Consider the following 56,856-nt stretch of genomic DNA (forward strand, 5'->3'; position numbering starts at 1 on the left):
CTGGAACATGCGCCGAAGGGCGACGTCGTCTACAAGCCCTGATCCMGGCGAACTGGCCGGCATCAAGCTGACCTCCGTTGCTGCGATCGCCAGCGGTTCCGCGCTCGGCCTCACCCCTGTCAACACCACCAACAACGTGGGTGTCGGCCAGGCCAAGCTGACCACGACGAGCCTGAACATCTCCGGCCTCGGCGCGACGGACAAGGTCCAGTTCTCGTTCAAGTTCGACGGCAGCTCGGCTCAGGTCTACGACGTCGCCAAGGGCGCCGATCTCGACGCGCTGATCGTCAACCTGAACGCGGCGTCCGGCTTCAGCACCTATGCGGTCGCCAGCAAGTCGGGCACGGAGCTCGTCATCACCGGCAAGACGCTGGGTGCCGACAAGTCGATCGAACTGACCAACGTGACCTACACGGACACGCTCGGTGCCTCGATCGAGCTGCCGACGGCGACGAACCTTCCCTATTCGGAGAAGGCCAAGCTGACGAGCGCCGCGTTCGGCGGTCCGGTCACGCTCGACGCCGATGACAAGATCCAGTTCGACATCGCCGTGGGTGGCGCTGCCTCGAAGCTGGTGACGATCGACAAGGCGACGATCGACGCTGCCCTGTCCAGCAACACCGGCACGATCGGCACGGCGGCGAACTACGTCACCGTCCTCAACAAGGCCCTGACCAATGCCGGCGTCACCGGCGTCGCGGCTTCGGTCGAGACGGTCGGCGCCGATGCCGGCAAGGTGATCTTCACCTCGACGGCACGCGGCTCGACGGCGTCCATCAAGATCTCCGACGCCGCGGCGACGAAGGGTGCGATGGAAATCTCCGTCGACACGATCGACATCTCCGCCGCGGCTCTCGCCGGCCTCGGCGCGGACTCCGGCGACAAGATCCGTCAGGCCATCTCGGCCTACGTCTCGGTCGTCAACACCGCGATCGGAAAGGTCACGACCGCGGCTTCGAACCTCGGTGCCGTGTCCAAGCGCATCGAGACGCAGACGAACTTCGTCGACACGCTGATGGACACGATCGACAAGGGTGTGGGCGACCTCATCGACGCCGATCTCTCCGAAGAGTCGACCCGTCTCCAGGCGCTCCAGACCAAGCAGCAGCTCGGCGTCCAGGCGCTCTCGATCGCCAATTCCGGCTCGCAGAACATCCTGCGTCTCTTCCAGTAAGTTACTGGAACGGAAACCGAAAACAGTCTGCGCGGCCTTTGATCCAAGGCGTCGCGCAGGCCTCGACGACCGGCGCCTTCCGAGCCTTCACCGGCGCGGGAGGCGCTTTCGTTCGTTCAAGGCCAGGTTGTTGCGGCCGCGATCCCTTAACGGCCCCTTAAGCCCCATCACGCCCGCACAAGCTTCGACCGCCAAATTGAGCCAGCAACGCATCGGTTCGCGGTAGGCAGGCGGCAGTCCATGGCAATGATCGGTGGCGCTCAGGCGCAACAAATTCTCGACAATCTCTCAGCGCTCGGAGCCAGGAAGCTCGGGGCGATGGCGATCATCGGGCTCCTCGTCGTCGCGGTGGTGGGCCTCGGCGCCTATTATCTCAGCCGTCCCGACATGGAGGTCCTTTATACGGGCCTCGACCGCCAGGACGTCTCGCGCATCGGCGCGGAACTGACCGAGGCGGGCATCGCCTTCGACATCAATTCCGCCGGCGACAGCGTTTCCACACCCTTCTCCCAGACCGCCGGCGCGCGCATGCTGCTCGCCGAAAAGGGTCTGCCGCGTTCCGAGAATGCCGGCTACGAGCTCTTCGACCAGATGGGCTCCATGGGCCTCACCTCCTTCATGCAGGAAGTGACCCGCGTCCGCGCGTTGGAGGGCGAGATCGCCCGCACCATCCAGACGCTGAAGGACGTGCGCGCCGCCCGCGTCCACATCGTCCTGCCCGAGGCCGGTAGCTTCCGCCGCGAATCGCAGAAGCCCTCGGCCAGCGTCGTCATCCGCACCGATGGCGGCCGCGACTTCGGCTCCGCCCAGGCCATCCGCCATCTCGTCGCCTCCGCCATTCCCGGCATGGACGTGGACGAGGTGACGGTCCTCAACACCGACGGCACGCTGCTGGCCTCCGGCGACGATTCGACCTCCGCCGCCCCCACCAAGCTGATCGGCATCGAGGGCGTCGTCTCGCGCAGCGTCGAGGACTCCATTCGCCAGACGCTCGCCCCCTATCTCGGCATCGCCAACTTCCAGTCGAGCGTCACCGCGCGCCTCGACACCGACCGCAAGAGCATCAACGCCCGCACCTTCGATCCCGACGTCCGCGTCGAGCGCTCCACCCGGACCGTCCGCGAGACCGGCCAGTCCTCCGACAAGCAGGGCAATCCCCCCGCGACCGTCGATCAGAACGTTCCAGAGGCTGCCGCCGGCACCGCGCCCGACGCCGGCAATCAGTCCTCCGAGGCCAAGGAGCGCCGCGAGGAGCTGACCAACTACGAGATCAACGAGACCACGACCCAGACGATCAGCGACGGCTACGACGTCAAGAAGCTCTCCGTCGCCGTCGTCGTGAACCGCAAGCGCCTCGGCGAGACGATCGGCGAGAACGCCACGCCCGAGCAGCTCGACAAGGCGCTGGCCGAGATCAAGGCGCTCGTCGTCTCCGCCTCGGGCTATACGGAAAGCCGTGGCGACCAGATCGAGGTCACGGCCGTCGACTTCGTCTCCAACGGCGAGACGCTCGAGCCGGTCGCCCCCGTCGGCATCGGCGAGATGCTGATGCGCCAGTCCGGCACGCTGATCAACGCGCTCACCATCCTCGTCGTCGCCGTGCTCCTCATCTGGTTCGGCCTGAAGCCGGCGATCCGCGCCATCGCCGCCCCGGCGAACGCGGCCAACGGGGAAGGCGGCTCCATCGAGCTCCAGAACGCCGGTCTCGGCGAGTTCGACGGCGCCATGGGCGGCATGCTCGGCAACGACCTCTCTTCCGGCATGGGCATCGGTGCCTATGGCGGCATGGACGCGGACCTTCTCGAAGACCTCACGCGGAGCCAGGCGAACTCGCCCCAGGCCCGCCTCGAGAAGCTCATCGACTTCGACGAGGTCCAGGCGGCCTCCATCCTGAAGCACTGGATTCACCAGAAAGAGGCGGCCTGATCCATGATCCCTCTCGCACAGTATTTCGCATCCAACGGCAGCGGCGAGGACTTCACCCCGATGGCCGCGGTTCCCACCCGCAAGGCCGTCCAGCGCCCCGCAGCCTCCGTCCAGCGCCCCGTCGCAAGCGCAGCGGCCCCTCGTCCGGCCGCGCCCCGTCCCGCCGTCGCCCAGCGCCCGTCGACCGCCGCGACGAGGCCCGGCACCCCGGCGCAGAAGCCGGCTGCCGCAAGCCCGCTGCGCGAGCAGGCTCTCCTTCGTGAAGCCGAAGGCGTCACGCTTCTGACAAACGGCCACGAAGGCGCGGCCCGGCAGCCGAAAGCGGTCGCTCAGCGCCCGCTCGACACCGTGTCGCCGCGCGTCATGACCGAGCCGCGCATCGCCCTGCGCATCGTCGAGGCGGAGCGGGCCGCCTGGGCCGACGAGCGCGAGGCGCATGCCGAGGAACTGGCCGAGGCCGTCGCAAAGGCGCGGGAGGAGGGGATCGAGATCGGTCGCCGTCTCGGCGGCGAGGACGCCGAAGGCTCGCTCGCCTCGCGCATCGAGGCGCTTCGCGCCGAGCTGTCGGAAACCCACGCGACGGAGCTCTCCTCCTCGCGCCGGACCTGGACCGAGGAGCAGGGCGACCGGCTCGCCGATCTCATGGTTCTTCAGATGGCGATCCTCGAGGAGACGATCAAAGTCAGCCTGTCCAGCGTCCTGCGCCCGCTCGCGCTCGATGCGCGGCGTCGCCAGACGCTGGAGGAACTCGTCGGCGCGGTGAAGACGATCGCGCTCGACGGCGCGGCCTACAAGATCGCCGCGAGCGGTCCGCAGGATCTCCTCACCGACCTTCGGGGCAAGCTCGGCGACCACGCCCGGCTCATCTCCTTCGAGGCCGACGAGACGCAGCCCGACCTGCGCATCGACGCCGACAACACCGTCATCGAGTCCCGCCTCTCGTCCTGGCGGCTTGCGTTGGAAGAGGCTCTCTCGTGAGCTCGACAGGTCCCGCGGCCCCGCTGCCGCCCTCCATCATCATCGTCCGGCGCAGCGGCGACGGCGAAGACGGCCATCACGGCGGCGCCTGGAAGATCGCCTTCGCCGACTTCATGACGGCCATGATGGCCTTCTTCCTGGTCATGTGGCTGACGAGCGTCTCCGACGACGCGACGAAGAAGCAGATCCAGCAGTATTTCAACCCGATCAAGCTGAACTCTTCGACGCCTCCGAGCACGGGGCTCGATCCGGGCGAAGCCGCGCCCGCCCAGCAAAGCGTCAAGACGGACACGGCCGGAGCGACCGATGCCGGCAGCGCGGATGCAAAGCCCCTCACCGGCGCCTCGACCGGCGGCACGGAGGAGGCGCTCTTCCGCGATCCCTACGCCGTTCTCGCCGAGATCGCAGCCGAAGGCGGAACCGGCTCCGATGCCGGCAAGCCCGGCGTGCCCGATGGCAGCGGCCTGCCCGGACTGAACGGCGGCGAGGCCTATCGCGACCCGTTCGATCCCAATTCCTGGCAGCTCCAGCCCAATGTCGAGAAGTCCGACACCGCGGCGGCGATGGAGCCCGCCGAGTTCGCCTCGAAGACGACCGTCGTCGAGGTCCTGCCGAAGACCGTCGTCGAGATGCCTCCGGCCCCCGCCGCGGAGCCGGCCAAGGATGCGGCCGAGCCCGCCAAGGATGCGGCAAAGGCCGAAGACGCGGCCGTCGCCGACGCCAAGTCGCTGCAGGCCGAGATCAAGGCCGCGGCGCCCAATGCCGAGGGCGTGCAGGTTTCGGCTGGAGACGGGGGCGTGACCATCTCGCTCGCCGACAGCCTGACCTCGGGCATGTTCGAGATCGGCTCGGCCAAGCCGACGCCGGCGGCGATCAAGCTCGTCGAGACGATCGCCAAGCTCCTCCAGGAGCGCAAGGGCGAGATCGTCATCCGCGGCCACACCGACGCGCGTCCCTATGCCGGGCCCGAATACGACAACTGGCGCCTTTCGACGGCCCGTGCGCACATGGCCTACTACATGCTCTCGCGCGGCGGGCTCGACGAAGCCCGTGTCGAGGCGATCGAAGGCTATGGCGACCGCCAGCTGAAGGATGCGGCAGAGCCCTTCAGCGCGGTGAACCGGCGCATCGAGATCCTTCTGAAAGAACCCGCGGCATGAAGACGTCCTGGCTCGGGGTCTCGGTCTCGGCGCTGGCTCTGGCTTGCGCCGCCCCGTCGGCGCGCGCCGGAGAGGTGTCGAGACCCGCGATCGACCGCTTCTCCACCGAATCCCTTCTCGCGCCGTCCTTCTCGATGCGCGCGCCGATCTCGGCCGCTTTCCTGCTCGGCGTGGATTCCATCAAGGATACCTCGCTGCCGGGCGTCGATCGCATGCGGACGGGCCAGATCTCCAAGCCCGGCGACATGGACGGCATGACGAGCGCGATCTTGCCGACGACCTCGGCGGCCGCCGTCGAGCCGGCGTCGGCAGAGGTGGTGCCGGTGTCGGCACCCGCACCTTCGGAGCCGGCAGCTGCCGCCCCCTCGGTAGGGACGGTCGAGCCCGAGGTCGCCGCACAGCCGGGCGAGGCCGCCCCGGAGGCCAAGGCCCATGACGAGGCCGCGCCCGCGGAGGCCGAGGCCCACCCGGACGAGCACAAGGCCGCGCCGACATTCGCCGAAGTGCGCGGCCCCGCGCCCTTCGACATCATCCGCACCATCCAGTTCCTGCAGGACCAGATCTCGCGCGGCAACGGGCGCGCGATCCGCGTCCAGGCCGCGCTCCTGCGCCGGTTCGGCCCCGTCTTCCTCGCCTCCGATCCGGAGGTCTGGAAGGACGGGCGCAATCGGCGCGCGGCCGTGCTCTTCGTCCTCAGCGGCGGGCCGCCGGAGGTCCTGCGCCGTCTGCTCCAGTCGGGCCATCTCGAGAACGATCCCGAGGCCCTGTTCCAGGGGGCGCTCTCCTATGTGCAGAACGATCTCGACAAGGCGCAGCGGCTTCTTTCCGAGGTCGATCTCAAGGGAATGGAGCCGGGCCTTGCCGCCCATATCCATCTCGTTCTTGGCCAGATGCAGCAGAAGAAGGACCCCGAAGCCTCGCTTCGCAATCTCGACCAGGCGCGGCTTCTCGCGCCGGGCGGGCTGATCGAGGAGGCGGCGCTGCGCATGGAAGTGCTGATCGCCGAGGACAAGGGCCTGCACGAAGCCGCCGACCGGCTCGCGCGCCAGTATTTCGACCGTTACGCCCGCTCCTCCTACTCGGCCAATTTCGAGGCGCGGTTCGCCGCCGTCTATGCCAGCCGGCAGGTCGAGGACCCGAAGACCTCGGTCGACACCGTTCTCGACGTCACGGCGCGGCTCACCCCGGATTCGCGCCGCAGCCTGCTTCTGGCGGTCGCCCGGCGCGCGCTCGTCGACGGCAAGCTGAGCCTGGCCGAGCTGGCCTCGGACGCGGCCGGCTCGATCGAGGGCATCGCGCCGGCCGAAAAGCAGCGCGCCGAACTCTACGCGACCGCCGCGCGCCTCGGCAAAGCGCCGACGAGCGATGCCGCCGCCCTGCTCGACGCGATCCGGCGCGACGAGCTCCATCCCGACGACGTCAAGCTGCTCGACGCCGCCCATTCGGTCATCGCCGGCATCGAGCGCCCGCTCGACGCGCCGGGCGAGGCGGAGGACGGCGATGCCGCCGAGGCGTCTCCGGTCTATGCGCGCGCCGAAAGGCTGTTGAGCGAGGTCTCCGACGACCTCGGAAAGGTTCAGAAGTGAAGATCTCCGTCGCCGTTCCCGTTCTCGATCTCGCCCCGCCCGCATCGACCTCGCCCGCCGACACCGGCGCAGCCGGCCGCGGCTTCGAGACGGCGGTTCGCGCCGTCGCCGAAAGGGCGGGCGATCGCGCGGGCGCGCCGGCCGGCAGCCCGCTGCCGCCGCCCGAGCGCGAGCGCGTTCCGGAAGGCCGCAAGGACGCCGCGGCGGCCGACAAGGCGCCCTCGTCGAAGAAGGACGAGGAGAAGGCCGACGACGACAAGACGCAGGCGGAGGCTTCGGCAACGCCGACGGCGGACCTTCTCGGCCGGCTCCTCGCCGGTTCCGGGCTCGCCGCGGCCGCGCAAGGGGGCCGAAACGCCAAGGACGAAGCCGCCAAGGAGGGGTCGGCCAAGCTGTCGGTTCTGTCCGATGCCGATGCGGCGGCGCTCGCGGCGGCCGCAAGCGCCGTGGCGAACGACGGCAGCGAGATCACGACCTTCGACGGCGCGCTCGAGGAGCGGCTCGTCATCACGCCGCTCGGCGCGGGCGGCACGGACGGCAAGGCCGAGGGCGCGGGCAAGAACCGGACCGGCGTCGGTCTGGAAGTCCTGCATATGGAAACCCATTTCGAGCCGCGCGTCGACGACGTCGTCCTCGTCGAAGGGGCCGTGAAGACCAGTCCGAAGGATGCGGGCGCTTCCGGCGACGCGCTGGGCGGCGTCCTCTCCACCATTCGCCTCGGTGCAGGCAAAAGTGCCGGGACGACGGAGCGGGCCGGCGCCGGCGAGACGAAGGATATGCCCATGCGCTTCGACGAGGCGCTCGCGCGCCTGTCGAACGGGGAGAGCGCGGCCGACGCCGACGCTTCCGACCGACGCGAGGCCAAGGATCGGCGTGCTGATGCCAAGGTCTCCGACGATGCCCGCCAGGGCGCGTCGCGGACGCGCACCGAGGTCGCGGTCGATGTCGAGACCACCGTCGCGACGCCTCTCGCCAGTTCCATGACGAGCCAGATCGCCGACCGCATCGTCGATGCCTTCCGCCCCTCGACGGGCCAGGAGCGCACCCCCGATGCGGCGCCGGGCTCGACGCACCTGCGCATGACCGCCGGCGGCGCGGCGCTGAAGACGCTGACCATCCAGCTCCAGCCCGAAAATCTCGGCAAGCTGGAAGTCTCCATGCGCCTCATCGACGGACGGCTGACGCTGGAGCTGGCCGCCAGCTCCGCCGAGACGGCCGTCGCGCTCGCCCATGACCGCGCCGGGCTGAAGAAGCTTCTGGAACATGCCGGCTTCTCCATGGACGAGGCGTCGATCTCGATCGTCGCGCGCGACTCCACCGCTGCGATGGCGCGCACGAGCGGCTCGCCGGATGCGGGCGGGCAGGGGCAGCAGGCCGCCTCCGGCGACGGGCGGAGCGGCTCGGACGCTTCGTCGGGCGGCGAACAGGGTTTCCAGCGCGGCTCCGGCTCGGAGGCGCAGGACCCGTCCGCCGGCCGGCGCGGTCGTCCACAGAGCGCGCCTCAGGCCAGCGAGCGGCGAGGCGCTTCAATCTTCCTCTAAGCCGACAGCCTGTCAGATTTCGGACAGTCCATTCAAGCCGGTGCGCCAACAGCGCGCCGGCTTTTTCCGTTCGCGAGACAGGGCGGCGCTACGAGCGTCATGGGATTGTCAAAGACAGCGGCATGACTTGGTTGTGATAAAACCCGCGCAAGTTGATATCGACGGTTGCTCGGACGGCATGTGACGTTTCTGTAACGGATGCGCACATGTGTGACTTTTCCGCATCGAATAGCGTCGCATGGGGCGCCGACTCTTGACAGGTCGGGAAAGGGGCTGCTTCGCGAGCTTTTCCGGGCCTTGCGGAACTTTTCCGAACCTGCCCACACCAGCTTCAAACCATTGAAAAGAGTGCCGGTTCGGAGTCAGTGGGTAAGGACCGGTTAACCATCTAGTGAGTTTTAGGGATAGCGAGTTTTTGCCTTAACCCGGTATCAATACATCCAGAGAAACCCAGACGGCGCAGGTGGATGTGATGATTGTAGTGGTCGATAATCGCGAACTGGTCACCAGCGGCTATCAGTCGCTTTTCGGAACCGAGGGCGTCTCTGCTGCCGGTTTCCAGGTCAACGAATTCCGCGACTGGGTCGAGACGGCGCCCGATACGGACATCTCCGCGGTCGAAGCTTTCCTCCTCGGCGAGTTCCCCGAGCGGTCCGCCTTCACCCGCCTCGTGCGCAGCCGTTCCTCGGCTCCGATGATCGCGCTGGCCGAGACCAAGGCCCTGACCTCGACCCTCGATCTCTTCGCCGCCGGGATCGACGACGTCGTCGCAAAGCCCGTCCACGTCAAGGAAATCCTGGCTCGCGTCGGCGCCATCCGCCGCCGCGAAGGCCAGAACGAGAAGAGCCGCACGACCGTCGAAGAGATCTGCGTCTTCGCCGACGGCCGCGACCCGGAAGTCGCGGGCGCCCCGATGATGCTGCCGCGCCGCGAGCGCCGCATCCTCGAATATCTGGTAGCCAACCGCGGCCGCCGCGTTTCCAAGCAGCAGCTCTTCTCCGCCATCTACGGCATCTTCGACGAGAACGTCGAAGAGAACGTGATCGAGAGCCACATCTCCAAGCTGCGCAAGAAGCTCAAGATGCGCCTCGGCTACGATCCGGTCTCCTCCATGCGCTACCTCGGCTACGGCATCGGCGTCTGAGGCAGGCAATCCCTAACGAAGACTAAACGGTTTCTCTCTCAAATATAGGCCTCGGATCGAAGACGATCCGGGGCCTTTTTGCTTGTGGTTGCTTAGAGTTCCAGGCCCTTCGCCGATCTCCAGCAGGTTCGCACAAGCTCCGGGACCTAATGATGCGGGACTGAAGACCCACGACCTGGAAGGGCGAACTGATGAGCATCGGCGGCATTATGCGCACGAGCGTGTCCGGCATGAACGCGCAGGCCACCCGGCTGAGCACGGTCTCCGAGAACATCGCGAACTCCGACACGACCGGCTACAAGCAGTCGCAGACGGAGTTCTCGTCGCTCGTCCTGGCCAACAGCGGAGCGGGCTACAATTCCGGCGCCGTCCAGGCGCAGGTCCGCACGCTCGTCAGCCAGCAGGGCGGCCTCAGCTACACCGGCAACGACAATTCTCCCAAGAAGCTCGACTTCGCCGTCGAAGGCCAGGGCTTCTTCGCCGTCGCGGACGGCTCGGGCGGCACCTACCTGACGCGCGCCGGCTCCTTCACGCAGATGGCCGACGGCACGCTCGTCAACGCGGCCGGCTACAAGCTCCAGGGCTATCCCGTCACGTCGAACGGCACGGACAACGTGCTGAATGGGTTCGCCGGCCTGAAGGACGTCAATCTCAAGACCTCGCTCCTCAGCGCCAATCCGACGACCGAGGGCCTGCTGACGGTCCCGCTCGACAAGAAGATGACGGCCCAGTCGGGAACCCACGCCACCTTCACGCCGGCCGTCCCGTACAAGGCCACCGCCGGCAGCGGCTCGCCGAACACCTACATTCCCGTCGCCAACGATTATCTGACCTTCAGCGTCAGCATCGATGGTGCTGCCGCCGTCCCCGTCGAGGTCAAGCCGCCCGCGGGGAAGTTCATCACCGACATCACCGTCTATGACATTCGCAACGCGATCAACGCGGAGCCCTCGCTGAAGAACAGCGCCTCGGTCTCCGCCGACGGCAAGCTGGTCCTCTCCTCGCCGAGCGACAAGCTGGGAACGACCAGCACGATCTCGATGACCGCGCCGGTGCAGATGCGGGCCGCGACGACAACCGCGATCGCCGCGAACGATTCCGCCTCGCTGGCTGGATTGGGCGTGATCACGCCCGCCGTCGCGGGCATTCCCGCGACCTTCCCCTCGCAGAACACCGCTCTGCTGCCCGTGGCGAACTCCACGATCAGCACGTCGCTGACCGTCTACAACAATTCCGGCGAAGCGGTGAAGCTGGACATCTACTACACCAAGGTCAGCGACACGCAGAACACCTGGGAAGTGGCCGTGTTCGACAGCCGCAAGGCGACGCCCAACACCGGGTCCTCGCCCTTCCCCTACGGCGCGTCGGGAGAAGCCCCGCTCGCGACGGCGACCCTCGACTTCAGCGAGGACAGCTTCAAGCTTCAGACCATCTCGGCCGGCGCCGGCGCCACCCAGACCGACAACAAGATCCTGAACATCGATCTCGGTCCGATCGGCGGACAGGTCTTCAAGCTCGATATCGGCGACACCACGCAGTTCACCGGCAAGACCCAGCCGCTGGCCGCCCGCGTCAACGGCAACCCGGCCGAGGTCATCAAGAACATCGCCGTCGGCGTCGATGGAACGATCACCGCCTCCTTCGCCTCCGGCACCACGCGCACCCTCTTCAAGGTGCCGCTCGCCATGGTCAACAGCCCCGATTCCATGCAGGCGCTTCCCGGCAACGTCTACGCGGCCGGCATCGAGTCCGGCACGGTCCTCATGGGCTTCGGCGGCTCGGGCGGCTTCGGCAACCTCACCGCCGGTGCGCTGGAAGAGTCCACCGTGGATCTCGCCAACGAACTGACCACGATGATCGAATCCCAGCGCAGCTACACGGCCAATTCCAAGGTCTTCCAGACCGGTTCGGAAATCCTGGACGTTCTCGTCAACCTGAAACGCTGATCGCCGAAACCTCCACGATCCGGCCGGGCACCATCGCCCCGGCCGGATCGTCACGACGCGACTTCGACATCTTCACCTCCGCGAGACCTCTCTCATGTCGCTTTCGACCGCTCTCGATACGGCCAAAACCTCGCTCGCGGCGTCCCAGGCACAGACCGCCATCCTGTCGCGCAACATCGCCAATGTCGGCGTCGTCGGCGCGACGAAGAAATACGCGAACGTCGTCACCGGGGCAGGGGGCGGGGTCAAGATCACCTCGATCGCCCAGTCGGCGAACGGCGTCCTCTACGGCAACATGCTGGAGGCGAAGGCCGCCGTCGGGCGCAGCAACGTCATCGCCAACGGCCTCGACCGGCTGAACGAGACGATCGGCGACACCAAGCTCGGCCGCTCGCCCGCCGCCATGATCTCCAAGCTCACCGCCGCGCTGAACACCCTGTCTGCGACGCCCGGCAATTACGAGCTCGCCCGCAACGCCCAGATGGCCGCTTCCGATCTCGTCACGACGCTCAACACGGCGTCCGAGACCGTGCAGACGGTTCGCCGCGATGCCGACAAGGAGCTCGTCAACGCCGCCTCCGACATGACGCGCATCCTCGCCAAGATCGAAAGCCTCAACAAGGAGGTGACGGTCGGCACGCGCTCCGGCGCCGACGTCACCGATCTCAGCGACGAGCGCGACCGGGCGGTCGCCGAGCTTTCGCAATATGTCGCCGTCACCGTGCGCACGCGCGGCGACAACGACATGGTGCTCTACACCGACAGCGGCGTGACGCTCTTCGAGACGACCGCCCGCAAGATCGAGTTCAGCCAGACGCCCGGCCTCAACGCTACGATCGCCAGCGGCAATGCCTTCCGCATCGACGGCATCCCCGTCACCGGCGACACCGCCTACATGCCGCTCAAGGGCGGCTCGGTCGCCGGCCTCGTCGCGCTGCGCGACGACGTGATGAACACCTACCAGGGCCAGCTCGACGAGATGGCGCGCGGCCTGATCGACGCGACCAAGGAGAGCGGGGCCGGTCTGCCCGACATCGCGGGTCTCTTCACATCCGCCGACCCGTCCGCTCTCGCGACCGAGTCCCGGCTCAACCTCGGCACCTTCGACGCCACGAAGCTGGCGGCGGGCGAGATCCTGTCCTTCGAGATCAGCTATGGCGGCGTGACCTACAAGGCGACGGGGTCCGCGCTGACCCCCGCCGAACTCGCATCCCCGACGGCCTTCGCCGCCAAGATCCAGGGCATGATCCAGGCGGCCGTTCCGGCCAACGATGCGAGCGGCGCTCCATTGGGCTCCGGCAAGATCAACGTCCAGGCGTCGGGTTCCGGTCGGTTGACGCTGATCGCGCCGAGCGTCGCCAGCTACAAGCAACTTTCCATCTCCAACATCGGCGCCTCCGCCGTGGCGAACGGGCCCGTGGACGCGACGCGGACCGGTGGCCTCGTCGCCGCCGCGACGGTGGCCGTGGCGCCGCCGACCGTCGTCGGCCTTGCCGCGACCTTGAAGATCGCGGACGGCGTCGTCGCCACCCCCCAGCTCATTCGCGACGGGGTGAACGGCGGCGGCTACGACTACAACACGAGCGATGCGGGCGGCTTTGCCGGTCGCCTCAACCAGATGCTGGGCGGTCTTTCGGCAACGCAGACCTTTTCCGACGCGAGCGGCGCCGACCCGACGGCCAGCGTCGCGGACTACGCCGCCTCGTCCATCAGCTGGCTCCAGGCGCTGCGCCAGAACTCGCTCTCCGAGTCCGAGTACAAGACGACGCTCCTGCAGAGCACAGAGACCGCGCTCTCCAACGAGACCGGCATCAACATGGACGAGCAGCTGACGCGTCTCACCGAGATCCAGCGCTCGTACCAGGCGTCCGCCAAGCTGATCACCACCATCGATCAGATGCTGGCGACCCTTCTCCAGAGCATCTGACGGAGCTTGAGACTTCCATGACCAGCATCTCGACCCTTGCCTTCAATGGCCAGACCCGCGTTGCGCTTAACCGTCTCCAGGGCGAGTTGAACGACCTGACGGTGCAGATCGCCAACGACGGCCGCTACGGCGATGTCGGCCGCACGCTCGGCCGCCTGACGGGCAGCGCCGTCAGCGCGCGTTCGGTGTCCGACGCCCTCAAGGAGCAGCAGACCTCGAACGCGATCATCGACCGGCGCCTCAAGACGGGCGAGGCCGCGATGGCGACGATGTCCGAGGGGGCGAATTTGCTTGCCAACAATCTGACCGGCGTCAGCATCGGGAAAGATTGGTCGGGTTTCATGTCGCAGGCCAAGTCAGGCCTTGCGGGAATGGCCAGTGCTCTCAACACAGCGGACGCCGGCGTCTACGTCTTCGGTGGCATCCAGTCCGAAAAGCAGCCGTTGGCCCCCGACTACACGTCGTCGGACGCAAAGACCGCGGCCGATGCCAACTTCAAGGCCTTTGTCCTCGGCGCGACCCCGAACAATCTGGTGAGCGAACTGACCGACGTTCAGATGAAGGCCTATCTGAGCAAGGACGGCTACACCAACGCCAACGGCACCTTCCGCTATGGCGATCTCTTCGACGACGCCGCCTGGAAGGGCAACTGGTCCGAAGCCTCGTCGGATCGGGGCGAGGCGCGCATCAGCGGCAGCGAGACCATTCGATCGGGCCTCTCGGCCAACGATCAGGCGTTCCGGAGCGTCGCCTCCGGCTACACGATGCTGATCGACCTCGACATCGCCAATCTCGGCGAGGGCGCGCGCACAGCCGTTCTCAGCGCATCCTCCACGGCCTTGCGCTCGGGCACCCTCGCCATCACCGGCATCGGCGCCGAGGTCGGCACGACGCGCAAGCGCATCGAGACGGCCAACACCGAGCTGCAGCGCCAAGAAGATATCATGACCTCCACCGTGGACGCTCTCGAGGTCGAGGACATCACCGTTCTCGGCCAGCGTGCCGCCAATCTGCAGACGAACCTCAACGCAGCCTACGCCGTGACGGCCAAGATCCAGAAGCTCAGCCTTCTCGACTACCTCTGATACGACCTCTGACCTTCCAGACAACTTAAGTGCGGACCGGAACGCTCGTTCGTTCGTCCGAATCGGGGAACACGCATGTATCAGTTCAGCTATGCAGAGGTCAGTCAGGAGAGCGGATCGACCGCGCGCGAGCGCGAGCGCGAGGCGCTCGACCACGCTCTCGACATTCTGCAGAAGGCCGAACGCGAGGGGCCGCGTTCCAAGGAGGCGATCGAGGCGATCTACGTCACGCGCAACCTCTGGTCCATTCTCGTCGAGGATCTCGCCAGCGCCGACAATGCTCTCCCCGAGCAGCTGCGCGCCGGCCTCATCTCCATCGGCCTCTGGGTCATGCGGGAGGCCGAAGCCATCCGCCTCGGCCAGAAGGAGAGCTTCCAGCCGATGATCGAAGTCACGACCATGATCCGAGACGGCCTGGAGTAGGATGCTATGACGACGCTTCGACTGTCCCTGCGAGCCGGCGAGCGGATCTTCGTCAACGGCGCCGTCATGCGCGTCGACCGCAAGACGTCGCTGGAACTGCTGAACGACGTGACCTTCCTCCTGGAAAGCCACGTCATGCAGGCCGACGACGCCAAGACGCCGATCCGCCAGCTCTACTTCCTCGTCCAGATGATGCTGATTGATCCGGCCGACGCGGCCGCCGCGCGCGACGCCTTCGACAAGACCTATCCGCTGCTTCTGGCCGCCTTCTCCAGCTCCCGCATCCGCGACGGGCTGATGGACGCCGCCGATCTCGTCGAGCGCGACCGCGCCTTCGACGCGCTGAAATGCCTGCGCGGCCTCATCCCGATCGAGGACGCGATCCTCTCCGCCGTGACGCCCGCCGCCGTCGAGCCGCGGACGCTCGAAACGCCTTTGGCCATGGGAGCCCGGTCATGACGACTGCCATTCAATCCACCGGCTCGGCGTCCACCGCCGAGAAGATCACCGCCTCGAAGACGGACGCCAAGCAGGCGAGCCTCGACTACGACGCCTTCCTGAAGCTCCTGGTCGCCCAGATGCAGAACCAGGACCCGCTGAACCCGACGGACGCGACCGAGCAGCTGAGCCAGCTCGCGTCCTTCTCCAATGTCGAGCAGTCGATCAAGGTCAACCAGAAGCTGGAATCCATGCTGACGCTCTCCTCGCTGACGCAGGCGGACGCGGTGATCGGGCGCACGATCACGACGGCCGACGGCACGGCATCGGGCGTCGTGAAGTCCGTCGACGTGACGGACGCCGGCGCGATCGCCAATCTCGTCGACGGCACGCGCGTCCTGCTCGGCGCCGGCCTCAAGGTCCAGTGATCCGATGAACGAGGCAGACGCCATCGACATCGTGCAGTCCGCCATCTGGACGGTCGTCATCGCCTGCGGCCCGGCCGTCGGCGGGGCCATGGTCGTGGGCATCGTCATCGCGCTGTTCCAGGCGCTGACGCAGATCCAGGAAGTGACGCTCACCTTCGTGCCGAAGATCATCGCGATCTTCGTCATCATCGCCTTCACGGCCTCCTTCACGGGTGCCCAGGTCTACGCCTTCACGCAGGAATCCTTCTCGCGCATCGAACACGGATTCTGACCTCGTCCAGACGAGCCTTGCCGAAAGGCCGCCGGTCCCTTCTCGGGCCGGCGGCCTTTCGCGTTCGGGACAGGTCCTGCGGCACCGTCCAGCCCGGCTCAAGCTCGCTTCTCCAGAAAGGGGAAAGGGGCAGACCGCACGAGCGCGCAGAGGCGCCGTCCGTCCGTCCCGGAGCATGATGCTCGAAAGGACGCGAGAATGACGGTCGACACGCTGAAGATCGCAGGGCCGGTGATCACGCCCAAGAGCCGCCGCGACATCGGCTTCGCTCTCGGCATCGTCTTCATCATGGCGGTGCTGTTCGTCCCGATCCCGGCCTTCCTCATCGATTTCGGGCTGGTGATCTCCATCTCGCTCTCGGTGCTGATCCTGATGGTGGCGCTTTGGATCGAGAAGCCGCTCGACTTCTCCTCCTTCCCGACCATCCTTCTCCTCGCCACCATGCTCCGCCTGTCGCTGAACATCGCGACGACGCGCGTGATCCTGTCCCATGGCGACGAGGGCCACAACGCGGCCGGCTACGTCATCGGCGGCTTCTCCGAATTCGTCATGGGCGGCGACTTCGTCATCGGCCTCGTCGTCTTCGTGATCCTCATCACGGTGAACTTCCTCGTCATCACCAAGGGCGCGACGCGTATCGCCGAGGTCGGCGCGCGCTTCACCCTCGATGCCATTCCCGGCAAGCAGATGGCGATCGACGCCGATCTCTCGGCCGGCCTCATCGACGAGCGCCAGGCGCAGAAGCGCCGCGCGGAGCTGGAAGAGGAAAGCTCCTTCTTCGGCTCCATGGACGGTGCCTCGAAGTTCGTGCGCGGCGATGCGATCGCCGGCCTCATCATCACCGCCGTCAACATCTTCGGCGGCATCATCATCGGCATCACCCGCCACGGCATGGACGCGGCCCATGCCGCCGACGTCTTCGTCAAGCTCTCGGTCGGCGACGGTCTCGTCACGCAGATCCCCGCCCTCATCGTCTCGCTCGCCGCCGGCCTCCTCGTCTCCAAGGGCGGAACGCGGGGCGCGGCCGAAAAGGCGATCCTGACGCAGCTCGGCTACTATCCGCGCGCCATGATGATCGCGGCCCTTCTGATGGCCGTTCTCGCGATCCTTCCGGGCCTGCCCTTCGTGCCCTTCTTCGTCGTCGCCATGGTGCTCGGCTTCATCGCCTACACGGTCCCGAGGAAGCGCGCCGCCGAGGAACTGCGGGTCGCGACGGAGCAGAAGAAGGTCGAGGACGACGCCGTCGAAACCGAGCGCCAGTCGGTCAAGGAAAGCCTGCGCATCGTCGAGGTCGAGCTGGTGCTCGGCAAGCAGATGGGCGCGCATCTCTCCTTCGCCCGCGACGATCTGGCCAACCGCGTCCAGAAGATGCGCCGCCGCTTCGCCTCGCGCTACGGCTTCGTGGTGCCGGAGATCAAGCTTTCCGACGACCTCTCGGTCGATCCGCGCTCCTACGAGATCAAGGTTCACGGCACGACGGTCGCCAATCAGGCGCTTCGTCTCGGCGACCTCCTGATCGTGCTCGGCGACAGCCCCGTGCCGGACATCCCGCACGACCTGACGCGCGAGCCGGCCTTCGGCCTCAGAGCCGCCTGGATCTCCGACACGTTCGGCGCGGCGGCCCGGCGCGCGGGCTTCGAGCCGGTCGACACGCTCTCGATCGTTCTCACGCACCTCTCCGAGGTCATCCGCAACAATCTCGCCCATCTTCTGTCCTACAAGGACACGCGCACGCTGCTCGACCGGCTGGAGCCCGAATACAAGCGTCTGATCGACGAGATCGTGCCGACGCACATGTCCTTCTCCGGCCTACAGGCGGTGCTGAAGCTGCTCCTCGCCGAGCGCGTCTCGATCCGCAACCTGACGCTGATCCTGGAGGCCATCGCCGAGATCGCGCCGCATGTGCGCCGGTCCGAGAAGATCGTGGAGCATGTCCGGGCCCGCATGGCGCAGCAGATCTGCGGCGATCTCCTGCACAAGGGGCAGCTCGGCGTCCTGCGCCTCGGCAATCGCTGGGACCTCGCCTTCCACCAGGCGCTGAAGCGCGACGCCAAGGGCGACGTCATCGAGTTCGACATCGATCCGCGCCTCGTCGAGCAGTTCGCCACGGAAGCGACCAAGGTCATCCGCGAGAAGACCGATGCCGGCGAGAACTTCGTGCTCGTCGCCTCGCCGGATGCGCGCCCCTACGTGCGCATGATGATCGAGCGCATCTTCGTGAACCTGCCGGTGCTTTCGCATCTGGAGATCGCGCGCGGCGTCGACGTGAAGTCGCTCGGCGCCATCTCATGAGCGCAGAGGCGACGGCGACGATCCTGTCGATCTTCCTCATCTTCTGCCGGATCGGCGCGTGCCTCATGCTGCTGCCCGGCTATTCCAGCGTGCGCATCCCGACCAACATCCGCCTCTTCATCGCGCTGGCGATCTCCCTGGCAATCTCGCCCGGCCTCCTGCCGGACATCCGGCCGCTGCTGGCCTCGGCCGGCGACGACATGCGCCTCCAGATGATCGTGACCGAGCTTCTGAACGGGGCGATGATCGGACTGCTCGGGCGCATCTTCATGATCGCGCTTCAGTTCGGCGCCAATTTCGTCGCCAATGCCATCGGCATGGGGCAGGCGGTCGGCGCGCCGATCGACGAGGCCGAGGCCGCATCCTCGATCGTCTCGCTGATCACGATGGCGGCGACCGTGATGATCTTCTCGCTGAACCTTCATGCCGAGGTCCTGAAGGCGATTCTCGCCTCGTACAGGACGATGCCGGTCGTGGACGGCTTCGCCGCCCGCAGCGGCCTCGTGCAGATCACCGACAATCTCGACGAGACCTTCCTTCTCTGCCTTCGGATTGCCAGTCCCTTCGTCGTCTATGCCGTCATCGTCAACTTCGCGATCGGCCTCATGAACAAGATGACGCCCCAGATTCCGGTCTACTTCATCTCCATGCCCTTCGTCATCGCGGGCGGCATGATGCTGCTCGGCGTTTCCATCGGCGACTTCCTGCGCATCTTCCTCGACAACTATCAGCGCTGGGTCTTTGCGGGATGAGCGGCGAACGCGAGCGCGCGCTCCGCCTCCGCCGCCTTCTGGACGTGCAAGGCCGCAAGCGGCAGATGGAGGAATGGCGTCTCGCCGCGCTCCAGCGCGAGGCGATCGCGCTCCACGAGACGAGCGCGGAGATCCTCGCCAGCCTCGGCGAGCAATGCGTCCTGAACGGGCTGTTCCTGGAGGGCAGGGCTTCCGCGCTGCGCCGCAACGAAGGCCTGATCGTGCGCAACCGCTCGGCGCAGGACATCTCGGAGGCCGATCTCAACGCGGCGCGGGCGATCGAGAAGCGCCTGGAACGCGAGGCCTCCGCCGCCGGCGAGGTCGCCGCGCGCGTCGAGGAGCAGTCCGATCTCCTGACGGCCCTCGACGACTATCTCGTCGCCCGCTCCGCAAGCTTCGAATAAGTCCGATTGGCTATTCAGGAAGCCACGAATTCGCCGCGTGCCCCCCGAAGAGGGCCTGCGGCGGCGGGCGGCGCAAGGGCCGTCGGGGAACCATCGATGACCTCTTCCGTCGACGCGCTCGCATCCGCATCCAAGGCCGCTCTCGCCGAGGCGCAGAACACCGTCGCCGCCGGCCGGACGCAAGGGGCGGCAAAGCTCTTCACCACCGCGCTCGACGCCAAGACCGCGACCGCCGCCATCGCCGAGACGGGAACCGGCGAAGCGGCCAAGCGCGTCTATCGCGGCTCGCGCTCGGGCGAGCTGACGCCGGAAAAGCAGTTCGAAAGCTTCATGCTCCGCTCCTTCGTGGAGGAGATGCTGCCGAGCGAGAACAGCGCCTTCTTCGGCGACGGCACGGCCGGCAAGATCTGGAAGTCCATGCTCGCCGAGCGGATCGGCGAGGAGATGGCGGCGGCCGGCGGCATCGGCATCGCCGAGATGGTCGCCAAGCATGCCGCGGGCGAGGTGGCCCGCGCGGCCGGCGAGACGATGAAGTCCGAAGCGGCCGCGGCCAGTTCCGCGAACGCGAAGGGCGGGCTGACCGGGCTCTGACGCCGGGAGGCCTCGAAGATCGCTCTTCGCAAGGCCGTCTGCGATCGTTCCCCTTCTCGGGACCTTCGCGAAATCTTCGACGGCCGGATGCGCGTGGCATTCCCGGCCGTTCTCAGGATGCGCTTCTCGATCGCGCGACAAGGATAGGAAGACCCAAATTGGAAGCGGTTCTCACCCAAGCCATCCAGCGTCTCGAAGCGGTTCTCGCGGGCGAGACCAACGCGCTGCGCGTCAATGCCGGCCTGAATCTCGCCGAGACGACCAACCGCAAGAACCAGAGTCTCCTGGAACTGTCGCGCATCTCGCGCGGCGTCGATCCGCGCACCGTCACCCCGGCGCTGAAGGAGAAGCTCGACGTGTTGCGCTGGCGGCTCGATGAGAACAGCCGGGTTCTGAAGCTTCACATGGCCGCGACGCAGGAGATCTCCAACCTCATCGCCCGCGCCATGGCCAATGCCGAATCCGACGGCACCTACGGTTCCTCGATCAAGGGCGTCAAGCGCGACACATGATCAAGATCATCGCCATCGGCATCTGGGTCTGCATCGCGACGCTGGGGTCCAGCTACGCGGTCGCCACCATGCAGAACTCGGCCGCCGCCGAAGAGGGCAAGCCGCCGCCGAGCTATTTCGTCGGCCTCGACTACAAGAAGACCGAGGCGATCACCGTCCCGATCATCTCGGGCGACATGGTGCGCGGCTATGTCCTCGCCACCTTCGTCTACACGATCGACGGGGAGACCGCCGCCGGCCTCGCCGTCCCGCCCGATCCCTTCATTCTCGACGAGGCCTATCGCGCCGTCTACGCCGCGTCCGACTTCGACTTCCAGCATCCCGAGCGCTACGACCTCGCCGCGCTCACCAAGTCCATCAAGACCGCGGTGAACGGGCGCTACAAGAAGGACGTGATCGACGACGTCCTGATCGACCAGTTCGACTTCCTCCCCAAGGACCAGCTCGGTCCGCCCGGGGCGACGCAGTAGATCGAGACGACATCGCCCTGGCAGTGCCGGGGCGATCTGCGTTCGGCGAACTCGCAAGCCTCCGCCACGCAAGCTGCGGCGGAGGCCGTGCAGGACCCGGCGGGCGGGGAGGGCCCGGGTTTCCGGGGCACGGCCGAGTTTCGTCAGGAACTCTTAACCATTCCTCGCGAGAGTCTCTTGCGAAGCGGTCCGCCCGGCTCCGTCCGCGGCGAGCCCTCAATCCATAGGTTTCCGATGCTCTCGACGCTGACCAACTACCGGCTCTACTCCAACGATATTGCCAAGTCCGTCGCGCGCGTTCAGGCGAATGCGACCGTCAAGCGCGACGAGACCTACTACAAGGACAATATCGGCAAGGTGAAGTCGGTCGACGATTTCCTGTCGGACCAGCGTCTCTACACCTATGCGCTCAAAGCCTATGGGCTGGCCGATCAGGCCTCCTCCAAGGGTTTCATCCGCAAGGTCATCGAGAGCGACCTCACGGACTCCAGCTCCTTCGTCAACAAGCTCAGCGACGCGCGCTACCGCGACTTCGCCACCGCCTTCAACTTCAAGGCGGGTGCGACCAAACCGGTCGCTCAGAGCGTCGGACAGACCGAATCGCTTGTCGAGGCCTATAGCGAGCGCAGCATTCGCGGCTCGGTCGTTGCCGCTCAGAAGACGAACTACTTCGCCGACCAGATGACCAAGATCACGTCGATCGACCAGCTCATGGCCGATCCGACCCTTTACGATGTCATCCTGAACGCCGCCGATCTCGACCCGACGACGACCTCGAAGAGCTTCGTCGAGGGGGTCTTCCGGCAGTTCGCGGGCGTGACGCCGCAGCCCGGCCTCACGGCTCTCGCCAATATCGCGATCCGCTTCAATTTTCAGGCGTCCGACGGCACCGTTCCCAGCAGCACGCCCGCGACGCCCGCTCTTTCTGCGGCCGATGCTCAGCTGGTGAACTACGCCTACTTCAACAACACCGGCAACACGGCAGGCGCCGCCTATGCGGCGCATCTATCGGCCTATTACGATACCGCGATCCAGAATGTGTCGGATGCCGCCACCATCACCAACGACATCCGCCTGTTCGAATATGTGACGACCGCCTACGGCTTCGATCCGAGCGTCGAGATGCCGAGCTACATCCTGAGCATCCTCAAGAGCGATCCGAACGATCAGACGAGCGCACTGGGCTCGCTCTCGGAGGCGACGTCGGCGGAGCGGGCGCGCAAGGGGCTTCTGACGGACCTCAACGCCGCTTTCAACTTCGCCACCACCGGCGCGTTGAAGCCGAGCTCGACCGCTCAGGATGCAGACCAGCTCAAGGCGACCAAGGACGCCTACTACAACAACTACAAGACGATCTCGGAGAAGAAGGATGCCAGCGCGGTCTCGACCTTCAAGCTGACCATCGCGAAGGCCAAAAGCCTCAGCGACCTCATGGCCTTCGATCCCGCCTTTGGCCGCGATGCGCTGAACGTCGCGCTCAGGGCCTTCGACATCGACCCGGCCACGACCAGCCTGACGCAGATCCGCGCGGTGCTGCAGAGCGACGCGTCCGATCCGAAGAGCTATGTGAACAAGCTCGGCGACGAGCGCTTCGTGAAGCTGGCTGCAGCCTTCAACTTCGATTCAGAGGGCAAGCTCCGCACCGAGCGCCTCGTCCAGTCGATTTCCGCGCAGGCGGCGACCGGCACGCTCTATGCTGGGACCTTCCAGAAGCCGTCCACCGAACAGAAGACCCAGATCACCGCCGACACCAAGGCTTATGTGGAGGGGATGGCCGACATCGACACGCTCGACCAGCTCCTGAAGTCGGGCAAGACGCTCGACTTCGCGCTGAAGGCCTACGGGCTCGACAAGGAAAAGCTCGACGCCACCAAGCTGCGCAAGATCTTCACCAGCGATCTCGGCGATCCCAAGAGCTACGTCTACACGCTGAAGGACAAGCGCTACGAGAAGCTGGCGGCCGCCTTCAACTTCCTGCCGTCCGGCGCCGTCCGACTCGAGACGACCGGCATCCAAAGCGAGGGGAAGCGTCTGTCCACGCAAAATCTCTATCTCCTCCAGACCCTCGAAGAGCAGGTCGGCGAGCAGAGCGAGGGCACGCGTCTCGCGCTCTACTTCCTGCGCAAGAGCCCGGACATCAAGTCGACGCTGAGCCTCCTCGCCGACAAGGCGCTTCTGGAGGTGACGAAGACGGCTCTCGGGCTTCCCGACAGTCTCTCGCAGGTCAGCATCGAGGCGCAGGTGAAGGCGATCGAGAAGAAGCTGAAGGTCGCGGACCTCCAGGACAAAGGCAAGCTGGACCGCTTCGTCGCCCGCTTCGCCGCGCTCTACGACCTGAAGAACAACAGCGGCGCCAACTCGCCCGTCATGGGCCTCTTCGCCCAAGAAACGGACTCGCTGACGTCGCTCATCGGGCGGTTCTGATCGCGCGAACCCGCCGCCTTCGTGCCGGCATCCGCCTCACGGCCAGCCCGTCAATCGGGAACGGCGTAGTAGCGGCCCGAGATCCGGCTGACGATATCGGCCGGCACGGGCCTCGATCCCGACAGGAACCGCAGTCCGGCCTCGCTTCCCTCGTCCCAGGCGAGCTGCGCGGCCCAGGCGACGGTTTCCGTCTCGTCGAAGAGGATCATGCGGGGGCGAAGGTCCACGCCGCCGAAGACCCGCACGCGGGCGCCGGCGCCGGAGCGATCGGTGATCGCGCAATCGGCCAGAAACTTGCCCTCCGGCGACAGGAGCTTGCCGGGTTTCAGACGGGTGGAGACACGCTCGGCGCGCCGACGCTGCTGCGGTTTCGTCATCTCCGTCCCTCCCTGCCTGCGATCGTTTCCTGTCGGGAGTTTGAACATAGGTCCGAACAGTCGGATCGGGCAGTGCGTTTCGCGCCTCGTGCCCGCATTCCTGAAAACAGTCTTAACGCCGCTTCCCGACATCGCTCTGCCGGACTTTACCGATCGGAAACCATGACGGGCGAAAGAAGAGCCGCCGGGCCCGGCACTTCGGAACTCCGTTAAGCATGTCGGGCGAAAGTCGAAGCCTTCACGGAGTGCTTCGCCATGCCCCAGCAGCGTTCGACGTTCGATGACATCCTGATCCAGACCGAGGAGAGGGCGGCGCGAGCCCCGCTTGCGAAGCGCAAGTGGCTGACCTTCGACAACGTGTTCATCAGCTTCTCCATCAGCTTCTCGATCGGCTTCCTGGTCTTCGCCTATTGCGTCTCGCTGATCGATCCCGAGTATTTCAACCGGCGGGTTCTGGCCACCATGCGGCCGGCCGAGGTGGATACGGTGCGGACAGGCTCGGTGGAGGCCGAGCAGGCTCTGATGGCCTCGGCCATGCCGGCGCCGCGTATCGTGCGCGCACGAGATCCGGTGCCCGCCGACTATCAGATCATCACGGTCTTCGACCGCGAGGCGATCCTGGCGACCGAGGACGAGCTGATGCGCGTCAAGGTCGGCAGCGTCGCGCCTGGCCTCGGCCAGATCCTGGCCATCGACCAGACCGAGAAGGGCCTCGTCGTCCGGACGGCCGAGGCGACGCTCCGCAGCGACGAAAACTGACGGAGACTGACGGCCGCGGCTACGGCCCCGGCGCGCGGGGCCGGCTGCGCTACTTCTTTTCCAGAAGCAGGGTTCCCTCGCGCTTCAGGTGTCCGACGACCTTGCCGGCCATCGCGGCCAGGAAGCCGGGCAGCTGCAGCTCGACATGGACGCTGTCGTCGAGCACGTCGAGACGGCCGGTGATCGACTGGCCCATCATGCGGGCCTGGAAGTCCAGACGGTCGCCGGTCCACACGTCCTCGAACTTGACCATGCCGCCGACGGCCTTGTCGCGCATCTTGGCGAAGCTCTCCTCGAGCCGGACCCGGGCCGCCTCGCGCGTCAGCTTGTGCGGAATGTCGATCTTGATCGTCTCTGCCATGGCCTCGTCCGTCTCCCGGGCGAGCCGCTCGCCGGCCGCCAGCCGGCTGCGTCGCGCTCCACGGGCATATGGACAAGATCGCGCGCCGTCGCAACCAACGGAGGGCGCGAACCCGACCGAAGCCGGCACCCCGAACGCAAAAGCGCCCGGGAGAGGGGGCTCCCGGGCGCTTCAAAATCATCGAGGGGGCGCCGAAGCGCCCCGGATCATTGTCAGGACGTGGCGGCGCGGGGCGCGGAGGTGCGGCTGCGCTGCGGGCGGCGATTGCCGCCGCCGGCGGGCTTGGCCGAGCGGTTGGCGCCGCCGGGTGCGCCGGCAGGCTTGCCATGGCCGGACGGGCGGCCCTGGCGGTTGCCGTTCGGTGCGCCCGAAGGCTTGGCGCCGCGCGGACGATCCTGGCGCGGCGGACGCGCGCGCTCTTCTTCCATCGCGGCGAGCTCGGAGGACGCGAACTCGGATTCCTTCAGGTCGAAGCGCTGGCCGGTCAGCCGCTCGATGGAGCGCAGCTTGGCCCGCTCCGTCGGATCGACGAGCGCGATCGCATAGCCGGACTTTCCGGCGCGCGCCGTGCGGCCGATGCGGTGGACGTAGCTTTCCGGCTCTTCCGGCAGGTCGAAGTTCACGACGTGGCTGATATCGTTGACGTGGATGCCGCGCGCGACGATGTCGGTCGCCACCAGCACGCGCATCTTGCCCTCGTGGAAGGTCGAGAGCGCCTTCTGGCGGGCGGCCTGGCTCTTGTTGCCATGGATGGCGGCAGCGTCGATGCCGGCCTTGCCGAGGTCTTCGGCCAGTCGGTTCGCGCCATGCTTGGTGCGCGTGAAGACCACGACCTTGTTCAGGCTCTCGTCGGCCAGATGCTTGATCAGCCAGTGCTTCTTGGCCTTCTGCGGCACGAGATAGGCGCTCTGCTCGATCTTCTCGACCGTCACGACCTCGGGCGTCACCTCGACGCGAACCGGGTCCTTCAGGATCTTGGCCGCGAGCGACTCCACGTTCTGTGGCATGGTGGCCGAGAAGAGGAGGGACTGGCGCTTGGTCGGCAGCGAGCGGACGATGCGCATGACGTCGCGCACGAAGCCCATGTCGAGCATGCGGTCGGCCTCATCGAGAACGACGAACTCGACCTCGCCGAGCGAGACCGCGCCCTGATCCATGAGATCGAGCAGGCGCCCGGGCGTGGCGACGACGATGTCGACGCCGCGGCGCAGCGCTTCCGTCTGCGGGCGGGCGGAGACGCCGCCGAAGACGACGTGCTGGCGAAGCGCCGTGCCGGCGATGAACTTCTCGACGGTCTCGGCGATCTGCGAGGCGAGCTCGCGGGTCGGGGCCATGAAGACGGCGCGCGGCGTCTTCGGACGCGCCTTGCCGCCGGAGGCCAGCATCTGGTGGATGACGGGAAGGGCGAAGGCGGCGGTCTTGCCGGTGCCGGTCTGGGCGATGCCGAGAACGTCGCGTCCGGCGAGCTGGGCGGGAATCGCCTGCGCCTGGATCGGGGTCGGCTGGGTCAGATTGGCGCTCGCAAGCGCGGTGAGCAGGACGTCGGAAAGACCGAGCGTCGCAAACGTCGTATGGGTCAAGGAATGCCTTCAGAAATCGTGCGGGGGCTCTTGGAGCCCCGCGAAGCGGCCGAACGTCTTCGCGCTTGAACAGCGACGGAACGGCACGGGCCATGGCCGGACATCGAAAGAGTCCGGCGTGCGCTCGATAAAAATCCAGAGAGGACAGAACGGGCGCAGCGCGATCATGGCGTTACAAAGAGCCATATGCGCTTCGTTGTGCGGTGCGTCAAGAGCGGGAGGGCCTTCATCCACTGGACGGACGAGGGGTCGCGGCCATTGGACGACGTTGCATCACCGAGTGCAATGGAGCTTTGGTGCCGAGACTAACACAACTCCATGGTACATCTCTCGAGCAGAGCTCGATGATCACTGACCGGTCGCCACGTCCGATGAAAGGCAGTCCCATGGCTCTTCCGTTTGCCCGGCCCCTTCATCCCGGGGAGTTTCTCCGCGAGGAGTATCTCGTGCCGCTGGGAATGAGCGCGGGGGCTCTCGCCAAGAGACTGGGCCTTCCGCGCAGCCGCATCGAACGCATCGTACGCGAGGAGATCGGTCTTTCCGCGGACACGGCTCTCCGTCTCGGAAGGCTTTTCAGCACCACGCCGGACTTCTGGATGAACTTCCAGCAGGCCTACGAGCTGGAAACGGAGGCGAAGAGGCTGGAAGCCGAACTCGAGGCGATCGAGCCCCTCGACCGCGCGGCTTGAACCGGCCGACCAGCTGGCCGCGCAATCGCGACCGGAGTGATGCCTACCCCTCCATTTCCGCCTTCAGCATTTCCAACTCCAGCCACTCGTCCTCCGCCTTCGCCAGAGCCGCTCGCTTTTCGTCCATCGTGCTCGCTAGCTTGCCGAACTTCGCGGGGTCCTTGGTGAAGAGCTGGGGGTCGGCCATGTCGGCTTCGAGCTTGGCGATGTCCTTTTCCAGCCCGGCGATCGTCTTCGGCAGGGTCTCCAGCGCGAACTTCTGCTTGTAGGAGAGCTTGGCGTTCGAGGGTGTGCCCTGGCCGGCATGGGGGGAAAGGGCGGCAGCGACCTTGGCGGGGGAGGCGAGGTCGGGGTTGCGGCCGCCCTTGCCCGCGCGCTTGGCCTCCTTCGCCTCGCCCCGGCGCTGGGCGAGCATGTCCGAATAGCCGCCGGCATATTCGATCCACTTGCCGTCTGCGCCCGGCGTGACGCAGCTCGTCACCGTCCGGTCGAGGAAGTCGCGATCGTGGGAGACGAGAAGGACGGTGCCGGGATAGTTGGCGATCAGCTCCTGCAGGAGATCGAGCGTCTCCATGTCGAGATCGTTGGTCGGCTCGTCCAGCACCAGGAAATTGGCCGGCGTCGCCATGGTCTTGGCCAGAAGCAGGCGCGCCCGCTCGCCGCCCGAGAGATTGCCGACGGGCGTGCGGATCTGCTCGGGCGAGAAGAGGAAGTCCTTCAGATAGCCCGCGACGTGGCGCGGCTCGCCATTGACCATGACCTGATCGCCGCGCCCATCGGTGAGCGCAGCGGAGACGGAGAGCCCGTCGTTCAGCGCCGCGCGCTTCTGGTCGAGAAAGGCGAGATCGAGATTGGTGCCGAGGCGCACGCGACCGGAATCGGGCTTCACCTCGCCGATCAGCATCTTCAGGAGCGTCGTCTTGCCCACGCCGTTCGGGCCGACGAAGCCGACCCGGTCGCCGCGCAGGATGCGCATGGAGAAGTCGTCGACGAGCGTGCGGGTCCCGTAGCCCTTCGAGATGTTGATCGCCTCGATCACCAGTTTCCCGCTCTCGCGCGTCTCGCCGGCCGTCATCTCGGCCATGCCGACGGCGCGACGCACGTTCTTGCGGTCGGAGCGAAGCTCGTGCAGCTCGCGCAGGCGCCGCTCGTTGCGCGTTCGCCGGGCGGAGACGCCGTAGCGCAGCCAGTGCTCCTCGCGCACGATCTTGCGGTCGAGCTTCTGGAGATCGCGCTCTTCCTCCTCCAGCACCTTGTCGCGCCAAGCCTCGAAAGCGCCAAAGCCTTCGTTGATGCGCCGCGCGCCGCCGCGATCGATCCAGACGGTGGCCCCGGTCGTGCGCTCGAGGAAGCGCCGGTCGTGGCTGATGACGACGAGCGCGCTCTTCAGGGAGCGCACCTCCTCTTCCAGCCATTCGATGGTCGGCAGATCCAGATGGTTGGTCGGCTCGTCGAGAAGGATGATGTCCGGCTCGGGCGCGAGCACCCGCGCCAGCGCCGCACGCCGCGCCTCGCCGCCGGACAGATCGACCGGGCGCGCCTGCGGATCGAGGCCGAGCGCCTCCATCATGCGCGTCACGCGGTAGACGTCGTCGGCCGGCCCGAGCCCGCCCGCGACGTAGGACTCGACGCTCGTCGCATCGCCGAAATCGGGCTCCTGCGCGAGATATCGGATCGTGGCGCCGGGCTGGCGGAAGATCTCGCCGCTATCGGCTTCTACGATGCCGGCGGCGATCTTGAGAAGCGTCGACTTGCCCGAGCCGTTGCGCCCGACCAGCGCGATCCGGTCGCCCGGCAGGACGCTGAGCTCGACGCCGGTGAGAAGCGGCGTGCCGCCGAAGGTCAGCTTGACGCCGTCGAGACGAAGAAGGGGAGGAAGTGCCATGGGCGTCTCCTACCCGTTCGGAGCTCGCGCGGAAAGCCGCATCACTCCGCCGGCACCGCATGCCCCGCGCCGTCGCCGCGGTCGCGCGCCATGCGTTCGGCGAGCGCGATCTCGCGCTGGAGCGAGGCGGACTTGGCCGTGTTGGGGGACCAGAAGCGGCCGAGGATGAGATAGGCGACGGGCGTGACGAAGAGCGTCGCGAAGGTGGCGAGGCCGAGGCCGCCGACGATGACGTAGCCGAGCGAGACGCGCGCCTCCGCGCCGGCGCCCGTCGCGAAGATCAGCGGAACGCCGCCGACGACGGTCGCCACCATGGTCATCATCACAGGGCGAAGCCGCACGAGCGAGGCTTCCTCCGTGGCCTCGCGAAGGCCCATGCCTTCCTCGCGGAGTTGGTTGGCGAATTCCACGATCAGGATGCCGTTCTTCGCCATGATGCCGACGAGGAGCACCAGCCCGATCTGGCTGTAGAGATTGAGGCTGATGCCGAAGAAGGCGAGGGCGAAGACCGCGCAGGCAAGGCCGAGCGGCACGACGGCGATGATGATCAGCGCCGAGACGAAGCTCTCGAACTGCGCGGCGAGCACGAGAAGGATGATGACGATCGCGAAGCCGAAGACGAGCGCGAGCCCGCCCGACGTGTCGGTCAGCGTCTTCGCCTCCGCCAGCGGCACGAGGCGCATCGTCGCCGGCACCTTGCCCGGCGCGAAGGCCTGGACGTCGTCCCAGGCCTGCTGGATGGAATAGCCCTCCGGCAGGTTGGCCGTCAGCGAGACCGCGCGCGAGCGGTCCTCGCGGGTGAGGGCGGGGGCGATCGGCTGCTCGTCGACGCGCGCCACGGTCGACATGGGCACGAGCCGTCCGTCCTTGGCCTTCACGAAGATATTGGCGAGGTCGCCGGGATCGTTGATCGGGCTGGAGGTTGCGACGAGCTTCACCGGAACCTGCTTGTCCTCGACATAGGTCTGGGCGATCTCGCGCCCGTCGAGCAGGGCCTGGATGGCGGTGGCGAGCCCGTCGATGTTGATGCCGAGATCGGAGGCGCGCGCGCGGTCGATCACGACGGAGAGCTGCGGCTGCGTCGCGTCCTGCGACAGCTGCACGCGGCCCCAGCGCCCGTCCGCGCGCATGGCGGCGAGGAAGCTGTCGGCGGTCTTGGCGATCTCCTCGAAATTCTGGCCGGCGATGGCGAACTGCAGCCCCTGGCCGCCGCCCCGGATGCCGAGCGAGTTCGGCTGGATGGCGACGGCGCGCACGCCCGCCACCTGCCGAAGCTTGCCGTTGATCTCCGCCACGATCTGCTGCTGCGTGCGCTCGCGCACGGCCCAGTCCGCCAGCGTCAAGCTCATGAAGCCGGTATTGGCCGCCCCACGCCCGGAAATCGCATAGACGTTCGTCGCCTCGCCCGACTGGACGTAAGGCATCACGATCTCTTCGATCCGCCGGAGCTGGCCGGACGTGTAGTCGAGGCTGGCGCTCTGCGGCGCGGTGATGCTCATGAGGACGACGCCGCGATCCTCGCTCGGCGTCAGCTCCTGCGGCAGGGTGAGGAAGGTCAGATAGGCGGCGAAGGAGAAGGCGCAGGACGCGACCACCACCAGCAAGGGCAGGGCGAGACAGGCGCGAAGGCCCGTCGCGTAGACCTTGGCGAGCCACGTGCCGAATCGGCCGATCGAGCGATGGACGACACCGGGCTTCGCCTCGTCCTCCCTCGCCTTCAGGAACTTGGCGGCAAGCATCGGGCAGAGCGTCAGGGCGATGAAGGCCGAGATCGTGACCGACATGGCGAGCACGAAGCCGAACTCGCGGAAGAGACCGCCCGCCGCGCCCGGCAGGAAGGAGATGGGGATGAAGACGGCGGCGAGCGTCGCCGTGGTCGAGATGACGGCGAAGAAGACCTCGCGCGTGCCGATCACCGCCGCCGCCTGCGGGCTGGCCCCCATGTCGCGGTGGCGCACGATGTTTTCCAGAACGATGATCGCGTCGTCCACCACCATGCCGGTCGCCAGGACGAGGGCGAGGAGGGTCAGGATGTTGATGGAAAAGCCGACGAGATAGATGAAGGCGATGACGCCGATCAGCGCGATCGGCATGGTCAGCGCCGGTATGATCGTCGCGCGGATGTTGAGGAGAAAGAGGAAGATCACCGCGACCACGATGACGACGGCGAGGATCAGCGCCAGCTCCACCTCGTGGATCGCGCCCTTGATGAAGACCGCGTCGTCGCTCGTCACGCGCACCTCGACGCCGTCCGGCAGCGTGGAGTTGAGGTTCGCGACCTCGCGGCGGATGCCGTCGGAAATGTCGAGCGTCGAGGAGCCGGCCTGCCGGACGACGCCGAGGCCGACGCCGGTCTGCCCGTTCACCCGCTGCTGCGAGGCGGCCTCGTCCGGGCCGAATCGCACGCTGGCGACGTCGCCGAGGCGCGTGCGGTCGTTCAGCCAGATCTTCTCGAACTCCTCCGGCGAGGTCACGTTGGCGTCCGCGCGCACGATGAGGTCCTGCGTCGGCGAGGCGAGCGATCCGGCGGGAACGTCGAGGGCGACATTGGCGAGCGCGGTCGAGACGTCGCCGAGCGTCAGGCCCCGCGTCGCGAGCCGGTCCGGCTCGATATCGACATAGATCAGCCGCTCGCGCTCGCCGGTCAGCTGGAGATCCGCGACTCCCTCCACGGCGGCGAGCTGGTCGGAAATGCGGTCTTCGACGAGCGTGGTGAGGTCCTCGATCGCCATGTTCGGCGCGAGCACCGCAAGGCGCATGATCGGCTGCGCGTCGGCATCCGCCTTGACGATGCGCGGCTCCTCCGCCTCGTCGGGCAGCGAGTTGGAGATGCGGCTGATCGCATCGCGCACGTCGCTGGCGGCGACGTTGAGATCGGTCGTGTCGGTGAACTCGATCGTGACCTGGCTGTCGCCGAAGCGCGAGCGCGAGGAGACCGAGGCGATGCCGGAGACGCGCGCGACGGCGCTTTCGACCTCGCTGGTGATCTGCCGGTCCACCGCCTCGGGCGAAGCCCCTTCGAACTCGATCGAAACCGTGATGACCGGGCGATCGACATTCGGCAGTTCGCGGATCTCGACCGCGTTGAAGGCGGCAAGGCCGGCGACGACGATCAGAAGATTGATGACGATCGTGAGGACCGGCCGCCGGATGAAGAGGCTCGTGAAGGCCGTGATGCCGTCCGGCTTTTCCGGCCGCGCCTCCGCTGCGGGTGCGGCGGGCCCGTGCGTCTCCATCTCGGCGCTCATCGCGCGGCCGTCCCGGAGGTCCCGGCACCTTGCGCGATCTCGGCGGGCGCGGCCGTTCCCGCATCCGCCGTCGGCAGCGGGGCGGGGGCGACCCGGTTCTGAACCTCGATCTTGCCGCCTTCGCGCACCGACTGAAGCCCCTCGATCACGACCTCGTCGCCGGCCTTCAACACGTCGGACGAGACCAGCACCTTGTCGATCGTGCGCTCCACGATGCGCACCGGCGTCTTGGCGACGTCGGTGCCCTGGATCTTCCAGACGATCGGGCCGGTGCGCTCCCAGACGACGGCCATCGGATCGACGGCGAGGAAGCTTTCGCCGGCCAGCGCGAGGCTGATCGTGAAGGACATGCCGGGGCGCAGCTGGTCGTTCGGGTTGTCGATCGTCGCCTCCGTGCGAAGCGTCCGGCTGGCCTCGTCGAGGCGGCTTTCGAGGGCGGTGATGCGGCCCTTGTAGCTCCGGTCGGGGCGCGCGACGCTCTGGGCGTCGATTTCGGCGCCGATGGAGAGCTCCTGGACGAAGGCTTCCGGCGTGTAGAAATTGACCTTCAGCCGGGCGCGGTCGTCGATCGTGGCGATGACGGTCTGCCCCGTCACGAGATCGCCGGTGTCCACGCCGACGATGCCGACGCGGCCGGGAATGGGCGCGCGGATCGTGCGTTTGTCCAGCGCGATCTCGGCGGCCCGGAGGTCGAGCCGCGCGTTCTCGCGCTCGCGGGTCGCGTCCGTCACCTCGACATTGGTCACGGCGCGGGAGGCCTGAAGGCGGGCGACGCGGTCGACCTTTTCCTGCGCGGCCTCGAGCGCCAGCCGGGCGCGCTCGACCGCGACGGTCTCGGCGTCGTTTTCGAGGATGGAGAGGATGTCGCCGGCCGCGACCGCATCGCCGGACTTGAACGGGACGACCCGAATGATGCCGGTGACGTCGGGATAGACGGTGACGGAGCGCTCGGCCTCGCCGGAGCCGATGGCGCGCATGCGCGTGCGCGTCTCGGCATCGGCGACCGTGCCCGCGACGACGATCGCCGAGGCGCGCCCGCCGGCCGAGCCCGGCGCCTGCGTCGCGCCGACCTTGTCGGCCTTGGGCTCCGCCGAGATAGCCGCGACGGCGGAGCGGACGAAGCCCGGCAGGGGAAGCTTGGAGTTCTGGATCGCCTGTCCGGGACGCGCGTCGACCGCGATCCAGGCAAGGCCGGCGAGGAGGACGACGGCGAGGGTGACGAGAATCTGCTTCAGGAAGCCCATTCGGCGCGCTGGCTTTCTGCTGGTGGGTCGCTCGGGACCGGAAGAGGGAAGGATACAGGAGGAAGATGGGGACCGCCCCATAACTTTTGGTAAGAGGCTGTCTGAGACGTCCCCGGCGGAGGACCGTCGAGGGATTCTTCGGCGCTCACGAGGCGCCGAACGCAGTCGATGTCGGGGGCATCGGCGAGGATCGGCAACGAAGTGACGCCGGAAAAGCACGGCAGGGCCGACCCGAGGACTTTTCAGATGGCCTCTCAGTCCGCCCTGCAGGCGCCGTCCTGCATGCGAAAAGGGCCCGCCTTGCGGCGAGCCCTTCCATGGTCTTCGAAGCGTCGGGCCTTACTGGGCCGGCGCCGTGCCGGTGGCCGGCAGGGTCGTGCCGGGGGTCACGCGCATCGTGGCGCGGTTCTCGGCATAGGAGTCCCGGTTGTACTCGGGCGCCTGCTTCAGCTGGTCTTCGGTGAAGGACGTGTAGAGATACAGGGAGCCGCTGTTGTCCTTCATGAACTGCAGGTTGTCCATGGCGACCGCGACAGGCTTGGCGCCGAGGCCGAGGAAGCCACCGACATCGATGATCACCGCGTCGACCTGACCTTCGGTCGTCAGCGCGATATCGCCGACATTGCCGATCGAGCGGTCGTTCGGACCGTAGACCTTGGTGCCGACGAGACGTTCCGCCGTGAGATCGGCGCCGGTTGCCTGCGTCATCGAGGCGCGGTCGTTGACGTCGCCGGTGGTCGAAGCCGTCGTGGCCGCGTCCGTGCCGGCCGTCGTGGCGGCAGCCATCGAGTTCTGAGCGCCCGTCGCCATGCTGTTGGCGGCGTCCGCAGTCGTGTTCGCGGCGGAGGTCGCAGCGCCCGTCACGGCACCGGCGGCCGCGCCGGCAGCGGAACCGACGGCGGCAGCGCCGCTATCGACCGTGTTGGCGGCGGTCTGTGCGGTGGAGCGCGTCTCGAAGGTCGGCGCGTTCGTCAGCTGTTCCTTGGTGGCGGCCAGAACCGGGCGAATGTCGTCGCCATCGGCATCGGCGACCATCTGCAGGTCGGCGAAGGGAACGGCCACGTTCTTCTCACCGAGGCCGAGGAAGCCGCCGACGCCGATCACGGCCGCCGCGATCTGCCCGTCCTTGCCGATGACGAGATCGTTCACATCGCCGATCGTCTCGGCATTCTCGGCCGTGCCGGAATAGACCTTCTCGCCCACGATCTCGTCGGCCACGAACTGGTCGGCCGACGCCATGGCCAGGTAGCCGTTCGCATCCGGCTGGCCGCTCGGGGCGGTGGCCGTCGTGGTCGCGGCGGTGCCGGTTGCCGGCGCTATGGCCGTGCCATCGGCGGGCGCCATGGCCGTGCCGGTGCCCGGCGCCATCGCGCCGCCGGCCGCGGCTTCACGAGCCGTGTCGTCCTGGAACTCGGGGGCCGCCGTCAGCTCCTCGCGGGTCGCCGTCAGGACGGCGCGGGGCTGGTTGTTCTGGTCCATCGACCAAGTCAGCTTGTCGAAGGGGACGGCGACGGTCTTGTCGTCGTCGAGGCCGGCGGTGTCGACCACGAAGGCGACGACCTTGCCGTCCTTGCCGACGAGGAGATCGTCGATCTCACCGTTGGAAGCGGCATCGGCCGCGGCGCTCGGATAGAGGTTCAGTCCGTCCAGCTGCGTGGCGAGCCACTGGTCGGTCTCGGCGCGCTGAAGATAGGCGCCGGCGGCGGCCGTCGTGGCGCCGGTCGTGCCCATGGCCGGTGCGGTCGCATCGGTCGTCGTGGCGGCTGCGGGCTCGGTCGTCGTCGTCGCGGTCTGCGCAAAGGCGCCGGTGGCGATAACGCTGGCAAGGGCCGTCGTCGCGAGAAGCTTGCGAATCATGGCGGTTTTCCTCGTCTGATGAAAGGGTTTCTGCTTGCTTCGCCAAGCGGCCGGATGGGCCGTCTGCGTCGCGTCTACACAGGATTGAGAAGTGCCCGGCGTCTCGGATGGTTCCCGAAAAGCGCTCGTCGATCGCGCCTTTTCGCCTCAGGCGAAGACGAGAAATCCGAACAGGAGGAGAACCAGGAGACCGGCGAGGACGATGAAGATCAGCACCTTCGCAAGGCCCGTCGACACGCCGGCGACGCCCTGGAATCCGAGCAGGCTGGCGATCGCGGCGACGATGAGGAGGATGACGATCCATTCGATCACTTCGGACACTCCGGATGACGCCGCGGCCGATGGCCGGGCTTGTGAGACAGGACCGTGGAACGAGCCGTCCTGCCGGAGGTTCCTTGGGCTCGAACTCTCGCCGGCGCTCGCAAGGGCGGCGGGGAGGGGCGTCCCTCAGCGGTTTGCGTAGCTCGTCCGGCCCGTCTCTCCCCGTCGTCGGGGGAGACGGACGTGGCCCGGGCAGCGGGTCGAAGGGACGTTTCATTCTTTTCAGCAAGGAACGTCCGCAAGGCGGCCGGGGTCGGAATTTCATGAAGATTGCGGTGATTCTCAATCAGGACGGCGGCACGCTGAAGACGACCGACCTCGATGTGTTTTCCGAGCTGATCGAGAGCGAGTTCAAGATGCACGGCCACACGGCGGAGGTCGCAAGGGTCGCCGGTGGCGATGTCGTGGAAGCCATCGAGACCGCGGCGCGGCGTGACGATATCGACGTCCTTCTCGTCGGCGGCGGCGACGGCACGGTCTCGACGGCGGCCTCGGCGCTGATGGGCAAGCCGATCGCGCTCGGCATCCTGCCCGCCGGCACGATGAACCTCTTCGCCCGCACGCTCCAGATCCCGCAGAGCCTGCCCCAGGCCGTCGCGGCGCTGGCGGACGGCATCCTCGTCGACGTCGACATCGCGACGGTCAACGGCGAGCCCTTCGTCCACCAGTTCGCCGTCGGCATGCATGCCCGCATGGTGCGCCTGCGCGAGCGGCTCGACTACGGATCGCGCTTCGGCAAGATGTTCGCCACGACGCGCGCGATCCTGACGACGCTGCGCAGCCTGCCGAAGATCGAGATCGAGATCGACATGGACGGCGAGACCAAGCGCCTGAAGACGCCGGCGCTCGCCATCTCCAACAATCTCTACGGCGAATGGCATCTGCCCTATGCCGACGACCCGCGCGGCGGCGAACTCGGCATCTACATCTGCACGACCCGCAAGGTCGGCGCCGTCGCCAAGCTGACGCTCGACATTCTCTTCGGCAATTGGCGCAACAATCCCTCGCTCGCCGTCTATCGGGCGACCTCCGTCGTCGTCGACTATCAGGGCCGGCACACGCACCATCGCGCGGTTCGGGACGGCGAGCTGTCGGATGCCAAGGACCGCAGCGAGATCGTGCTCCACGCCAAGGCTCTGAAGGTCCTGGCGCCGAAGGAGGCGACGTGGCTGACCGATGCGGAGCGGGGCGTCTCGGTCGCGAAGGGGGCGGCTTAGGGCTTGGAAGACAGGCGGCGGACCGTGCTTTCGTCGATGCCGCGCGAATGGGGCTTGCAATGCGCCGCGCTTTGGATAGCTTGGGTGACATGTCGTTTGTCCCCGCCCTTCTCCTGGTCCTGACCCTGTCGCTCGCGACCGGTCTCGCCATGGCGCGGGCCCGCAAGCCGCTCCTTCTTCGCGCGCTTAGAAGCGATCGTCGGACCCGATAGTCGAAGGGGCGTCCGGCGGTCGAGCCGGTTCGTTCAGCGACCACGGCCCCTTTTTCTTGCCACGATCGTGAAAACATCCGAAGACGCATGCGGCGGCCCCTTGTTGACGGGCGCCGCCGTCCGAGGACGAGCGCCGAAGGTCCAGAAATTCCATGTCCGCCCAGAACATTCAGCCGGCTTCCGTGCCGGCCTCGCCCATGGCCAAGGCCAGCGCGAAGTATCAGCCCTATCCCGCCGTCGATCTGCCGGACCGCACCTGGCCGGGCAAGCGCATCGAGACACCGCCCATCTGGTGCTCGGTGGATTTGCGCGACGGCAATCAGGCGCTGGTCGATCCGATGGGCCAGGAGCGCAAGGAGCGCTTCTTCCAGCTCCTGAAGTTCATGCGCTTCAAGGAGATCGAGATCGGCTTCCCGTCGGCCTCGCAGACCGATTTCGACTTCACGCGCTGGTGCGTCGAAAAGGGCGAGACCGACGAGGACGTGTCCCTGCAGGTGCTGGTCCAGTGCCGGCCGGAGCTGATCCAGCGCACCTTCGAGAGCCTGGAGGGCGCGCGCCGTCCGATCGTGCACTTCTACAATTCCACGAGCGAGCTCCAGCGCCGCGTCGTCTTCGGCAAGGATCGCGCCGGCATCCGCGACATCGCGACCGACGCCGCCAAGATGATCACCGACATGGCGGCGAAGGCCGGCGGCGACTTCCGCTTCGAGTATTCGCCGGAGAGCTTCACCGGCACCGAACTGGAATTCGCGCTCGAGATCTGCAACGCCGTGACGGCGATCGTGCAGCCGACGCCGGAGAACCGGCTGATCCTGAACCTGCCCGCGACGGTCGAGATGTCGACGCCGAACATCCACGCCGATCAGATCGAGTGGATGAGCCGAAATCTCGACAATCGCGAGAGCATCATCCTCTCGCTCCACCCGCACAACGACCGGGGCACGGCCATCGCGGCGACCGAGCTGGGCCTTTTGGCTGGCGCCGACCGCGTCGAGGGCACGCTCTTCGGCAATGGCGAGCGCACGGGCAATGTCGATCTCGTCACGCTGGCCTTGAACATGATGACGCAAGGCGTCGACCCCGGCCTCGACGTCTCCGACATCAACCGCATCCGCGAGGTCTACGAGTACTGCAACCAGCTGAGCGTCGGCGAGCGGCACCCCTATGTCGGCGAACTCGTCTACACCGCCTTTTCCGGCTCGCATCAGGACGCGATCAACAAGGGCATGAAGGCGGCGCGCGCCTCCAACACGCCGCATTGGGAAGTGCCGTATCTGCCGATCGACCCGCAGGATGTCGGCCGTTCCTACGAGGCGATCATCCGCATCAACTCGCAGTCGGGCAAGGGCGGCATCGCCTATGTGCTGCAGGCCGATTACGGGCTGAACCTGCCGCGCAACCTCCAAGTCGAGTTCCGCGAGGACATCCAGCGCATCACTGACGAGGAGGGGCGCGAGCTGCCGGTGAAGCGCATCTACGAGCGTTTCATCGAGCGCTATATCGAGCAGCCCGGCGCGCGGCTGAAATTCGTCGATCACCACACGCTGCCCGATCCCGACCGGCGGGGCGCGCGGATCGTCGAGGCGACCATTCTCGACGGCGGCGTCGAGACGCGGATCGAAGGGCGGGGCACGGGCCCGGTCGACGGCTTCGCGGACGCGCTGAACCGCCATTTCGGGCTCGATATGTCGGTCGCCGACTATTCCGAGCACTCGCTCCAGCGCGGCTCCAACGCGACTGCGATCGCCTACATGGAAATCGAGCATTCCGGTGGACGCCTCTTCGGCGCGGGCATCAACCAGAACATCGTCGTCTCCTCGCTCGAAGCTCTGGTCTCGGCGGCGAACCGCATCCTCGGCTCGTCCTGAGGCGCCTGCGCCTCGAACCTCCAAGGCACCCTGCCTCTCGTTTGCGTGATTAAATCGTCGCGGCGGCCGGGTGCCTGTTTTCCTTCGCTCGTTCCGACCCTATGGTGAACGAATGATGAAAGACTGCGAGCGGGGACGGCCATGAGCGAGGGCAAGGACAACGTAGCCTCCCTGAAGGGGAGCCGCCGCCTTGCCGACGCCGTGCGGGCGGCCAAGATTTCGGCCGCTCAGCGCAGCGACGTCGTGGTCGATATCCGCGAGGCCGACCGGGCCCGGCTGGAGATCTTCGCCGAGGAGATGCAGCCGGTCGTGGACGAGATGCCGGCCGGCGACGACCTCTTCGACTTCACCATTTCCGGCGGGCCGCAGCCCCGATACTGGGTGGACGGGACGGCCCATGTCTCGATGGCCCGCGACCGGCGCACCTATCGCTTCGTCCGCGAGACGCGGATCGGGCGCAAGATGCTCGCCGAATCGACCTACCCGAAGGAGATCGCCGATCGCGTCGTCGCCTATGTCGCCGAGCGCATCGTGGAGCGCGACAAGGCCTTCGCCGAGACCGACGGCTTCGGCCGCGCGGGGCGCGAGGACGCCCTAGCCGAGAGCGGCGCGGCCTCTCCGTTCCGCGAGTTCGACGCGCTGCGTCTGGGGGCGGGCGTCCGCCTGAAGCTGCCGACGATCTTCGCCTATGCGATCTCGATCCTCGTGATCGGCATGTTCCTCGGCGTCTCCGCCTTCATCGGCATCACGTCGATCTTCGGACTGGCGCCGAGCTGAACCTCAGGCTTTCGCCTTTCCGAGGTGCGTGACGGCCAAGGTCGCGGCGCCCGCGACGAGGCCCCAGAAGGCCGGGCTGATGCCGAGAAAGGCGATGCCCGAGGCCGTGACCAGGAAGGTCGCCGCCGCCGCCTCGCGCTCTTCGACGACCGCCATCGCACCCTGCAGGGCGCTGGCGAAGGCCCCGATCAGCGCCAGCCCCGCCACGGCCTGGATCAGCACAGGCTCCAGCGCCGCGAAGGCCGTGACGAGACCCGCGGCGAGACCGAAGACGATATAGCCGAAGCCCGAGACGACGGCCGCCCAGTAGCGCGCCGCCCGGTTCGGCCCCGCCTCGTCCCCCGCGCAGATCGCCGCCGTGATCGCGGCCAGATTGACCGCGTGCCCGCCGAAGGGCGCCGAGAGGATCGAGAACAGGCCCGTCATGCGGAAGAGGGGACCGGGCTCCGGCGCGTAGCCGTTGACGCGCAGGATCGCGAGGCCCGGAATGTTCTGGGAGGCCATGGTCACGAGGAAGAGCGGCAGGGCGATGCCGATCATGTCGGTCGCATCGAAGCTCGGCACGACCAGGATCGGATGCGGCAGCAGCGCCGCATCCGCGGGCGGCAGGCCCTTGCCAAGGACGATCAGCACGCCCGCGACGAGCGCCGCGACCGGTACGGCGAGAAGCCGCCGGATTCGCGTCATGACCAGCCAGGACCCCGCGACGAGGAGGCCGGAGAGGGGATCGGCCGCGATCGCCTTCACCGGCGCGAGGCAGAGGCCGAAGACGACGCCGGCCAGCATGGCGCTGGCGAGCGAAGCGGGGATGGCCGCGATGGCGCGGCCGAGCGGGCGCAGGAGCCCGGCCGCGACGACGAGCGCCGCCGCCACGACGAAGGCGCCGACCGCCGCCGGAAACCCGCCGGCCGGCAAGGCCGAGGTGGCGAGCAGCGCCGCGCCCGGCGTCGACCAGGCGACCGAGATCGGCATCTTCGTCCGGAGCGAAAGGACGATGCCGCAGACGCCCATCGCCACCGACAGCGCCATCAGGCCGGACGCGGCCTCCGCCTTGCTGGCGCCGACGGCCGTCAGCCCCTGGAGGATGACCGCGAAGGACGAGGCGAAGCCGACGAAGGCCGCGAGCAGGCCGGCCGAGACGGCCGAAGCCGAAGGAGGATGCGTCATGGACGGGAGGGTCCGATCGGGACGATGAAGTCCATCCTCCCTACGATCCGTCGAGGCCCCGACGCAACATGCTTCGCAAGAAGCGTCAGGCCGCTTCTACCGAAGCGTCAGGCCGCCTTTCCAGAACGTCAGGCCGCGCCGAGGGCTGGCTTGGCATCCGCCTTCGGGCCGACATCGACGGCCTCGCCGTTCTTCATCAGCTGGCGATGCCGGATCCAGTCGATCCCGCTGCCATCAGCGCGAAGCCCGCGCTCGCGTTGCGTCACGGTGAAATTGCCGGGCTCACCGTCGATCTCGAAGAGGTTGTAGCGCGCGGCCGGCTTTTCCGAACCGGCGCTCTGGCTCGCCGAGGGCACGCCGACGACCGGCACCAGCCCGTCCGTTCCCGCCAGCCAGTTCACCGTGTCGAGATGCGTGTGACCGTGCAGAACGAGATCCGCCCCGACCTCGCGCAGCACCTTGGAGAAGAACTGCTTGCCGATCAGCCGCTTGTGCCAGGAGGTGGAGCCCGAAATCGGCGGATGGTGGATCATCACCACGCGGAAGAGGCCGAGCGACTTCGCCGCCTGGAGCTGCTTTGCCAGCGCCAGCGCCTGACGCCGCTTGAACGTGCCGGTGGCGAGGAAGGGCGCCGTCGCCTCCGCGCTGGATGTGCCGAAGATCGCCACGTTGCCGCGCACGCGCATATAGGGAAAGAGATGGCCGATCTCGGCGGACGGATTGTCGCCCAGCATGTAGTCGTGCCATTCGTTGCAGGCGCGCCGCAGCGCGCCCGGCACGTAGGCGTCGTGATTGCCGGGCACGACAGAGACGAAGTTCGGCGCGCCCAGCTGCTGCAGCCAAAGAGCGGCGGCATGCGTCTCGGTCTTGGTCGCGAGGTTGACGAGGTCGCCGGTCACGGCGACATGGTCGGGCGCCTGCGCCTTCATGTCGGCGACGAGCGAGATCAGCGTGTCGCCGAACATCATGCGCCGCCGGTTGCGGTGCCAGTTGACGTAGCCCGTGATGCGTTTGGACGCGAACTCCCGCAAGGAGAGCTCCGGCAGCGGGCCGAGATGGATGTCGGAGAGATGAGCAAGTCGGAACATGAGCCCTCATCTAGCCGGCCGGCGGCTCGCGGAAAGAGCGGCAAGCGGTGGAAACCGCACGTGAAGCTCCGTCTTTTCCATCTGGCCCACGTCGTCCTGCGCCCCATGACGCTCGGCGTCCGCGTCATCGCCTTCGACGCGGCCGGCCGCGTCTTCCTCGTGCGACACACCTACGTGTCCGGCTGGCACCTGCCCGGCGGCGGCGTCGATCCCGGCGAGACGATCGAGGAGGCCGTGCGCCGCGAGCTTCGCGAGGAGGGCCATCTCGATCTGCCGAACCCGCCCGCGCTTCTCAGCGTCCATTTCAACAACACCGCCTCGCGCCGCGATCACGTCTTCCTCTATCGCTGCGAAGGCGCCGTGCAGACGGCCCCCAAGCCCGCCGACCGCGAAATCGCCGAGAGCGGCTTCTACGCCCTCGACGCCCTGCCGGCCGGCACCACCGCCGGCACGCTGCGCCGGCTGGCCGAAGCCCGCGGCGAGGTCGCGCCGGACCCGTATTGGTAGGGAGTCACGTAAAACGGGTTACAGCTCCTCCCGCCCATGCGGGGCCGTCAGGTCCTCGTCTGGGCCGAGCGGCACGATGCCGGTCGGGTTGATGGTCGGGTGGCTCTGATAGTAGTGGCCCTTGATGTGCTCGAAGTTCACGGTCTCGGCGATGCCGGGGGTCTGGTAGAGGTCGCGCAGATAGCCGAAGAGGTTGGGATAGTCGGCGATGCGGCGCTTGTTGCATTTGAAGTGGCCGACATAGACCGGATCGAAGCGCACCAGCGTCGTGAAGAGCCGCCAGTCCGCCTCGGTCGGCCTTGAGCCGAGAAGGTAGCGCTTCGTCGAAAGCCGCTCCTCGAGCCCATCCAGCGCGTCGAAGAGCGCGTGGAACGGCGTCTCGTAGGCTGCCTGTGTGGTCGCGAAGCCGCATTTGTAGACGCCGTTGTTGACGCGGTCGTAGATGTCGGCGTTGAGCGCGTCGATCTCAGGCCGGAGGTCCGGCGGATAGAGATCGGGCGAGCCGTTGCCGAAGGCGTCGAACGAGGCGTTCAGCATCCGGATGATCTCGGCGGACTCGTTGTTGACGATCGTCCCGGTCGCCTTGTCCCAGAGGACGGGCACGGTGACGCGGCCCGTATAGGAGGGGTCGGCCGCCGTGTAGACCTCGTAGAGCCGCGCCTTGCCGTTGACGCTGTCGGGGATCGCGCCCGGCCTGTCCGAGAAGACCCAGCCCTCGCTGCCCATCAGGAAGTCGACGACCGAGACGGAAATCGCCTTCTCCAGACCCTTGAGCTTGCGCAGGATCAGCGTGCGATGGGCCCAGGGGCAGGCGAGGGAGACGTAGAGATGGTAGCGCCCGGCCTCGGCGGGAAAGCCGCGCTGCCCGTCCGGGCCCGGCCCGCCATCCGGCGTCACCCAGTCGCGGAAGCTCGACGCCTTGCGCTCGAAGCGGCCGTCCTTCGTCTCGTACCACTTGTCCTGCCAGCGTCCCTCGACCAAGAGGCCCATGCCCGTCTCTCCATTCCAGCTCGACAGGCAAGGTAGAAGCGGTCTCGTGAACGGACAGGTGTTGGCCGCGGCGCTTTGCGATGCTATGCGCGAAGGGTGCGTCCGCGAAGGAGGGCGCCCTCGCGTCCTGCAGAACCCCGCAGGCGCGCGACCGCGAGCGAAGGCCGGCACGAATGCTGCGACGACGATCCACCGCACGCCCCGAAGAGGGGCCCGTCCAAGACCGGACCCGGCTGTCGATCCGCTGATCGGCGAGGGCTCCGAACGAGTGCGCCCCATCGGATCGCTGCCCTTATGATGCATCAATATCCCGACGTCCGGTTCATGCCGGAAATGTCCGTCCATTCGGACGTGGTCGCCGAGATCTCCTCGGAGGCCTTCGGTCCCGGCCGCTTCTCGCGCGCCGCCGAGCGCGTGCGCGAAATGGCGGGGCACGAGCCCTCGCTCTCCTTCGTCGCTTCGCTCGGAGACGCGATCGTCGGCTCCGTGCGCCAGTCTAGAATTGCGATCGGCGGCCGGCCGGCCGTCATGCTGGGGCCGCTCGCCGTGCGCCCGCCCTTCATGGGCCGCGGCCTCGGCGCGGCGCTCCTCGACGTCGCCGCGCGCAGCGCCCGCGAGGCGGGCGAGACCGTGATCCTCCTCGTCGGCGATCCGCCCTATTACCTCGCCCATGGCTACGTGCCCCTGCCGACGGGCTCCGTCCTCATGCCCGGCCCCGCCGACCCCGCGCGCCTCCTGGCGCTTCCACTCTGCGCGGGCGCACTGGAGGGGCTTTGCGGGCGCGTGACGGGGCGCGAGGGCATCCGGTGCCGGAAAGAGGCCGTCGGCCTCCTGGGGGATATTCGAGTCGCAGCCGGATAGAACGCCCGCGAGATCCCGTGGGGCGTCAGCGTCCCTCGCGATACCAGGTCGCGGAGACGGCGAGGAGCAGGATGCCGAGGCCGAGGAAGCCGGCGAAGAGCGGCGTGCGGTCGACGCCGCGCAGGACCGTCTCTTCCGTCGTTTTCAGGCCGATCCAGTCGCGCCCGTCGGCATCCGCCCGGCCGCGCACCGGCACGATGCGCGGAACGGAGACGCTGCCATCCTCCGCGATGCGGCGCACGCTGCCGCGCGTCGCGTCCGCGATGGGCTTCAGCTTGTCGGTCGTCGAGACGGCCTCGCGATACTCGCGCGGGTTGACCGGGCCGACATTGGCGAGCGCGGACAGATCGCCGTTCGCCGCCTGATAGAGGCCGAGTTCGGTCGTTGCCAGCGTGCCCTCCCAGCGGCCCGCGCCGGTCTCGACCAGCGGCACCGTGACCGCGCCGCCGGACGGCGTGACGATCGTCGCGGGACCCGGATCGTCGCCGATCGTCTGGCGGGTGATGACGAGATCGGAGCCACGCGCTTCGGCGTCGAGCGCCTCCTCGTCGAGTTCGGGCTCCTTCATCAGCCAGTGGGCGAGGCGCCGGAACAGCGCGACATGCGGCCCGCCCCCTTCGAAGCCGCGCGACCAGAGCCAGCCCTGATCGGAGAGGAGCAGCGCGACGCGGCCTTCTCCCGCCCGGTTCAGCACGAGGAGCGGCTTGCCGGAAGGCCCGTTCATCACCGTTTCGCCCTCGGGCTCACCGACGTCGATCGAGCGGAACCACTCACTCCAGTCCGGCGGCGTCGCCCCGGCGCCCGGCAGGTCGCGCGTCACCGGATGCTTGCGGCCGAGATCGGAGAGCGTCGGGCGGAAGGGCACCGTCTCGATCTCGCCCGTAGGCAGGGCCGGCAGGATCGAGGCGAGCGAGGTGGTCGCCACCGAATCCGGCCCGGCATATTCGGGACCGGAGGCGATCAGCAGCGCTCCGCCGTTCTCCACATACTGGGCGATATAGTCGAAGTAGAGCGCGGGCAGAACGCCGCGGCTCTGGTAGCGGTCGAAGATGATGAGATCGAAATCCTCGATCTTCTCCACGAAGAGTTCGCGGGTCGGAAAGGCGATCAGCGACAATTCGTCGATCGGCGTCCCGTCCTGCTTCTCGGGCGGGCGCAGAATGGTGAAGTGCACGAGATCGACGGAGGCGTCGGACTTTAGGAGGTTGCGCCACGTGCGCTCGCCGGCATGCGGCTCGCCAGAGACGAGAAGCACGCGCAGGTTCTCGCGAATGCCGTCGACCACCGCGATGGCGCGGTTGTTCACCGGCGTGATCTCTTCCGCATCGCGCGCGACGGAAACCTCGACGATGTTCTTGCCGGCGCGGGGCAGGCGGAAGGTCAGCGTCGCGGGCGAGCCCGGCACGGCCTCCTCGCGCGAGACGAGATCGCCGTTGAGGAAGGCGCGGACCTCGACGGGATTGCGCGAGGCGCGCGGCCCGTCCTCGATGACACGATAGGTCAGCTGCTGGTCCTGCTCGACGAGGCCGAAGCGCGGGCTGTTCTCGATCTCGATGCGCCGGTCGAACTCGTCGGACCGGCCGGTGACGAGCGCGTGGATCGGCGCGTCGAAGCCGAGCGCGGCCGCGTCGGTCGGAATGTCGTGGACCTGCCCGTCCGTGACCATGATCGCGCCCGCGACCCGCGCCGGCGCGACATCCGACAGCGCGCCGCGCAGCGCGCCGAAGAGGGCGGTCGTCGCGTCGTCGCCGGGATCGGCTCCCGCATTGGCCTCGACCTCGCGAACCTCGAATTCGGGAAAGCGCTTCAGCGATTCCTTTAGAGCCTCGGCGGCGGTGCTCGTCTCCGTCGTGCGCGTCTCGATCGTCTGGCTCTGGGAGCGGTCGACCACGAGCGCGACGACGCTCTTCAGCGGATCGCGCTCCTCGCGAAGCACGACGGGATTGAGCAGCGCGAGAAGCAGCGCCGCGAGCGCCGCGACGCGCAGGAGCCCGCCGCGCAGGCCCGAGAGGAGGAGCGCCGCCGCCAGGAGCACGGCGACGGACGTGAGGAGGGCGAGCACCGTCCAGGAAAAGAAGGGGGCGAAGCTGATCGACCAGCTCATTGGCCCAGCCTTTCCAGAAGCGCGGGAACGTGGACCTGATCGGCTTTGTAATTGCCGGTCAGGACGTACATCACGATGTTGACCCCGGCCCGATAGGCATATTCGCGCTGCGAGGGATCGGAGCTTTCGGTCGGGTAGAGGAAGAGCCCGCCCTCGTCGACGGCCCAGGCGCCGGCAAAGTCGTTCGACGTGATCATGATCGAGGAGACGCCGTCGCCGGCATTGGCGGGCCGGCTCGCGGCATTCGGATCGCGCACGAGCGCCTCGACCCAGAGGTCGGAGCCGGTGTGACGGCCCGGGAAATCCTTCATGATGTAGAAGGACTTGGTGAGGACGTGGTCGCTCGGAACGGGCTCCAGCGGCGGAATGTCGAGATCGGCGAGAATGTCGCGCAGGCGCCGCTGGCCGGGCGAGACGGACGTGTCGTCGAGCGAGGAAAGCTCGTCGTCCTTCACGTCGAAGAGCACGGTGCCGCCCTGCTTCATATAGCCGTCCACCCGGCTGATCGCGCTGGCGGCCGGCATCGGCGCGGAAGCGTCGATCGCCCAGTAGAGGATCGGATAGAAGGCCAGCTCGTCCGATGCGATATCGACGCCGACGGCCGCTCCCGGCTCCAGCGCGGTCTTGGCGGCGATGAACTGCGAGAGACCGTCGAGCCCGCGCCGGGAGACCTCGTCGGTCTGAGAATCGCCGGTCTCGACATAGGCGAGATGCGTCGTCTCCGTCGCCGCGATGGCCGCCTCGGCGCGCGCCTTCTCGGCGGCGGCATCCTGCGCGACCGCACCGCCCGACGAGATGAGAAGCCCGCCGAGGGCAAGAAGGGCCAGCACGGGAAGGACCGCCTGGCCGCGCGGACGAAGCCGCGACAGCGTGCGTGCGGCGCCGTTCAGCCAGAGCATGGCCAGCGCATCCAGAAGGAAGAGGAGGAGCGCGCCGGCGAAGAGCCAGGGCGTGAGGTCCACCGTGCCCTCGCGGCCGTAGCCGAGCTCGGCGGCCGAAACGCCCAGCGCGTCGGGGCCGAGGGGCGCCAGCGCGGCATCGGGTCCAAGGAGGTTCAAGGCGCTGTATCCCTCTTCGCTGCCGTAGAGGCCCGGCGGGTTCTTGAGGCTCGGCGCGGGCGCCGCCGCGCCGACGACCAGCGGCTCGACCTGCGGGCCGGGCGTACCGAGCCGGCCGGCCGCGTCGAGCACGCGGTAGGGCGGCAGGCTTTCGGTCGCAACCTGCGGAGCCGCTTGTGCGGCCGGATCGGCGGCGGCGGGCGCAGCCGTGCCGGTCGCGGCCGTGGCGGCGGGGCCGCCGGCGCGCGACAGCGTCACGATGCGGCGGAGCATGTCGACGAAGGCGCCCGAGATCGGAAGGTTCGACCATGTCGCCTCGGCGGTGACGTGGAAGAGGACGATCGTGCCCGCGCCGACCGTCTCGGCGGTCACGAGGGGCGTTCCGTCGAGGAGGCTGACCCAGGTCTTGGAGGCGAGATCGGCGGAGGGCTCCGCCAGGATCTGCCGCGACACGGTGACGTCCTCGCCGATGCCGATGCCCGCGAGAGGGCTCGTGACCGGGATCGGCGCGATGCGCTGCGGCTCCGACCAGGAGAGCGAGCCGCCGAGCTGCCGCTCGCCCGAGCGCAGGCGCACGGGCACGAGCGGGTCCTCGCCCGTCGTCGCGGCGAGGCGCGGCCCGGCAAAGCGCACGAGCACGCCGCCGGTTTCGACGAAGCGGCGGAGCGCCGCCTCCGCCGGCTCCGGCATCACGCCGATATCGGCGAGCACGACCACGGAGGGGCGGCGCTCGATCAGCGCGGGGACGGCGGTGGCGAGATCGGCGCTCTCGGCCCTGGCGAGATCGGCGAAGGGCTCGAGCGCGCGCGTGATGTAGTAGAGCGGGGAGAGAAGCGGCTGCGCGGCATCGGCCGCCTCGCCGGAGACGAGCCCGACGCGGCGCCGGCGGAAGCTGTCGTCGACGAGGCGGACGGCGCCCGCATCCGCCGCGCCCTCGACCTCGATCCGGGCGATGTCGTTTCGAAGCTCGACGGGGATCTCGAACCGGGCGGAGGCCTTGGTCTCGCCCGCCGCGAAGGGGAGCACCGCCCGCCCGACCTCGCGCCCCTGCGCGTCCAGTGCCCGCAGCGGCACGGGCCGCGCCTCGGAAGCGCCGGCGGGCCTGACGCCGTCGACGACGAGTGCCTCGGTCGAGTTGTCGGCGCCGGTCAGGCCGACGAGCCTGTCGATGGCGGGGCGATAAAGGAGGGCCTGGGAAGCGCCGAGCGCGCCGAGCGAGGCGAGAGCCTCTGCGGAACCTGCGGAATCGAGTCCGTCGGAGAGGACGGCGAGCGAGCCCGGCGCGGTTCCGCCGAGCGCGGTCGCAAGGCGCGCGGCGGCGCTCGCGCGGTCGGTCGGGATCGGGTGCGGCTCGGCGGCGCCGAGGCGCTCCAGCGCAACCGATGCCTCGATCGGGGTCGCGTCGTCGGATGCGCCTTCGGCGGACAGCGCCAGCGCGACTGGCCGCCCGGCCTCGCCCGCCTCGCGCACGAGATCGGCCGCCGCCTCGCGCCGGAGATCGAAGGCCTCGCCGCCGGGACCGCCCGAGGAGGCCCAGCCATTGTCGAGGAGGATTGCGACGGGGCCGCTGCCCGAAAGCCGGCCCTCGCTCGGGTTCAGCACGGGCGCCGCCAGCGCGAAGATGACGAGCGCGGCGAGGAGAAGGCGCAGAAGCGTCAGCCACCAGGGGCTTTTCGCCGGCGTTTCCTCCGTGCGCTTCACCTCGGCGAGAATGCGCAGTGGCGGAAAGGCTTCCGTCTGCGGACGCGGCGGCGTCAGCTTGAGGAGCCACCAGATGAGCGGCAGCGACAGAAGGCCCGCGAGGACCAGCGGTGCGCCGAAGGAGAGGCCGAGAAAACCCATCAGCCGCGCGTCCCGTTGCTGTTGCGCGCGCTGGCCTGCGGCAGGCCGCTGAGGCGGCTATGGACCGCGACGAGCGCTTCGGAGGCGAGCCGGTCCGTGCCGTGCGGCACGAAGCTCCAGCCGAGCCGGCGGCAATGTTCGGCGATATGGGCTCTGCGGGCCGCGAAGAGGTGGAGATAGTCTTCCCGCAGCGCCTCGGCGCGGCCGGCGGTCAGCTTGGCGCCCGTCTCGGGATCGCGGAACTCCGTTCGCCCGGCATAGGGGAAGCTCTCCTCGGCGGGATCGACGATCTGCACGAGGTGGCCGCGAATGCCGCGCCGCCCGATCCGGTCGATCCTGGCGACGATCTCGTCCACCGGATCGAGGAAGTCGCTGACGAGCACCACTTCGCTGAAGCGCTTCAGCCGGTCGTCGGGCGGAAAGCCGTCGTCCGGGCGGTTGGTCAGGAGCGCGCCCGCGATCCGCTCGGCCGCGTTGCGCGCCGAGATCGGCTGCATCACGCCGGGATAGCCGACGCGTTCGCCCGAGCGCGACAGGAGATCGGCCAGCGCCAGGACGAGGACGAGGGCGCGCGATTCCTTGGAGACCTGCGCGGTCCTCGACTTGTAGAGCATGGAGGGCGAGGGATCGGCCCAGAGCCAGATCGTCTGCGCCGCCTCCCATTCCTGGTCGCGCAAATAGAGGCTGTCGTCCCGGGCCGAGCGGCGCCAGTCGATGCGCGAGACCTCGCCGCCGTCCACGAAGGGCCGGAACTGCCAGAAATTCTCGCCGGTGCCGCGTCGGCGCCGGCCGTGCCAGCCGGCGATGACGGTGGAGACCACGCGCTGCGCCTCGACGAGGAGATCGGGCAGGAGCGCCGCCCGCTGGCGGGCCCGCACCAGGGCGTCGCCGGAGGAGGTGAGCTCGACCGTGCCGCCGATGCCAGCCATGATGGACCTCAGCTCCCGCTCACGTCGCGCTTCAGCGCCGCGATCACGTCGCGCACGCTCATGCCTTCCGCGCGCGCGGCGAAGTTCAGCGCCATGCGATGCTGCAGGATCGGCTCGGCCAGCGCCATCACGTCGTCGATCGAGGGCGCCAGACGCCCCTCGTAGAGCGCGCGGGCGCGAACGCAGGTCATCAGCGACTGGGATGCGCGGGGGCCCGGGCCCCAGGCGATGTGCGCGTCGGCCTCCTTGTGCCCGTTGCCTGGACGCGCCGAGCGCACCAGCGTCAGGATGGCCTCCACGACGCTCGGCGCCACCGGCATGCGGCGCACCAGCGCCTGGATCTCGCGAAGCCGCGCGGCGGTGAGGACGGCGACGGCCTTCTGGTCGTTGGTGCCGGTCGTCTCCAGAAGGATGCGGCGCTCGGCCTCGAGATCGGGATAGAGCACGTCGACCTGCATCAGGAAGCGGTCGAGCTGCGCCTCGGGCAGGGGATAGGTGCCCTCCTGCTCCAGCGGATTCTGCGTCGCCAGCACATGGAAGGGCGCGGGCAGATCGTGCCGGGCGCCCGCGATCGTCACATGATATTCCTGCATCGACTGCAGCAGCGCCGACTGCGTGCGCGGGCTCGCGCGGTTGATCTCGTCGGCCATCAGGAGCTGGGCGAAGACCGGGCCCTTGATGAAGCGGAAGGACCGCCGGCCGGTCTCGTCCTGGTCCATCACTTCGGAGCCGACGATGTCGGAGGGCATGAGATCGGGCGTGAACTGGATGCGGCGCGCGTCGAGCCCGAGCGCGAAGCCGAGCGTTTCGACGAGCTTGGTCTTGGCAAGGCCGGGCACGCCGACGAGAAGCGCATGGCCGCCCGCCAGAATCGCGATCACGGTCTGCTCGACGACGCTCTCCTGCCCGAAGATGACGCGGCCGACGGATTCCTTCACCCGCGCGATATCGGCCAGCGCGCCTTCCGCCAGCGCCACCATCTCGTCGGGGGCAAGGGTCGTATCCTGGGGCGCGTGCATGGTCATGTCGGGACGTCTCCAAGTCCTGTGGGGAAGTCCCGTTGGACATCAGTCGGATCGGCGCGCCGGCGCGGGGGCGGTCGATTCCAGGCCAGCCTCCATTTGAGTCCGGCGGGCCCCATCCTGGCAAGCGGGCGGAGCGCAACTATTTCGTGACTGCGAAGGCGGGCCAAAATAAGACCTCGGGCGCGCCCCGCCGGGCTGGGACGGCGTGTCGCGGCAGGGGTGGGAGTCGCCCCGGCCATCCGTCCTCGCGCCCCGCGGCCCGATCGAAGCTCCAGAGGAGATGCGCCATGACCGAGACATTCCCGTCGTCCGGCCCGTCGTCCGGCAAATCGTCGGGCAAGCCGTCCGGCCACCCGGCCCGCGAGCCGGCCGTCTCCGCCGATCTCGCCGCGCTCGTCGCGAGGGCCGAGCGGGCCGGCAAGGGCGCGCCGCCGGTCGAGAGCTGGAATCCCGATCATTGCGGGGAGATCGACATGGTCATCCGCGCCGACGGGAGCTGGACCTACAACGGCTCGCCGATCCAGCGCCCGGCTCTGGTGCGCCTCTTCTCCACCGTGCTGCGGCGCGACGAGGATGGCCGGACCTATCTCGTGACGCCCGCCGAGAAGCTCGGCATCACCGTCGAGGACGCGCATTTTCTCGCCGTCGAGATGAGCCGGGATGCGCGCGGCGGCGTCCCCGTCCTCACCTTCCGCACCGGGGTCGGCGATGTCGTGGAGGCCGGTCCCGCCCACCCCTTGCGCTTTCGCGTCGGCGAGGATGCCGGTTTCGAGCCCTATCTCCTCGTGCGCGGACGCCTCGAGGCCAAGCTGACGCGCGCGCTCGCCTACGATCTGGCCGAGCTGATCGAGACCGACGACGAGGGCGGCGCGTATGTCGCCTCCGGCGGCGCCCGGTTTCCCCTGCCGGCGGAAGCCTTCGCGGCGGATGGGAGCGCATGACGCCCTTTTCCGCCGCCGACCTTCGCGCCCGCCTGCCGCGTCTTGCTGGGCGGGCGCCGGGCGGGGTCGTCGAGGAGATCGGCGACCACGTCCTCAACCCCGACTGGGCGCAGCTCGCCGAGCGCCCCGCGGCGCGAGAGGCGGCCGTGCTGGTGCCGGTCGTCGACGATCCCGCGGGGGCGACGCTGATCCTCACCCGCCGCGCCGATTCGCTGCGCAAGCATTCGGGGCAGGTCGCCTTTCCCGGCGGATCGATCGACCCGGAGGATGCTTCGGCGGAAGCCGCCGCGCTGCGCGAGAGCCGCGAGGAGATCGGTCTCGACGACCGTTTCGTCGAGACGCTCGGCCGCCTGCCGCCCTATCGCACGACGACGGGCTTTCGCATCACGCCCGTCATCGCCATCGTGACGCCCGGCTTCACTTTGGCGCCGAACCCGGTCGAGGTCGCCGACGTCTTCGAAGTGCCGCTCGCCTTCCTGATGGATGCCGCGAACCATCGCCGGGAAAGCCGCATGTTCGAGGGGCGCGAACGCTTCTATTATTCCATGCCCTTCGGCGGGCAGATCATCTGGGGCGTGACGGCCGGCATCGTCCGCGCGCTCTACGAAAGGCTCTACGCATGACGACGCCCGAACATCGGCGGATCGAAGCCGACTGGCTCCTGGACGAGAGCCTGCAATCCATCCTGGCGGCCCTCGTCGGCCCCGGAGACGAGGAGGCGCGCGTCGTCGGCGGGGCCATCCGCAACACGCTGATGGGCAAGGCCGTCACCGATATCGACATCGCCACGACCGCTCTGCCCGAAATCACCGTCGCGCGCCTGGAGGCGGCCGGCTTCAAGACCGTGCCGACCGGCATCGAGCACGGCACGATCACCGCCATCGCCAAGGGCCGCCCCTACGAGGTGACGACGCTGCGCCGAGACATCGAGACGGACGGGCGCCACGCCAAGGTCCTGTTCGGGCGCAGCTGGCAGGCGGATGCCGAACGGCGAGACTTCACGATCAACGCCCTCTATGCCGATGCCGATGGCGCGGTCATCGATCTAGTCGGCGGGCTGCCCGATCTCGACCGCAAGGTCCTGCGCTTCATCGGCGATGCCGAGACGCGGATCGAGGAGGACTATCTGCGCATCCTGCGCTTCTTCCGCTTCTTCGCCTGGTATGGCGAAGGGCGGCCGGATGCCGCCGGCCTTCGCGCCGCGACGCGGCTGAAGTCCGGCCTGTCGCGCCTCTCGGCCGAGCGCGTCTGGGCGGAGCTGAAGAAGCTCTTCGGCGCCCCCGATCCATCCCGCGCCCTTCTCTGGATGCGCCAGACGGGCGTTCTCGGCGCCGTGCTGCCCGAGAGCGAGAAATGGGGCATCGACGCCATCCACGGGCTGATGGAGGCCGAGCGCGCGCTCGGCTGGCCGGCGGACGCGCTTCTACGCCTGCAGGCGATCGTGCCGCCGGACGAGGAGCGCATGGCCGCGCTGGCGAAACGCCTGCGCCTGTCCAATGCCGACCGCGACCGCCTCATCGCCTGGGCGGCGGCCGGTCCCGTTCCGGCGGAGACGACGGCCTCGGCCTTGCGCAGCCGGCTCTATTTCGGCGAGCCGCCGGCGCTGGCCGATCGCCTGAGGCTCGGTCTCGCCAGTGCGCGCGTGAAGGCGCAAGGGGCGGACATGATGGCGCTGGCCGAAGTCGCGAGCCTCGGCCGCATGCTGGGCGAGGCCGAAGGCTTCGCGCCGCCGCCCTTTCCGGTCTCGGGGGACGATCTGAAGAAAGCCGGCATCGCCGCGGGGCCGGCGCTCGGCAAGGCGCTGGACGAGCTCCGCCGGGCCTGGGTCGACAGCGGTTTCGTCCTGTCGCGGGAGCGGCTGCTCGAACGGCTTTGACGAGAGCATCGGTCAATAGCACCCAGTTCTGTTGACCGTCCGATGCTCCAAAACAAAAAGCGGGCCGTTTGGCCCGCTTCGCATCATGCCCACCAAAAGATCGAGACGGTCAGTTCCGGTGTTCGGTCGTGGCCTGACGGAACATGTCCATCATCGAGGGCGAGATCGTATCGACGCCCAGCTGACGGGCCTGCATCACCGCACGCCGAATGACCTCGGCATGGCTGTCGGCCCGGATCACACGCTCACAACCCGGAATTACGCCTGCGCAATTCAGTTCGTACATCTGGTTCTCTCCCATGCGAGTGTTTCACACTCAACATGAGCAATAAATCGGCAAAATGGGATGAGTTCCAGCACCATCACGCGGAATTACAAGTCGCGCGAAAAGGTCATTTAAGATCATGTTTTCAGTGAGCGATTTGGAACTGTTCCGATCTCTCGAAGGCGCCTGCGACAACAGCGCATTGGCGCCCCTGAAGGGTCACGGCCACTTCACCACGGGCGGCATCGAGGAGAGGATCGAGGCGACGTTGCCGCCCGTCTTCAGGCCGAACAGCGTGCCGCGATCGTACAGGAGATTGTACTCGACATAGCGTCCACGGCGAATCAGCTGCTCCTCGCGGTCGGCCTCCGTATAGGGCAGGCCCGCATTCTGGCGCACGAGATGCGGATAGACGACGAGGAAGGCCTTGCCGACATCGCGGGTGAAGGCGAAGTCGGCGTCCCAGCCGCCCTTCTCCTCCGAGGAGTGCAGCCAGTCGTAGAAGATGCCGCCGACGCCCCGCGCCTCGCCGCGATGGGGAAGGTGGAAATAGGTGTCGCACCATTCCTTGAACCGGTCGTAGTCCGCCACGCCCTGGTGCCGGTCGCAAACGAACTTCATCGCGCGATGGAAGGCCTGCGTGTCCGGGTCGTTCTCGCTGCGGCGACGGTCCAGGACCGGCGTGAGGTCCGCGCCTCCGCCGAACCACTGGCGCGAGGTCACGACCATTCGCGTGTTCATGTGCACGGCCGGCACGTTCGGATTGCGCATATGCGCGATCAGCGAGACGCCGGAGGCCCAGAAGGTCGGGTCCTCGTCGGCGCCGGGGATCTGTTTGCGGAACTCCTCGGAGAAGGCGCCATGCACCGTCGAGGTATGGACGCCGACCTTCTCGAAGACCCGGCCGCGCATCATCGACATGACGCCGCCGCCGCCTTCGCCGTCGTCGCGGATCCAGGGCGTCCGCTCGAAGCGGCCGGCGGGAAGGCCGTCCACCTCGAACGCATCCTCGATGTCCTCGAAGGCCTGGCAGAGGCGATCGCGCAGCGCCTCGAACCAGCCGCTGGCGGCGGCCTTCTTCTCGTCGAGCCCTTCGGGCAGGCCTTCCGGCAGTTCGGGACGTTCCATCCGGCTCGTGTCCTTCCAGACATGCGGTCATGCGACAGGCGAAGCTTGACCCCACGAGAGAGGGTCGAGCCGCCTTTCGCCCCGGCCTAGCATCTAGCCCGCTCCGCCGAAAGCGGCGAGGTCGGCCTGTCCCCGGCAAGCTCGCCCGAATCGATTCGCAAATGGGCGGACGCGGCGCTATGTTTTGGCGGACGAAGCCCTCGGATGCGACGAGACCCTCTCGATGGACGCCTATCCCCGCCCGCCGCTGGCCGGCCTGAAGCGGCAGCTCCAGGCGAGTCGCAAACGCTCGGACGCCGCGCGCGACGCCTTCCTGCGCGAGACCTACACGCTCCCGCGCGAGGCCGCGCGCGTGAAGGCGCGCGAGTGGTTCGAGCTCTATCCCAAGGCGGCCTACTGGACCTCGGTGGAGAGCTGGCGCGTTCTGCCCGGCGACGAGGTCGAGTTCACCATGCGCCGCCTGCCGAGCGCCGACTGACCTTTTCTTACGCGGCCCGCGACAGGTCGCTCTCGATGGCGGCGATCGCGCGTTCGAGCGCAGCGACGAAGTCGGCATGGAAGGCCGTGCCGATTTCCTTGCGCATGATGGAGAGCGCCGTCTCCACCGGCATGGCGGCGCGATAGGGCCGGTTGGCGGTCAGCGCGTCGAAGACGTCGGCGACCGAGACGATCATCGTCTCCGCCTCGATCTCGGCCTCGATCAGCCCGCGCGGATATCCCTTGCCGTCCAGCCGCTCGTGATGCCCGCCACCGATGCGCGCCATCTCGCGGAAGACGGGGACGCGGCTGAGAATGCTTTCGGAGAGCGTCGCATGGCCGCGCATCTCCTTCCACTCCTCCTCGTCCAGCTTGCCGTTCTTGTCGAGAATGGAATTGGAGACGCCGAGCTTGCCGATATCGTGGAGGAGGGCGGCCCGCCGCAGCCAGCGCCGCCGTTCCGGCGTGTAGCCGCTTTCCGCCGCCACCATGTCCGCATAGACCGCGACGCGCTCGGAATGGCCCGACGTGAACGGGCTCTTGGAATCGATGATCTGCGCGAAGGCCCGCGCGATGTCGTCGAGATAGTCCTCGTCGATCAGGATCAGCCCCTGGCGGGGCTCCAGCGCCACGACGGCATCCTCGATTCCGTCGGAGGAAAGCGTCTCCCAGAAAGCGTCGGACCCGGCGACGGCCTCGAAGGCGGCGGCGACCGCCGGATCGAACCAGCT

General features: G+C 67.9%; 50 protein-coding genes (1 of these 50 only partly in view). 32 read left to right on the plus strand and 18 right to left on the minus strand.

What is annotated here, in order from left to right:
• The 21 genes from ASG62_RS27515 to ASG62_RS05875 all read left to right on the plus strand — a co-directional run.
• Positions 1–1,174 (plus strand): flagellin (locus ASG62_RS27515; protein ID WP_057180322.1); only part of this gene is annotated, 1,174 nt, incomplete at its 5' end.
• A 246-nt stretch (positions 1,175–1,420) separates the two neighbouring features.
• Positions 1,421–3,100, plus strand: a complete 1,680-nt coding sequence (fliF, locus tag ASG62_RS05780; RefSeq protein WP_056689746.1) for a flagellar basal-body MS-ring/collar protein FliF — start codon at positions 1,421–1,423, stop codon at positions 3,098–3,100.
• Between the two features lie 3 nt (positions 3,101–3,103).
• A complete protein-coding gene (locus ASG62_RS05785; RefSeq protein ID WP_056689743.1) occupies positions 3,104–4,078 on the plus strand; it encodes a hypothetical protein in 975 nt (324 codons plus the stop codon).
• The gene (locus ASG62_RS27805) at positions 4,075–5,238 is read left to right on the plus strand and encodes a flagellar motor protein MotB (protein WP_056689740.1); all 1,164 of its coding nucleotides are present in this window, start codon (positions 4,075–4,077) and stop codon (positions 5,236–5,238) included. Before ASG62_RS05785 ends, ASG62_RS27805 begins: the two co-directional genes overlap by 4 nt.
• Positions 5,235–6,824 (plus strand): hypothetical protein, encoded by a 1,590-nt coding sequence (locus tag ASG62_RS05795; protein ID WP_056689737.1) that lies wholly within the window; start codon positions 5,235–5,237, stop codon positions 6,822–6,824. Before ASG62_RS27805 ends, ASG62_RS05795 begins: the two co-directional genes overlap by 4 nt.
• Positions 6,821–8,365 carry a flagellar hook-length control protein FliK gene (locus ASG62_RS05800; protein ID WP_056689734.1) on the plus strand — a complete coding sequence of 515 codons (1,545 nt, stop codon included), beginning with the start codon at positions 6,821–6,823 and terminating at the stop codon, positions 8,363–8,365. Before ASG62_RS05795 ends, ASG62_RS05800 begins: the two co-directional genes overlap by 4 nt.
• A 472-nt stretch (positions 8,366–8,837) precedes the next feature.
• On the plus strand, positions 8,838–9,509 hold the full coding sequence (locus tag ASG62_RS05805) for a response regulator transcription factor (RefSeq protein ID WP_056689731.1): 672 nt from the start codon (positions 8,838–8,840) through the stop codon (positions 9,507–9,509).
• A 191-nt stretch (positions 9,510–9,700) separates the two neighbouring features.
• Positions 9,701–11,455 (plus strand): flagellar hook protein FlgE, encoded by a 1,755-nt coding sequence (locus ASG62_RS05810; protein WP_056689728.1) that lies wholly within the window; start codon positions 9,701–9,703, stop codon positions 11,453–11,455.
• Positions 11,456–11,549: 94 nt separating this feature from the next.
• Positions 11,550–13,382 (plus strand): flagellar hook-associated protein FlgK, encoded by a 1,833-nt coding sequence (flgK, locus tag ASG62_RS05815; protein WP_056689725.1) that lies wholly within the window; start codon positions 11,550–11,552, stop codon positions 13,380–13,382.
• 17 nt (positions 13,383–13,399) lie between these two features.
• On the plus strand, positions 13,400–14,467 hold the full coding sequence (locus ASG62_RS05820) for a flagellar hook-associated family protein (RefSeq protein WP_056689721.1): 1,068 nt from the start codon (positions 13,400–13,402) through the stop codon (positions 14,465–14,467).
• A 75-nt stretch (positions 14,468–14,542) separates the two neighbouring features.
• Positions 14,543–14,890: a flagellar biosynthesis regulator FlaF gene (gene flaF, locus ASG62_RS05825; protein WP_056689718.1), complete on the plus strand. Its 348-nt coding sequence runs from the start codon at positions 14,543–14,545 to the stop codon at positions 14,888–14,890.
• A 6-nt stretch (positions 14,891–14,896) separates the two neighbouring features.
• On the plus strand, positions 14,897–15,349 hold the full coding sequence (gene flbT / locus ASG62_RS05830; RefSeq protein ID WP_056689715.1) for a flagellar biosynthesis repressor FlbT: 453 nt from the start codon (positions 14,897–14,899) through the stop codon (positions 15,347–15,349).
• Positions 15,346–15,756 (plus strand): flagellar hook assembly protein FlgD, encoded by a 411-nt coding sequence (gene flgD / locus ASG62_RS05835; RefSeq protein ID WP_056689712.1) that lies wholly within the window; start codon positions 15,346–15,348, stop codon positions 15,754–15,756. The genes flbT and flgD overlap by 4 nt, the downstream gene beginning before the upstream one ends.
• 4 nt (positions 15,757–15,760) lie before the next feature.
• Positions 15,761–16,027, plus strand: a complete 267-nt coding sequence (fliQ, locus tag ASG62_RS05840) for a flagellar biosynthesis protein FliQ (protein ID WP_056689709.1) — start codon at positions 15,761–15,763, stop codon at positions 16,025–16,027.
• A 198-nt stretch (positions 16,028–16,225) separates the two neighbouring features.
• Positions 16,226–18,319 (plus strand): flagellar biosynthesis protein FlhA, encoded by a 2,094-nt coding sequence (gene flhA, locus ASG62_RS05845; protein WP_056689706.1) that lies wholly within the window; start codon positions 16,226–16,228, stop codon positions 18,317–18,319.
• A complete protein-coding gene (locus ASG62_RS05850) occupies positions 18,316–19,071 on the plus strand; it encodes a flagellar biosynthetic protein FliR (RefSeq protein WP_056689703.1) in 756 nt (251 codons plus the stop codon). Before flhA ends, ASG62_RS05850 begins: the two co-directional genes overlap by 4 nt.
• On the plus strand, positions 19,068–19,475 hold the full coding sequence (locus tag ASG62_RS05855) for a hypothetical protein (RefSeq protein WP_056689701.1): 408 nt from the start codon (positions 19,068–19,070) through the stop codon (positions 19,473–19,475). Before ASG62_RS05850 ends, ASG62_RS05855 begins: the two co-directional genes overlap by 4 nt.
• 96 nt (positions 19,476–19,571) lie before the next feature.
• Entirely contained in the window at positions 19,572–20,066 is a 495-nt protein-coding gene (locus ASG62_RS05860; RefSeq protein ID WP_056689698.1) for a rod-binding protein, read from the plus strand.
• Between the two features lie 158 nt (positions 20,067–20,224).
• Positions 20,225–20,578: a hypothetical protein gene (locus ASG62_RS05865; protein ID WP_056689695.1), complete on the plus strand. Its 354-nt coding sequence runs from the start codon at positions 20,225–20,227 to the stop codon at positions 20,576–20,578.
• Positions 20,575–21,048 (plus strand): hypothetical protein, encoded by a 474-nt coding sequence (locus ASG62_RS05870; protein ID WP_056689692.1) that lies wholly within the window; start codon positions 20,575–20,577, stop codon positions 21,046–21,048. The genes ASG62_RS05865 and ASG62_RS05870 overlap by 4 nt, the downstream gene beginning before the upstream one ends.
• A gap of 234 nt (positions 21,049–21,282) precedes the next feature.
• Positions 21,283–23,472, plus strand: a complete 2,190-nt coding sequence (locus tag ASG62_RS05875) for a DUF1217 domain-containing protein (RefSeq protein WP_056689688.1) — start codon at positions 21,283–21,285, stop codon at positions 23,470–23,472.
• 50 nt (positions 23,473–23,522) lie between these two features.
• Here ASG62_RS05875 and ASG62_RS05880 read toward each other — a convergent pair whose 3' ends face one another.
• Positions 23,523–23,849, minus strand: a complete 327-nt coding sequence (locus ASG62_RS05880; RefSeq protein ID WP_056689685.1) for a hypothetical protein — start codon at positions 23,847–23,849, stop codon at positions 23,523–23,525.
• 255 nt (positions 23,850–24,104) lie between these two features.
• Between ASG62_RS05880 and ASG62_RS05885 the strand changes: the two genes are divergently transcribed.
• Positions 24,105–24,608 (plus strand): hypothetical protein, encoded by a 504-nt coding sequence (locus tag ASG62_RS05885; protein WP_056689681.1) that lies wholly within the window; start codon positions 24,105–24,107, stop codon positions 24,606–24,608.
• A gap of 49 nt (positions 24,609–24,657) precedes the next feature.
• On the opposite strand, the gene ASG62_RS05890 is transcribed toward ASG62_RS05885, so the two are convergent.
• Both ASG62_RS05890 and ASG62_RS05895 read right to left on the minus strand, forming a co-directional pair.
• Complete coding sequence (locus tag ASG62_RS05890; protein ID WP_056689678.1) at positions 24,658–24,969, minus strand: polyhydroxyalkanoic acid system family protein; 312 nt, start codon at positions 24,967–24,969, stop codon at positions 24,658–24,660.
• A 212-nt stretch (positions 24,970–25,181) separates the two neighbouring features.
• Complete coding sequence (locus ASG62_RS05895; protein WP_056689675.1) at positions 25,182–26,549, minus strand: DEAD/DEAH box helicase; 1,368 nt, start codon at positions 26,547–26,549, stop codon at positions 25,182–25,184.
• 386 nt (positions 26,550–26,935) lie between these two features.
• On the opposite strand from ASG62_RS05895, the gene ASG62_RS05900 reads away from it, so the two are divergent.
• The gene (locus ASG62_RS05900; protein WP_056689672.1) at positions 26,936–27,238 is read left to right on the plus strand and encodes a HigA family addiction module antitoxin; all 303 of its coding nucleotides are present in this window, start codon (positions 26,936–26,938) and stop codon (positions 27,236–27,238) included.
• Between the two features lie 43 nt (positions 27,239–27,281).
• Here the strand turns inward: ASG62_RS05900 and ASG62_RS05905 are convergent, their stop codons facing one another.
• The 5 genes from ASG62_RS05905 to ASG62_RS25345 all read right to left on the minus strand — a co-directional run bounded on the left by ASG62_RS05905 (position 27,282) and on the right by ASG62_RS25345 (position 35,793).
• The gene (locus ASG62_RS05905) at positions 27,282–29,123 is read right to left on the minus strand and encodes an ABC-F family ATP-binding cassette domain-containing protein (protein WP_056689669.1); all 1,842 of its coding nucleotides are present in this window, start codon (positions 29,121–29,123) and stop codon (positions 27,282–27,284) included.
• A gap of 41 nt (positions 29,124–29,164) precedes the next feature.
• On the minus strand, positions 29,165–32,371 hold the full coding sequence (locus ASG62_RS05910; protein ID WP_082536960.1) for an efflux RND transporter permease subunit: 3,207 nt from the start codon (positions 32,369–32,371) through the stop codon (positions 29,165–29,167).
• Positions 32,368–33,615, minus strand: a complete 1,248-nt coding sequence (locus ASG62_RS05915) for an efflux RND transporter periplasmic adaptor subunit (RefSeq protein WP_056689666.1) — start codon at positions 33,613–33,615, stop codon at positions 32,368–32,370. Before ASG62_RS05915 ends, ASG62_RS05910 begins: the two co-directional genes overlap by 4 nt.
• A gap of 339 nt (positions 33,616–33,954) precedes the next feature.
• The gene (locus tag ASG62_RS05920; protein WP_056689663.1) at positions 33,955–35,472 is read right to left on the minus strand and encodes a PRC-barrel domain-containing protein; all 1,518 of its coding nucleotides are present in this window, start codon (positions 35,470–35,472) and stop codon (positions 33,955–33,957) included.
• A 147-nt stretch (positions 35,473–35,619) separates the two neighbouring features.
• Positions 35,620–35,793: a DUF1328 family protein gene (locus ASG62_RS25345; RefSeq protein WP_320409363.1), complete on the minus strand. Its 174-nt coding sequence runs from the start codon at positions 35,791–35,793 to the stop codon at positions 35,620–35,622.
• A gap of 263 nt (positions 35,794–36,056) precedes the next feature.
• Between ASG62_RS25345 and ASG62_RS05925 the strand changes: the two genes are divergently transcribed.
• The 3 genes from ASG62_RS05925 to ASG62_RS05935 all read left to right on the plus strand — a co-directional run bounded on the left by ASG62_RS05925 (position 36,057) and on the right by ASG62_RS05935 (position 39,867).
• On the plus strand, positions 36,057–37,010 hold the full coding sequence (locus tag ASG62_RS05925; protein ID WP_056689659.1) for a diacylglycerol/lipid kinase family protein: 954 nt from the start codon (positions 36,057–36,059) through the stop codon (positions 37,008–37,010).
• A 364-nt stretch (positions 37,011–37,374) separates the two neighbouring features.
• Complete coding sequence (leuA, locus tag ASG62_RS05930; protein ID WP_056689656.1) at positions 37,375–39,090, plus strand: 2-isopropylmalate synthase; 1,716 nt, start codon at positions 37,375–37,377, stop codon at positions 39,088–39,090.
• A gap of 141 nt (positions 39,091–39,231) precedes the next feature.
• Positions 39,232–39,867 (plus strand): hypothetical protein, encoded by a 636-nt coding sequence (locus ASG62_RS05935; protein WP_056689653.1) that lies wholly within the window; start codon positions 39,232–39,234, stop codon positions 39,865–39,867.
• Positions 39,868–39,870: 3 nt separating this feature from the next.
• On the opposite strand, the gene ASG62_RS05940 is transcribed toward ASG62_RS05935, so the two are convergent.
• Positions 39,871–41,034, minus strand: coding sequence for a benzoate/H(+) symporter BenE family transporter (locus ASG62_RS05940; RefSeq protein WP_056689650.1), 1,164 nt, complete (start codon positions 41,032–41,034; stop codon positions 39,871–39,873).
• Positions 41,035–41,162: 128 nt separating this feature from the next.
• Positions 41,163–42,122: a metallophosphoesterase family protein gene (locus tag ASG62_RS05945; protein ID WP_056689647.1), complete on the minus strand. Its 960-nt coding sequence runs from the start codon at positions 42,120–42,122 to the stop codon at positions 41,163–41,165.
• A 105-nt stretch (positions 42,123–42,227) separates the two neighbouring features.
• Here ASG62_RS05945 and ASG62_RS05950 point away from each other — a divergent pair, with 105 nt between their 5' ends.
• Positions 42,228–42,629 (plus strand): NUDIX domain-containing protein, encoded by a 402-nt coding sequence (locus tag ASG62_RS05950; protein WP_244487457.1) that lies wholly within the window; start codon positions 42,228–42,230, stop codon positions 42,627–42,629.
• An 18-nt stretch (positions 42,630–42,647) separates the two neighbouring features.
• Here the strand turns inward: ASG62_RS05950 and ASG62_RS05955 are convergent, their stop codons facing one another.
• Positions 42,648–43,619 (minus strand): glutathione S-transferase family protein, encoded by a 972-nt coding sequence (locus ASG62_RS05955; RefSeq protein ID WP_056689641.1) that lies wholly within the window; start codon positions 43,617–43,619, stop codon positions 42,648–42,650.
• A 324-nt stretch (positions 43,620–43,943) separates the two neighbouring features.
• Between ASG62_RS05955 and ASG62_RS05960 the strand changes: the two genes are divergently transcribed.
• Positions 43,944–44,480: a GNAT family N-acetyltransferase gene (locus tag ASG62_RS05960; RefSeq protein WP_244487455.1), complete on the plus strand. Its 537-nt coding sequence runs from the start codon at positions 43,944–43,946 to the stop codon at positions 44,478–44,480.
• A 25-nt stretch (positions 44,481–44,505) separates the two neighbouring features.
• Here ASG62_RS05960 and ASG62_RS05965 read toward each other — a convergent pair whose 3' ends face one another.
• From ASG62_RS05965 to ASG62_RS05980, 4 genes are read right to left on the minus strand one after another with little or no spacing between them, the layout of a single operon-like run.
• A complete protein-coding gene (locus ASG62_RS05965) occupies positions 44,506–46,584 on the minus strand; it encodes a hypothetical protein (RefSeq protein WP_056689638.1) in 2,079 nt (692 codons plus the stop codon).
• A complete protein-coding gene (locus ASG62_RS05970; protein ID WP_056689636.1) occupies positions 46,581–49,484 on the minus strand; it encodes a DUF4159 domain-containing protein in 2,904 nt (967 codons plus the stop codon). The genes ASG62_RS05965 and ASG62_RS05970 overlap by 4 nt, the downstream gene beginning before the upstream one ends.
• The gene (locus ASG62_RS05975; protein WP_056689633.1) at positions 49,484–50,413 is read right to left on the minus strand and encodes a DUF58 domain-containing protein; all 930 of its coding nucleotides are present in this window, start codon (positions 50,411–50,413) and stop codon (positions 49,484–49,486) included. Before ASG62_RS05975 ends, ASG62_RS05970 begins: the two co-directional genes overlap by 1 nt.
• An 8-nt stretch (positions 50,414–50,421) precedes the next feature.
• Positions 50,422–51,432, minus strand: coding sequence for an AAA family ATPase (locus tag ASG62_RS05980; protein WP_413814181.1), 1,011 nt, complete (start codon positions 51,430–51,432; stop codon positions 50,422–50,424).
• A gap of 293 nt (positions 51,433–51,725) precedes the next feature.
• Here ASG62_RS05980 and ASG62_RS05985 point away from each other — a divergent pair, with 293 nt between their 5' ends.
• The 3 genes from ASG62_RS05985 to ASG62_RS05995 are packed head-to-tail and all read left to right on the plus strand — an operon-like array spanning position 51,726 to position 54,255.
• Positions 51,726–52,379, plus strand: a complete 654-nt coding sequence (locus ASG62_RS05985) for a DUF1285 domain-containing protein (protein WP_056689630.1) — start codon at positions 51,726–51,728, stop codon at positions 52,377–52,379.
• On the plus strand, positions 52,376–53,002 hold the full coding sequence (locus ASG62_RS05990; protein ID WP_056689629.1) for a CoA pyrophosphatase: 627 nt from the start codon (positions 52,376–52,378) through the stop codon (positions 53,000–53,002). The genes ASG62_RS05985 and ASG62_RS05990 overlap by 4 nt, the downstream gene beginning before the upstream one ends.
• Positions 52,999–54,255, plus strand: a complete 1,257-nt coding sequence (locus tag ASG62_RS05995) for a CCA tRNA nucleotidyltransferase (protein WP_056689626.1) — start codon at positions 52,999–53,001, stop codon at positions 54,253–54,255. Before ASG62_RS05990 ends, ASG62_RS05995 begins: the two co-directional genes overlap by 4 nt.
• A 109-nt stretch (positions 54,256–54,364) precedes the next feature.
• Here the strand turns inward: ASG62_RS05995 and ASG62_RS06000 are convergent, their stop codons facing one another.
• Together ASG62_RS06000 and hemF are read right to left on the minus strand one after the other, a co-directional pair.
• Complete coding sequence (locus ASG62_RS06000; protein WP_082536964.1) at positions 54,365–54,541, minus strand: DUF1059 domain-containing protein; 177 nt, start codon at positions 54,539–54,541, stop codon at positions 54,365–54,367.
• Positions 54,542–54,739: 198 nt separating this feature from the next.
• Positions 54,740–55,648 carry an oxygen-dependent coproporphyrinogen oxidase gene (hemF, locus tag ASG62_RS06005; RefSeq protein WP_056689621.1) on the minus strand — a complete coding sequence of 303 codons (909 nt, stop codon included), beginning with the start codon at positions 55,646–55,648 and terminating at the stop codon, positions 54,740–54,742.
• A gap of 223 nt (positions 55,649–55,871) precedes the next feature.
• Between hemF and ASG62_RS06010 the strand changes: the two genes are divergently transcribed.
• Entirely contained in the window at positions 55,872–56,126 is a 255-nt protein-coding gene (locus tag ASG62_RS06010) for a hypothetical protein (RefSeq protein WP_056689797.1), read from the plus strand.
• A gap of 7 nt (positions 56,127–56,133) precedes the next feature.
• Here ASG62_RS06010 and ASG62_RS06015 read toward each other — a convergent pair whose 3' ends face one another.
• Positions 56,134–56,856 carry the 3' portion of an HD-GYP domain-containing protein gene (locus ASG62_RS06015; protein WP_244487454.1) on the minus strand. It continues 672 nt past the right edge of the window, so 723 of the gene's 1,395 nt are visible here — the last part of the coding sequence; its start codon lies off the right edge, out of view; its stop codon occupies positions 56,134–56,136.

This window comes from Aureimonas sp. Leaf427 (genome assembly GCF_001425485.1).
Lineage (GTDB): Bacteria > Pseudomonadota > Alphaproteobacteria > Rhizobiales > Rhizobiaceae > Plantimonas.

Excerpts from the sequence above, each read along its gene's own strand:
- fliF (WP_056689746.1), top strand. The coding sequence starts at position 1,421 with ATGATCGGTGGCGCTCAGGCGCAACAAATTCTCGACAATCTCTCAGCG.
- ASG62_RS05785 (WP_056689743.1), top strand. The coding sequence starts at position 3,104 with ATGATCCCTCTCGCACAGTATTTCGCATCCAACGGCAGCGGCGAGGAC.
- ASG62_RS05795 (WP_056689737.1), top strand. The coding sequence starts at position 5,235 with ATGAAGACGTCCTGGCTCGGGGTCTCGGTCTCGGCGCTGGCTCTGGCT.
- ASG62_RS05805 (WP_056689731.1), top strand. The coding sequence starts at position 8,838 with ATGATTGTAGTGGTCGATAATCGCGAACTGGTCACCAGCGGCTATCAG.
- ASG62_RS05810 (WP_056689728.1), top strand. The coding sequence starts at position 9,701 with ATGAGCATCGGCGGCATTATGCGCACGAGCGTGTCCGGCATGAACGCG.
- flgK (WP_056689725.1), top strand. The coding sequence starts at position 11,550 with ATGTCGCTTTCGACCGCTCTCGATACGGCCAAAACCTCGCTCGCGGCG.
- ASG62_RS05820 (WP_056689721.1), top strand. The coding sequence starts at position 13,400 with ATGACCAGCATCTCGACCCTTGCCTTCAATGGCCAGACCCGCGTTGCG.
- flaF (WP_056689718.1), top strand. The coding sequence starts at position 14,543 with ATGTATCAGTTCAGCTATGCAGAGGTCAGTCAGGAGAGCGGATCGACC.
- flbT (WP_056689715.1), top strand. The coding sequence starts at position 14,897 with ATGACGACGCTTCGACTGTCCCTGCGAGCCGGCGAGCGGATCTTCGTC.
- flgD (WP_056689712.1), top strand. The coding sequence starts at position 15,346 with ATGACGACTGCCATTCAATCCACCGGCTCGGCGTCCACCGCCGAGAAG.
- fliQ (WP_056689709.1), top strand. The coding sequence starts at position 15,761 with ATGAACGAGGCAGACGCCATCGACATCGTGCAGTCCGCCATCTGGACG.
- flhA (WP_056689706.1), top strand. The coding sequence starts at position 16,226 with ATGACGGTCGACACGCTGAAGATCGCAGGGCCGGTGATCACGCCCAAG.
- ASG62_RS05850 (WP_056689703.1), top strand. The coding sequence starts at position 18,316 with ATGAGCGCAGAGGCGACGGCGACGATCCTGTCGATCTTCCTCATCTTC.
- ASG62_RS05855 (WP_056689701.1), top strand. The coding sequence starts at position 19,068 with ATGAGCGGCGAACGCGAGCGCGCGCTCCGCCTCCGCCGCCTTCTGGAC.
- ASG62_RS05860 (WP_056689698.1), top strand. The coding sequence starts at position 19,572 with ATGACCTCTTCCGTCGACGCGCTCGCATCCGCATCCAAGGCCGCTCTC.
- ASG62_RS05870 (WP_056689692.1), top strand. The coding sequence starts at position 20,575 with ATGATCAAGATCATCGCCATCGGCATCTGGGTCTGCATCGCGACGCTG.
- ASG62_RS05875 (WP_056689688.1), top strand. The coding sequence starts at position 21,283 with ATGCTCTCGACGCTGACCAACTACCGGCTCTACTCCAACGATATTGCC.
- ASG62_RS05880 (WP_056689685.1), bottom strand. The coding sequence starts at position 23,849 with ATGACGAAACCGCAGCAGCGTCGGCGCGCCGAGCGTGTCTCCACCCGT.
- ASG62_RS05885 (WP_056689681.1), top strand. The coding sequence starts at position 24,105 with ATGCCCCAGCAGCGTTCGACGTTCGATGACATCCTGATCCAGACCGAG.
- ASG62_RS05890 (WP_056689678.1), bottom strand. The coding sequence starts at position 24,969 with ATGGCAGAGACGATCAAGATCGACATTCCGCACAAGCTGACGCGCGAG.
- ASG62_RS05900 (WP_056689672.1), top strand. The coding sequence starts at position 26,936 with ATGGCTCTTCCGTTTGCCCGGCCCCTTCATCCCGGGGAGTTTCTCCGC.
- ASG62_RS05905 (WP_056689669.1), bottom strand. The coding sequence starts at position 29,123 with ATGGCACTTCCTCCCCTTCTTCGTCTCGACGGCGTCAAGCTGACCTTC.
- ASG62_RS05910 (WP_082536960.1), bottom strand. The coding sequence starts at position 32,371 with ATGAGCGCCGAGATGGAGACGCACGGGCCCGCCGCACCCGCAGCGGAG.
- ASG62_RS05915 (WP_056689666.1), bottom strand. The coding sequence starts at position 33,615 with ATGGGCTTCCTGAAGCAGATTCTCGTCACCCTCGCCGTCGTCCTCCTC.
- ASG62_RS05920 (WP_056689663.1), bottom strand. The coding sequence starts at position 35,472 with ATGATTCGCAAGCTTCTCGCGACGACGGCCCTTGCCAGCGTTATCGCC.
- ASG62_RS05925 (WP_056689659.1), top strand. The coding sequence starts at position 36,057 with ATGAAGATTGCGGTGATTCTCAATCAGGACGGCGGCACGCTGAAGACG.
- leuA (WP_056689656.1), top strand. The coding sequence starts at position 37,375 with ATGTCCGCCCAGAACATTCAGCCGGCTTCCGTGCCGGCCTCGCCCATG.
- ASG62_RS05935 (WP_056689653.1), top strand. The coding sequence starts at position 39,232 with ATGAGCGAGGGCAAGGACAACGTAGCCTCCCTGAAGGGGAGCCGCCGC.
- ASG62_RS05940 (WP_056689650.1), bottom strand. The coding sequence starts at position 41,034 with ATGACGCATCCTCCTTCGGCTTCGGCCGTCTCGGCCGGCCTGCTCGCG.
- ASG62_RS05945 (WP_056689647.1), bottom strand. The coding sequence starts at position 42,122 with ATGTTCCGACTTGCTCATCTCTCCGACATCCATCTCGGCCCGCTGCCG.
- ASG62_RS05950 (WP_244487457.1), top strand. The coding sequence starts at position 42,228 with ATGACGCTCGGCGTCCGCGTCATCGCCTTCGACGCGGCCGGCCGCGTC.
- ASG62_RS05955 (WP_056689641.1), bottom strand. The coding sequence starts at position 43,619 with ATGGGCCTCTTGGTCGAGGGACGCTGGCAGGACAAGTGGTACGAGACG.
- ASG62_RS05960 (WP_244487455.1), top strand. The coding sequence starts at position 43,944 with ATGCCGGAAATGTCCGTCCATTCGGACGTGGTCGCCGAGATCTCCTCG.
- ASG62_RS05965 (WP_056689638.1), bottom strand. The coding sequence starts at position 46,584 with ATGAGCTGGTCGATCAGCTTCGCCCCCTTCTTTTCCTGGACGGTGCTC.
- ASG62_RS05970 (WP_056689636.1), bottom strand. The coding sequence starts at position 49,484 with ATGGGTTTTCTCGGCCTCTCCTTCGGCGCACCGCTGGTCCTCGCGGGC.
- ASG62_RS05975 (WP_056689633.1), bottom strand. The coding sequence starts at position 50,413 with ATGGCTGGCATCGGCGGCACGGTCGAGCTCACCTCCTCCGGCGACGCC.
- ASG62_RS05980 (WP_413814181.1), bottom strand. The coding sequence starts at position 51,432 with ATGCACGCGCCCCAGGATACGACCCTTGCCCCCGACGAGATGGTGGCG.
- ASG62_RS05985 (WP_056689630.1), top strand. The coding sequence starts at position 51,726 with ATGACCGAGACATTCCCGTCGTCCGGCCCGTCGTCCGGCAAATCGTCG.
- ASG62_RS05990 (WP_056689629.1), top strand. The coding sequence starts at position 52,376 with ATGACGCCCTTTTCCGCCGCCGACCTTCGCGCCCGCCTGCCGCGTCTT.
- ASG62_RS05995 (WP_056689626.1), top strand. The coding sequence starts at position 52,999 with ATGACGACGCCCGAACATCGGCGGATCGAAGCCGACTGGCTCCTGGAC.
- ASG62_RS06000 (WP_082536964.1), bottom strand. The coding sequence starts at position 54,541 with ATGTACGAACTGAATTGCGCAGGCGTAATTCCGGGTTGTGAGCGTGTG.
- hemF (WP_056689621.1), bottom strand. The coding sequence starts at position 55,648 with ATGGAACGTCCCGAACTGCCGGAAGGCCTGCCCGAAGGGCTCGACGAG.
- ASG62_RS06010 (WP_056689797.1), top strand. The coding sequence starts at position 55,872 with ATGGACGCCTATCCCCGCCCGCCGCTGGCCGGCCTGAAGCGGCAGCTC.